A 57,343-nucleotide genomic window follows, 5' to 3' on the forward strand; every position below is an offset into this window, starting at 1 on the left:
TGGAGATGACGGGGTTGATAGGCCGGATCTGGAAGCCCAGTAATGGGTGGAGGTGACCGGTACTAATAGGCCGAGGGCTTGTCCATAGAGGCTCGCGTCCACTGTGTTGGTTCTGAGACAATAACCGCACTTCTAAATGAAGAGTGTGCTTGTTCGCTTTGAGACTCCGGGACCTGGATCAAAGATCCGGGTGACCCGATCAGAGTTTCGGTGGTCATAGCGTGAGGGAAACGCCCGGTTACATTTCGAACCCGGAAGCTAAGCCTTTCAGCGCCGATGGTACTGCATGCGGGAGCGTGTGGGAGAGTAGGACGCCGCCGAACTACATGTGAAGTCGTGGTCCCTGAACGTCAGTTCAGGGACCACGACTTTTTTGTGCGTGGTCACCGGCAGTTCATGTTGCGCGGACATCATCCGGGCATGGGTTCACCACAGTTGACCGCAGCGGGTGTCCGGGCCGGTAGCGAGGTCGTGGTGCCGTCCTTCGGCGGATCCGACATCGCCAGGGCAGTGCGCGAGCTCGGAGCCCGGCCTGTCTTCGCCGACATCGACGCCGAGACGTACTGCCTCGCGCCCTCGTCCGTCGCTGAGGTGCTGACCGCGCGGACCGCGGCCGTCGTGCCCGTCCACCTCTTCGGCCGTAGTGCGGACATGACGGCTCTGCACGAGGTCGTGCGAGATCGGTCCGTCCCCCTTGTCGAGTGGGAGCCGATGGTGCGTGCCGACGCGTTGGACGCGGTGCGGCGGCGGCAGTACGCCGCATACCTCGGCCGGCGGCTCAGGGGGGTGGTGGCGCCGACGATCGTGGAGGGTGGTGAGCATGCCGTCACCCGGTACGTGGTGCGGGTCCCCGGGAACGGGCGGCCCGACCGGGACGCGTTCAAACAGGCGCTGCGGGCACGGGGCGTGGTCTGTCATGTGCCGGTGAAGACCCCCGCGCACTGGATGCCCGAATTCCGGGTGGCACGGCGGCTGCCCGTCTCGGAGCGGGCGGCGGAGGAATGTCTGGCGTTGCCGCTTTCCTCGGCGATGAGCAAGCGCGAGTTGCATCAGGTGGTCTCGGCGTGCAATGCGCTCGGCGGCCTCATGCGGGAACGGGCGTCGTGACGCCGTTCGCGCCGGGTTTTGTTTCCCATAGCGCTGCCGAACTATTCGTGGCGATCCGTTCCGCGATCCGCGAGTGCTCCGTAGCGGTTCGCGACGGATGTCAGCCGGTCGAGGGCGGAGCAGCACATGGGGTAAGATCGTCACCGCTGATCGCGCCCCAATAGCTCAGTCGGCAGAGCGTCTCCATGGTAAGGAGAAGGTCAACGGTTCGATTCCGTTTTGGGGCTCTCCGTAAGCAGTGAGAAGGCCCCCGTCGGTGACGGGGGCCTTCTTTCGTGGCAGTCGAGAGGTCCGGGCGCGGGTTACTCCGGAACCCTCATGGCGAGGATGGCCATATCGTCCGAGGGCGCGTCGCTGGCGAAGCGTTCCACGGCGCGCATGATGCGCGCAGCGACCGCTCCCGCGTTCAGGCCCGTGCAGGTGGCGAGCACGTCGGCCAGGCCGTCGTCCCCGAGCATGCGGGTGCCCTCGCGGCGTTCGGTGACGCCGTCCGTGACGCACAGCAGGACGTCGCCGGGGTCGAGCGTGACGGTCTGCTCGTACAGTTCGAGGTCTTCGATGACGCCCAGGAGGGGTTGGGGGTCGGCGGCCGGCTCGACGGTGCCGTCCTGGCGCAGTCGTAGCGGCAGGGGGTGCCCCGCGCACACGACCTTCAGCTCGGCGCTGCCGTCGTGCTGGGGGCGCATTTCGCCGTACAGGAGGGTGAGGAAGCGGCTGCGCGCCCCTTCTTCGAGGATGGCCGCGTTGAGGCGCTGCAGCACCATGGGGCCGCCGAGCCCCTCGCGGGCCAGGAGGCGCAGTGCGTGCCGGGCCAGTCCGGTGACGGCGGCGGCCTCCGGTCCTGTGCCGCAGACGTCGCCGATGGCGAAGCCGTAGGTGCCGTCCGCGATCTCGAACAGGTCGTAGAAGTCGCCGCCGACCTCGTTGCCCTCGCCGGCGGCCCGGTAGATGACCTCGCGCTCGATGCCGCCTTCCACCTCGGGCAGTTCGGGCGGCAGGAGGCTGCGCTGGAGCGACTGGCTGATGGCTGTGCGCTCCGAGTACAGGCGGGCGTTGTCCAGGGCGAGTGCGGCCCTGCGGGAGAGGTCCTCGGCCAGTTCCAGGATCTCCTGGCGGAAGCGTTCGTCGGTGGGTTTGCCGAGGGTCAGCATGCCGATGACGCGGTTGCGGGCCACCAGGGGCAGGATGACGGTCTCCCCTCCGACGGCCGCCGCCGTGGCGAGGGTGGTGCCGGAGGAGAGGTGCTGGTCCTCGCCGCTGAGCGTGACGTTGCGCAGGGAGGTGCGCAGCGCGGCCGAGTGCGCGGCATCGGACGGCGCGGTCCACACGCGGGCGCCGGGGGTGGGCACGGGCTCGGGCGGCTCCACCTTGGCGAGCAGGGCCTTGAGGTTGTCGATGCGGTCCTCGTCCTCGTGCAGGACGTAGGAGAGCTTGGGCTCCGAGCCCTGGTCGGCGACGGTGTAGACGGCGCACCAGGTGGCCAGGGTGGGCACCGTCATCTGCGCCATGAGGGCGAGGGTCTGGTCGCGGTCGAGCGTGCCGGCCAGCAGGTCGGAGGCCTCGACGAGGAAGGAGAGCGAGCCGCGGCGCAGCCGCTCCAGTTCGGTGAGGCGGGCGCGTTCGACGGCCAGCGCGATCCGGTCGGCGGCGAACTGGAGGCGCAGTGCCTCCTCGTTGGAGTAGCGTCCCGCGCCCTCGGTGGCGACTCCGAGGGAGCCGGTGAGCCGGCCCTCGACCTTGAGGGGGACGGTGACGACGGAGCGCATGCCGGTGCCGTCGAGGAGGGGAGCGGCGCCGGGGACGACGGTCAGGTCCTCGTGGACGGAGGGCATGCGGGCCGATCCGTAGCGGCCGCTGCCGGTCTCCACGGGGACGCGGGCGAAGCGCTGGCGTGCCGAGGGCAGCCCTGTGGAGGCGCGGACCTCCAGCTCCGTCTCGTCGTCGGTGGCGAGCAGCAGGTAGGCGGCGTCGCCGTCGAGCATGTCGCGGGCGCGCTCCACGGTGCGTTGCAGGAGCCCGTCGAGGTCGTCGGGGGCGGGGGAGCCGATGAAGACCTCGAAGGGGTCGGCGGAGGACTGTTCCTGGGAGTCCTGGGCGGTGCCGGTGCTGTCGTGCGCGGGCAGGCGGGGCGGGGACTGGAGGATGGCGCGTTCCTGCTCGCGCACCAGCAGGCAGACGGTGGAGGGCTCTCCGTCGCTGTCCCGTACGCGCAGGTGGGAGGCGTAGACAGGGATGGTCCTGCCGTCGGAGCCGCGCATGCCGTAGGAGCCCTCCCAGCGGGAGAGGCGCAGGGCTTCGGCGATGCCCGTCCCGGTGCCGGGGGTGTGGGGCCAGGCGGCGAAGTCGGTGAGCGGTTTGCCGACGACCTGCTCGGCGGGGTAGTCGAACAGGTCGGCGGCGTCCTCGTTCCAGGAGCTGATGGAGCCGCTGCGGTCCACCTGGATGACGGCGACGCGGATGCGGGTGTCGGTGACCGGGAGTGCGGTGTCGGGGAGCGCGGGTCCTGCCGTGCGGGTGCCGACCGGGCGTTCGGGCAGGTCGAGGCGGAACCAGACGCGTTTGTCCGCGGCCGTGTAGTCGACTCCCCAGCGGGTGGCGAGGGCGGCGCACAGCAGCAGTCCTCGGCCCCCTTCACGGTCGGGTCCCGCGGGTTGCGGGTGGGTTTCCTGGAGTGGGAGCTCGCGTTCGGGGTAGCGGTCGACGACCTCGACGCGTACGCCGTCCTCGTCGCGCAGGCACAGCACCTCGGCGGCCGTACCGGCGTGCACCACGGCGTTGGTGACCAGCTCGCTGGTCAGCACGACGGCGTCGTCGACGATGTCGCCAAGGCCCCACCCCTGGAGGGTGTCGCGCACGAAGCCGCGGGCGGTGGCGACGGAGCGGCCGACCGGTTCGAAGGTGGCGGCGGCTCGCGCGGTGATCACTGCTCTCCCCATGGACGTCCTGTCGGCCAGGCGCACTGGTGTGCGCTGCGCGGCCAGGGCCGCGACGGTGCTCGCATCTTCCCTCGGGCTGTCCTGTGAGACACCGGCCCCCGGCGGGGCCCCCGTGGGAGAGCCCGCACGCTCGGCGCTTCGTTCCTGCGTCACCGCAGCGCCCCTCCGTCGCCCGTCGTACTCACACCGCTGCCCCCTGCCTCCAGTCCCCTACCCGGCGGACCCGGCGGAGCACCCGCCGGTATGGGGGTGAACGGACAGCCGGGTGCCAGGTTACTTACGTATCCCTGGCGCGTGGCTGCCGGATGCGGGTGTTTTCCCCGGGCGGCCCGCGACGAAGTGCGGTATGCCATGCTGCCGAACTGTTATCGCCGGGTTCGGACAGGGTGAAACACTGGGAAGGCTCGGAGTACAACGGCCCGGGCAAGGACGGTCGACCCGCAGGAGGGGCAGTGGAGTCTGGCGCAACCGCGCGTAGCGGCAACACGCGCGCGAAGGGCGGACGGTCCCGGAGGAGCGGAACGGTCGAGGTCGACGCCGCCGCGCTGAACCGCCTGCTTGGCGCGCTCACGGCGATGCGGGACGGCAATTTCCGCCGGCGGCTCACCGTCACGGGCGAGGGGCCGATGGCCGAGATCTCCGCTGTCTTCAACGAGGTCGCGGACCAGAATCTGCATCTGACGGGTGAGCTGTCACGGGTGCGGCGCGTGGTGGGACGTGAGGGGAAACTCACAGAGCGGCTGCAGACCGGCGCTTGCGAGGGCTCCTGGGCGTCGGCGATCGACGCGGCGAACGCGCTGGTGGACGACCTGGTGTGGCCCGTCTCCGAGGTCGGCAGGGTGCTGACGGCGGTCGCCGACGGTGACCTGGAGCAGCGGATGGATCTGCGCTCGCGCGGTTCGGAGGGGGGCGGGCATCCGCTGCGTGGCGAGTTCCTGCGGGTCGGCCGTACGGTGAACGGCCTGGTGGACCAGCTGTCGGCGTTCACGGACGAGGTGACGCGGGTCGCCCGCGAGGTGGGCACCGAGGGGAAGCTGGGCGGTCAGGCACGGGTGCGCGGCATGTCCGGCTCGTGGAAGGACCTGACGGACTCGGTCAACACCATGGCGTCGCGGCTGACGGCGCAGGTGCGGGACATCGCACTGGTGACCACGGCGGTCGCCAAGGGCGACCTGTCACGCAAGGTGACCGTGCATGTCGAAGGCGAGATGCTGGAGCTGAAGAACACCGTCAACACGATGGTGGATCAGCTCTCCTCCTTCCAGTCCGAGGTCAACCGGGTGGCCCGCGAGGTGGGCGTCGAGGGCGCGCTGGGCGGCCAGGCGCGGGTGCAGGGCGTGGCCGGCGTGTGGAAGGACCTGACGGACTCCGTCAACCTGATGGCGGGCAATCTCACCTCTCAGGTGCGGGAGATCGCCCAGGTGACGACGGCGGTCGCGAACGGCGACCTGTCGCAGAAGATCACCGTCAACGCGCGGGGCGAGGTGGCGCAGCTCGCCGAGACGATCAACGCGATGACGGACACGCTGCGCACGCTCGCGGACGAGGTCACGCGCGCTGCCAGCGAGGTGGGCACCGACGGGGTGCTGGGCGGTCAGGCGGCCGTGCCGGGCGCCGCGGGGATCTGGAAGGACCTGACGGACTCGGTCAACACGGCGTTCCGGAACCTGACCGCGCAGGTGCGCGACATCGCGCAGGTGACCACGGCGGTGGCCAACGGTGACCTGTCGCAGAAGGTGACCGTGGATGTCGCGGGCGAGATGCTGGAGCTGAAGAACACGGTCAACACGATGGTCGACCAGCTCTCCTCCTTCGGTGCCGAGGTGACCCGCGTGGCGCGGGAGATCGGAGTCGAGGGCGAGCTGGGCGGTCAGGCGGCCGTGCCGGGGGCGGCAGGCACCTGGAAGGACCTGACGGACTCGGTCAACACGGCGTTCCGCAACCTGACGGGCCAGGTGCGCAACATCGCGCAGGTGACCACGGCGGTGGCCAACGGTGACCTGTCGCAGAAGGTGACCGTGGACGTCTCCGGCGAGATGCTCCAGTTGAAGAACACGGTCAACACGATGGTCGACCAGCTCTCGTCCTTCGCGGAGCAGGTCACCCGGATGGCCAGGGACGTGGGCACGGAAGGCCGGCTGGGCGGCCAGGCCCGGGTGGACGGCGTCTCGGGCACGTGGAAGGACCTGACGAACTCCGTCAACTTCATGGCGAACAACCTCACCTCTCAGGTGCGGCAGATCGCGCAGGTGACGACGGCGGTGGCGCGGGGTGATCTGTCGCAGAAGATCGAGGTGGACGCCCGGGGCGAGATCCTGGAGCTGAAGAACACCATCAACACGATGGTCGACCAGCTGTCCGCCTTCGCCGAGCAGGTCACCAGGGTGGCCCGTGAGGTGGGTACGGAGGGCCGGCTGGGCGGCCAGGCGCAGGTGCCGGGGGTGGCCGGTGTCTGGCGCGATCTGACGGACTCCGTCAACGGCATGGCGGGGAACCTGACGGGCCAGGTGCGCAACATCTCGCAGGTGGCCACTGCGGTGGCGCGGGGTGATCTGTCGCAGAAGATCGAGGTGGACGCCCGGGGCGAGATCCTGGAGCTGAAGACGACGCTGAACACGATGGTCGACCAGCTCTCCTCGTTCGCCGAGGAGGTCACGCGGGTGGCCCGTGAGGTGGGCACCGAGGGCATTCTGGGCGGTCAGGCGGAGGTCAAGGGTGTCTCGGGCACCTGGAAGGACCTCACGCAGTCGGTGAACTTCATGGCGAACAACCTGACCAGCCAGGTGCGCAACATCGCCGAGGTCACCACGGCGGTCGCGCAGGGCGACCTGTCGAAGAAGATCACCGTGGACGCCAAGGGCGAGGTGCTGGCCCTGGTGACCACGGTCAACACCATGGTGGACACGCTCTCCTCGTTCGCCGAGCAGGTGACGCGGGTGGCCCGCGAGGTGGGTACCGAGGGCCAGTTGGGCGGCCAGGCGCGGGTGCGTGACGTGTCGGGTATCTGGAAGGACCTGACCGACAACGTCAACATCATGGCCAACAACCTCACCAATCAGGTGCGCAACATCTCGCAGGTCGCCACGGCGGTGGCGGGCGGTGACCTGACGAAGAAGGTGACCGTTGAGGCCAGCGGCGAGGTCGCGCAGCTCGCGGACACGGTCAACACGATGGTCACCACCCTGTCCTCGTTCGCCGAACAGGTCACCAGGGTCGCGCGCGAGGTCGGCACGGACGGTGTGCTGGGCGGCCAGGCACGCGTCCAGGGCGTGGCCGGCACGTGGAAGGACCTCACGGAGTCGGTGAACTCCATGGCGTCCAACCTGACCGGACAGGTGCGGCAGATCGCCATGGTGACGACCGCCATCGCCAAGGGCGACCTGACCAAGAAGATCGACATCGAGGCGAACGGGGAGATCCTCCAGCTCAAGACGACCATCAACACGATGGTCGACCAGCTCTCCACCTTCGCCGAGCAGGTCACCCAGGTGGCCCGCGAGGTGGGTACCGAGGGCCAGTTGGGCGGCCAGGCGCGGGTGCCTGGCGTGGCGGGGACGTGGAAGGACCTGACCGACTCCGTCAACGAGATGGCGGCCAACCTCACCCGTCAGGTGCGGGCGATCGCCGACGTGGCCACCGCGGTGACCAGGGGCGACCACAACGTACACATCGACGTCGAGGCGGCGGGCGAGATCCTGGAGCTCCAGGGCTACATCAACACGATGATCGCCAACCTGCGCGACACCACGCAGACCAACCAGGAGCAGGACTGGCTCAAGGGCAACCTGGCGCGGATCTCCGGCCTGATGCAGGGCCGCCGCGACCTGCGTGACGTCGCCGGGCTCATCATGAGCGAGCTGACGCCGGTGGTCTCGGCGCAGCACGGCGCCTTCTTCGTCGCCCTTCCCCAAGGCACCCCGGAGGGCGCAGGGGGCGTGGGCGCGGGGCCGGGCGAGAACGGCTCGTACGAGCTGCGGATGCTGGGCAGCTACGGCTACTCGACGGACACCATGCCCACCTCCTTCCTGCCGGGCGAGTCCCTGATCGGAACGGCGGCCGAGGAGAAGCGCACCATCGAGATGGGCAACGTGCCCTCCGGGTATCTGAAAATCTCCTCCGGTCTCGGCGAGGCACCGCCCGCGCACCTGGTGGTGCTCCCGGTCATCTTCGAGGGAACGGTGCTCGGCGTGGTCGAGCTGGCGTCCTTCCAGCCGTTCGGGCAGATCCACAAGGACTTCCTGAACCAGATCGCGGAGATGATCGCGACCAGCGTCAACACCATCAGTGTCAACATGCGCACCGAGCGGCTGCTGGAACAGTCGCAGGAACTGACCTCGCAGCTGCGGGACCGCTCGGCGGAGCTGGAGAACCGGCAGAAGGCGCTCCAGGAGTCGAACGCGGCGCTGGAGGAGAAGGCCGAACAGCTCGCACAGACCAACAGCGACATCGAGATCAAGAACCGGGAGATCGAGGAGGCGCGGCAGGTCCTGGAGGAGCGTGCGGAGCAGCTGTCCGTCTCCATGCGCTACAAGTCGGAGTTCATGGCCAACATGTCGCACGAGCTGCGCACTCCGCTCAACTCGCTGCTGATCCTGGCCAAGCTGCTGGCGGACAACGCGGAGAGCAACCTGACGCCCAAGCAGGTGGAGTTCGCCGAGACGATCCACGGCGCGGGCTCGGACCTGCTCCAGCTGATCAACGACATCCTCGACCTGTCGAAGGTCGAGGCGGGCAGGATGGACGTCAGCCCGACGCGGATCGCCCTGGTGCAGCTGGTGGACTACGTGGAGGCCACCTTCCGGCCGCTGACGGTCGAGAAGGGACTGGACTTCTCGGTGAGCGTCTCGCCCGAACTCCCCGCCACTTTGCACACCGACGAGCAGCGGCTGCTGCAGGTGCTGCGCAACCTGCTGTCCAACGCGGTGAAGTTCACCGACAGCGGCGCCGTCGAGCTGGTGATCCGTTCGGCGCGCACCGACGTGCCGGACGCGATCCGCGAGCAGATGCTGGAGAACGGTTCGCTGCGGAACCCGGAGGCTGAGCTGGTCGCCTTCTCGGTGACCGACACCGGTATCGGGATCGCGCAGAGCAAGATGCGGGTCATCTTCGAAGCGTTCAAGCAGGCGGACGGCACGACGTCCCGCAAGTACGGCGGCACCGGGCTCGGACTGTCGATCAGCCGGGAGATCGCTCGGCTGCTCGGCGGTGAGATCTTCGCGGCGAGCGAGCCGGGCCGCGGCTCGACGTTCACGCTGTACCTGCCGTTGCACCCGAGTGAACTGCCGCCGCAGGGGTACGCGCAGCTGCCGGCCGGCGGAGCGGCCACGACGGCCCTGCCGGAGCTCAGGGCGGGCACGTCCGCGGGCGCGCCGGGGACGTCGGCCGGTGCCCCGGGCACGTCCGCGGACGCGCCGGGCGAGTCCGCAGGAGGCGGCGAGGAGCCCGGGGCCGGGCAGGCGCCTGGACCGCAGCTGACGGCCGAGGAGGCCGCGCACACGCTGGCCGACCGGCGCAGGCTGCGGGACGCGAGCGGGCAGGCGCAGCCCGAACTGCCGCCGGAGGCGCAGCCGGCCGCTTCGCAGGCGTCGGGCGGCGCGGTCGCGGGACGGGCGCCGGCTGAGCAACAGAGCGGCGCCGCGGACGAGGCCGAGCGGACCGCGGAGTCCTCCGGCGGGGCCCAGGCGGCTCCCAGGGAGGGGCAGGAGGCGCCGGTCGCGGGTGCGGGGGGCGCGAGCGATCTGTCGGGCCGCAAGGTGCTGATCGTCGACGACGACATCCGCAACGTGTTCGCGCTGACCAGCGTGCTGGAGCAGCACGGTCTGCAGGTGCTCTACGCGGAGAACGGCCGTGAGGGCATCGAGGTGCTCGAGCAGCACGACGACGCGGCGGTGGTGCTGATGGACATCATGATGCCGGAGATGGACGGCTACGCGACGACGGCGGCGATCCGGAAGATGCCGCAGTTCGCGGGGCTGCCGATCATCGCGCTGACCGCCAAGGCGATGAAGGGCGACCGGGAGAAGAGTATCGAGTCGGGCGCCTCGGACTACGTCACCAAGCCGGTGGACACCGATCACCTGCTGTCCGTCATGAGGCGGTGGATCAACGGCGGGTGAATGTGGCACCGTGTCGCTGAGGACCACGTGCTGACTCGCTGTGGTCAAAAGCGTGTGGCGGCACGGTAAACCGGGAACCTTTTGGTCCCCTGGGGCGTTTCTGCTACGTGCACAGTGACATCACGGTGACAGGGTGTGGCGGACCGCAGGGTGCGGCTACCATGACCGGCACAAGGACGGGCGGCGGCGACAGAGAGCCGCTCCCAGGGGCGGCGTCCGAGAGGCTGCCGGGGCGAGGAGGACGGGCCATGGTGCAGAAGGCCAAGATCCTCCTGGTCGATGACCGGCCGGAGAATCTGCTGGCGCTGGAGGCGATTCTCTCCGCGCTCGATCAGACGCTGGTGCGGGCATCGTCAGGGGAGGAAGCGCTCAAAGCGCTGTTGACCGACGACTTCGCGGTCATTCTGCTGGATGTCCAGATGCCGGGCATGGACGGCTTCGAGACGGCGGCGCATATCAAGCGCCGCGAGCGCACCCGCGACATCCCGATCATCTTCCTCACGGCCATCAACCACGGCCCGCACCACACCTTCCGCGGCTACGCGGCGGGCGCCGTCGACTACATCTCCAAACCGTTCGACCCCTGGGTGCTCAGAGCGAAGGTCTCCGTCTTCGTCGACCTGTACATGAAGAACGTGCAGTTGCGCGAGCAGGCGTCGCTGCTGCGCCGCCAGTTGGAGGGCAACGGCGGCCGGCAGCACGCGGACCCGTCCGAGGACGGCGGCGAGGCCTCTGGCCTGCTGGTCGAGCTGTCGGCACGGCTCGCGGCCGTCGAAGAGCAGGCCGAGGCCCTCACCAAGCAGTTGGGCGACTCGGCTGACGCGGCGACAGCCGCCACCGCCGCGCATCTGGAGCGCAAACTCGCGGGGCTGCGCCGGGCACTTGACGCTCTGGAGCCCGGCACGGACGGCGACCACTCGACCCAGGTGCCCTCCCAGAACTGACGGCGTCGGGCGGGGCGTCCCACCCTGTCTGACGGCGCCACAGCTGCGGGCTGGTCAGATCCCCCCGGTCATCCGTGCCTCGGGTGCCCGGCACAGGTAACCTCACACCTATGGCCTCACGCGCGTCGGGAACAGGGAAGGCAGCCAAGAAGGCGCCCGCGAAGAAGGCTGCCCCGAAGGCGGCCAAAGCGGCCCCGGCGAAGAAGGCGCCTGTCAAGAAAGCGCCCGCGAAGAAGGCCGCGGCCAAGCCGCCCCAGGGCAAGGCGAAGGCCGCGCCGTCCCCCACCAGCGGCGTCCTGAAGGTGGTGAAGGCGTGCTGGCTGGGTCTGGCGCACGCCGTCGCCGGGATCTTCCGCGGGATAGGGCGCAGCGGCAAGGCGCTGGATCCGGCACACCGCAAGGACGGTCTGGCCCTGCTGCTGCTGGGTCTCGCGCTGGTCGTGGCCGCGGGGACCTGGTCCAATCTGCAGGGCCCGGTCGGCGACCTGGTGGAGATGCTGGTGACCGGCGCCTTCGGCCGCCTGGACCTGCTGGTGCCGATACTCTTCGCGGTGATCGCGGTACGGCTGTTCCGGCATCCGGAGAAGCCGGAGGCCAACGGCCGCATCGTCATCGGGCTTTCGGCGCTCCTCATCGGGGTGCTGGGCCTGGTCCACCTCGGCTGCGGGGCGCCGGGCAGGGGAGCGGGCGGTGACGCGCTGCGGGACGCGGGCGGCCTGATCGGCTGGGCCGTGTCCCGGCCGCTGATCTTCACCGTCGGCGAGATGCTGGCGGTGGCGCTGCTGGTTCTCGTCACGGTCTTCGGGCTGCTGGTGGTGACGGCGACGCCGGTCAACGCGATTCCGCAGCGGTTGCACGCCGTCGGGGTGCGGCTCGGTGTCGTACAGCCGGTACCCGGTTACGACGACGTCGAGGACGAGGAGGAGGCCTCCCGTCCGTCCCGGCGCGCGCACAGCATGCGCAAGGAGCAGATCGAGCCGGCCCTCGCGGAGAAGGAGGCGCTCGACCGCCGCAGGACAGCGCGCAAGGGCAGGCGCGGCGCCGGTACGCAGCAGCCGCTGCCCGAGAGCGAGGCCGAGGACGGGGTCGAACACACCCTGGACGCGGTGGACGTGGCCGCCGCGGCTGCCGCGTCGCTGGACGGGGCCGTGGTCAACGGCATCCAGCCGTCGCCGGTGGTCGCCGACCTGACCAGCTCCGTGGCCAGGTCCCGCGGCAAGGGCCGCCGCAACCCGTCCGGCGACGCCACGGTGCCGGGGGCGCGGGGCGAGTCCGCGGGCGGCGGTGACGAGGAGTCCACCGAGGGCACTCCCGTCCCGGACCTGACCAAGGCGCCCGCGCCGCCCGAACCCACCGAGCTTCCGACGCGTGCCGAGCAGCTCCAGCTCGCCGGGGACATCACCTACTCACTGCCGTCCCTGGACCTGTTGGAGCGGGGTGGCCCGGGGCGCTCCCGCAGCGAGGTCAACGACCAGGTGGTGGCGTCCCTGACCACCGTCTTCACCGAGTTCAAGGTCGACGCAGCGGTCACCGGCTTCACGCGCGGCCCAACGGTCACCCGGTACGAGATCGAGCTGGGCCCCGGCGTGAAGGTCGAGAAGATCACCGCGCTGGCGAAGAACATCGCGTACGCCGTCGCCAGCCCGGACGTGCGGATCATCAACCCGATCCCCGGCAAGTCCGCGGTCGGCATCGAGATCCCCAACAGCGACCGCGAGATGGTCAACCTCGGTGACGTGCTGCGCTCCGCCGAGTCGATGGAGGCGGACCACCCGCTGCTGGTCGGACTCGGCAAGGACGTGGAGGGCGGTTACGTCTCGGCCAACCTGGCGAAGATGCCGCACATCCTGGTCGCCGGTGCCACGGGTTCCGGCAAGTCGTCCTGCATCAACTGTCTGATCACCTCGGTGATGATCCGGGCCACGCCGGAGGACGTGCGGCTGGTGCTGGTCGACCCCAAGCGGGTGGAGCTGACCGCCTACGAGGGCATCCCGCACCTGATCACGCCGATCATCACGAACCCGAAGAAGGCCGCCGAGGCGCTCCAGTGGGTCGTCCGCGAGATGGACCTGCGCTACGACGACCTGGCGGCGTTCGGGTTCCGCCACATCGACGACTTCAACGAGGCGGTGCGGACCGGGCGCATCACGGCGCCCGAGGGCAGCGAGCGGGAGCTGGCTCCCTACCCGTACCTGCTGGTGATCGTCGACGAGCTGGCGGACCTGATGATGGTGGCCCCGCGCGACGTCGAGGACGCGATCGTGCGGATCACCCAGCTGGCGCGGGCCGCGGGCATCCACCTGGTGCTCGCCACCCAGCGCCCCTCGGTGGACGTGGTCACGGGGCTGATCAAGGCGAACGTGCCCTCACGCCTGGGCTTCTCCACCTCCTCCCTGGCCGACAGCCGCGTCATCCTCGACCAGGCGGGCGCCGAGAAGCTGATCGGCAAGGGCGACGGCCTCTTCCTGCCGATGGGCGCCAGCAAGCCGACCCGGATGCAGGGCGCCTACGTCAACGAGGAGGAGATCCACGGCGTCGTCGAGCACTGCAAGGCGCAGATGGCGCCCGTCTTCCGGGACGACGTCACCGTGGGGCAGGGCAAGAAGAAGGAGATCGACGAGGAGATCGGCGACGACATGGACCTGCTCTGCCAGGCGGCGGAGCTGGTCGTGACGACCCAGTTCGGTTCCACCTCGATGCTCCAGCGCAAGCTGCGGGTGGGCTTCGCCAAGGCCGGACGGCTGATGGACCTGATGGAGTCGCGGGGCGTGGTGGGCCCCAGCGAAGGGTCCAAAGCCCGGGACGTGCTGATCAAGCCGGACGAGTTGGACGGGGTGCTCACGACGATCCGGGGCGGCGGGGGGTAGTCGGCCCGGGCGCGGACCGCGGGGCAGACGGCCGCGGAGGCGGACACGGGGACGAGGCCTGCTCGCGGCCCGGTCCGCGCCCTCCGGCGGCCGCGGCACCCGCCTCGGCGGCCGTGGTGCTGCACTCGGCGGACGTCTCGCTCACTCGAAAGGACGAGCGAGGCAACCGTTTCCGTGGTCCATACGTCAAGTTGAGGGAAAGAGACCGCGACGGTGCACCCGCGCGCCGATTCGCGCTGGTCCCCTCCGCCCCCTTGACGCCGTGTGCGGCCCCTGCATATGGCGTACAAAGTCGCTCCGCCCGCTTGCCCCACCCTTTTGCCCCGCCCCTAGACTGAACCTCCAGCAGGTGGCTACACGCTCGAAAGGCGCACCCGTGTCCATCGGCAACTCATCCGACCAGGACCGGCCTTCGGTCGGTCGAGCCCTCCGAGACGCCCGTATTGACGCACGGTTGACGGTGGAGGAGATCAGTACCTCCACGCGGGTGCGAGTCCCGATCGTGCAGGCGATCGAACAGGACGACTATTCCCGGTGCGGTGGGGACGTGTACGCCCGCGGCCACCTCCGCACCCTCGCGCGTGCCGTGGGACTGGATGCCGACGCGCTGGTGGAGCAGTACGACGAGGAGCACGGCGGGCGCCCGGAGCCGACCGCTCCGGCCACGCTGTTCGAAGCCGAACGCATCCGTCCCGAGCCCCGCAGGCCCAACTGGACCGCAGCCATGGTCGCCGCGATCGTCGCGGTGATCGGATTCGTCGGCTTCACCCTCGTCAGCGGCGGGGGAGGCGGCGAGGAGTCCGGCAAGCCGGTGGCGAAGGACACCCCCTCCGACACCCCTTCCACCAGCGAGAAGCCCTCCCCCTCCAAGACGAGCGACCCCAAGCCGTCCGAGAGCGCCATCGCCGGGGCCCCCGCCGACAAGGTGACCGTCCGGATGACGGCGGAGGACGGCAACAGCTGGGTCTCCGCCAAGGACCACAACGGGAAGCTGGTCCACGAAGGGGTGCTCAAGGAGGGCGACTCCAAGACCCTCACCGACGACAAGCGGCTCGATCTGGTGCTCGGCAACGCGGGCGGCGTCAAGCTGTTCGTCAACGGCAAGGAGGTCGAGCACGCGGGCGAGGTCGGCCAGGTGCAGCGCCTCAGCTACACCCGCGGCGACCCCGAGGCCGGCTGACGACCGCCCTCGCGACGCGGCCGACCGCCCTCGCGTCGGCCGCGGTCCCGCCAGGTGAGCTGCGGGGTCCCAACCTGGCGGCGGGTGGGGGCAGGGGGACGAAGTAGGCTGAGCCCATGCCCGAACGCCGTACCGTCGCCCTTGTCACTCTCGGCTGCGCACGTAACGAGGTGGACTCGGAGGAGCTCGCAGGCCGCCTGGCGGCGGATGGCTGGGATCTCGTCCAGGACGCCACCGACGCGGACGTCGCCGTCGTCAACACCTGCGGTTTCGTCGAAGCCGCCAAGAAGGACTCCGTCGACGCGCTGCTGGAGGCAGGCGACCTCAAGAGCGCCGCGCGCGAGGGAGAGGGAAGAACGCAGGCCGTGGTGGCCGTCGGCTGCATGGCCGAGCGGTACGGCAAGGAGCTGGCCGACGCCCTGCCCGAGGCGGATGGCGTCCTCGGCTTCGACGATTACGCGGACATCTCCGAGCGCCTCCAGACCATCCTCGGCGGCGGCGTGCACGCCCCCCACCTCCCGCGCGACAGGCGCAAGCTGCTGCCCGTCAGCCCCGCCGAGCGGCAGGGCACCGACGTGGCGCTCCCCGGGCACGGCACGCCCGGCGACGCGGAAGCCGCCGCCTCCGCCCCCGCCGACCTGCCCGCGGGCCTCGCGCCCGCCTCCGGACCGCGCGCCCCGCTGCGGCGCAGGCTGGGCAGCAGCCCCGTCGCCTCCGTCAAGCTCGCCTCGGGATGCGACCGGCGCTGCTCGTTCTGTGCCATCCCCTCCTTCCGCGGCTCCTTCATCTCCCGCCGCCCCGCCGACGTGCTGTCCGAAACCCGGTGGCTGGCCGAGCAGGGCGTGCACGAGATCATGCTGGTCTCGGAGAACAACACCTCCTACGGCAAGGACCTGGGTGACATCCGGCTGCTGGAGACGCTGCTGCCCGAGCTGGCGGCCGTCGACGGTATCGAGCGGGTGCGGGTCAGCTACCTCCAGCCGGCCGAGATGCGGCCCGGCCTGATCGACGTGCTCACCGGCACCGAGAAGGTCGCCCCCTACTTCGACCTGTCGTTCCAGCACTCGGCCCCCGGCGTGCTGCGCGCCATGCGGCGCTTCGGGGACACCGACCGCTTCCTGGGGCTGCTGGAGGAGATCAGGAAGCGGGCGCCCGAGGCGGGGGTCCGCTCCAACTTCATCGTCGGCTTCCCCGGCGAGAGCGAGCAGGACCTGGCCGAGCTCGAGCGGTTCCTCACCGGGGCGCGGCTGGACGCCATCGGTGTGTTCGGATACTCCGACGAGGAGGGCACCGAGGCCGCCGGATACGAGGCCAAGCTGCCCGAGGAGGAGGTCGCCCGCCGTCTGGCGCACCTCTCGCGGCTCGCCGAGGAGCTGACCGCCCAGCGCGCCGAGGAGCGTGTGGGGGAGACCGTGCGGGTACTGGTCGAAAGCGTGGACGAAGAAGAGGGCCCCCTCGGGCGCGGCGCGCACCAGGCGCCGGAGACGGACGGGCAGGTGCGCCTCGAGCCGGCCGGCGAGGGCCTCGACCCGGAATCCCCGGCAGGACAGCAGCTACGGGTCGGCCGTATGGTCGAGGCGAGAGTGGGCGCGGCCGAGGGCGTGGACCTGGTCGCCGTGCCGCTCACGGGCCAAGGCGCCTCCGTGTCGCCCGCGCGGGCCGACGCGGGCCGCGGTGCCGTTCCGGCTGCTCGCGCGGCTGCCGGAGGTGGACCCCGCCCGGTCGGTGAGGAGGCCGGCAGATGACGGGGATCCCGGCCTCCGCGGCGAGGCGCGGCACCGTCCCGAAGCCGAAGGCGGCGAGCGCTGTGCGCACTGTGAGTCTGTGGAACATCGCGAACCTCCTCACCATGGCGCGGCTGCTGCTGGTGCCCGCCTTCGTGCTGCTCATGGTCGCCGCCGGCGGTCACGACCCGGCTTGGCGCTCGTTCGCCTGGGCGGCGTTCACCGTCGCCATGATCACCGATCTGTTCGACGGCGAGCTGGCCCGGCGGCACAACCTGGTGACCGACTTCGGCAAGATCGCCGACCCGATCGCGGACAAAGCGATCATGGGGGCGGCGCTGATCTGCCTCTCCGCGCTGGCCGACCTGCCCTGGTGGGTCACCGGGGTGATCCTCTTCCGGGAGCTGGGCATCACCCTGATGCGGTTCTGGGTGATCAAGCACGGGGTGATTCCGGCCAGCCGGGGCGGCAAGATGAAGACGCTCGCCCAGGGCGTCGCCGTGGGGATGTACGTTCTCGCGCTCACCGGGCCGCTGGCGACCGCGCGGTGGTGGGTGATGGCGGTGGCCGTCGTGCTGACCGTCGTCACGGGGCTCGACTACGTGCGCCAGGCTGTGGTGCTGCGCCGGGCGGGCCTCGCCGCCTCCGCCGAGGCGGCGGCAGCCGACCGGGCCGCGGTGGCCGAAGGGGCCGCTTCAGGTCAGGAGGGAGAAGAACGGTCGTGACGGACGTGGACTCGCGGGCCGGCGGAGTGCTCGCGCTGCTCACCGAGCGTGGCCAGACGCTTGCCGTCGCCGAGTCGCTGACCGGCGGCCTCGTCGCCGCGGAGCTCACTGCCGTCCCTGGAGCCTCACGCGCCTTTCTGGGGTCCGTGACGGCGTACGCGGCCGCGCTCAAGAGAGACGTACTCGGCGTGGACGGGGCACTCCTCGAGGAGCGGGGCGCCGTCGATCCCGAGGTCGCGCGCCAGATGGCCCAGGGCGTCCGTACGGCGCTCGGCGCGGACTGGGGCGTGGCCACCACAGGAGTGGCGGGACCAGAGCCCCAGGACGGACAGCCGGTCGGTACGGTGTACGTCGCCGTCGCGGGCCCCGGAGCGGGCGAGGGAGTCGGCGCGGTCGCGGACAGACTGCGGATCGAGGGCAGCCGCAGCGGCGATCGGGCCGGTGACAGCGGTGAGGAAGCCGGAGAACGTGTGCGTGCCGGTATCCGCACGGAGAGTGTCCGAGGCGCCCTCGACGTGCTCTACAGGGAACTGATCGGAAACGCGGAGGGCAGGGTAGGGAACGAAGCGGGGGCACGGGATGTTTGCAGCCCTGAGTGAACACGACATCGCTCCCCGCACGGCTGCCGCTCTAGGCGGTACGGTGGAGGCTGAAGGAACCGGGGCCAACTGGCCGCCCCGCTACAGGCTGTGGAAGACGCCGCGCGTTGAGAGGGAGGAGCACCGATGATTCTGCTCCGTCGCCTGTTGGGTGACGTGCTGCGTCGGCAGCGCCAACGCCAGGGTCGTACCCTGCGCGAAGTCTCTTCGTCCGCCCGGGTCTCGCTCGGATACCTCTCCGAGGTCGAGCGCGGCCAGAAGGAAGCCTCGTCCGAACTGCTCTCGTCCATCTGTGACGCGCTCGATGTGCGGATGTCCGAGCTGATGCGGGAGGTCAGCGACGAGCTGGCGCTCGCGGAGCTGGCCGAGTCCGCGGCGAGCGACGCCGTGCCGGCACCCATGCGGCCGGTGCTCAACCCGCTGTCCGTCACCTCGGTCACCGACGTGCCCCCGGAGCGCGTCACCATCAAGGCGCCTACGGAGGCCGTGGACGTGGTAGCGGCCTGACGGCCGTGTGACGCATACGTGGCTCTCCTTTCCGCCGGCGCGCGGCGCCGGGCCGGGAGGGGCGACAGGAAACGTCGAAGCGGGCCCCGCCGGAGAACCCGGCGGGGCCCGCTTCTGTCTGCCGCCTCTTGCGCTCTGCCCTCTGTGGTCGCGCGGTCGCACGGAGTGCGGGACGATGGCTGAGTCCTGATACGCCGGGAAGGAAAGTACCGGCCCGGGAGGTGGCGGTATGACGGCGGTGGGTCCGATACTGCTGTGCCGCTGGGCATTGGGCGGCGCCTGCGCCGTCGGCTGGCTGTGCGCGATATGGCGCCTGGCCGTGGGCGAGGGAGGCCCGGTGGAGGCGACGGTGACGGCAGGGGGATGGGGGCTGAGCGTACTGCCCGTCCACGTGGCGCAGGACGGCACACGGCAGGGGGCGCGGGGGAGCGGGGGCGAACCCGATCGGGGGGTCACCAGGGCATCGCGACTCCGCCGTTGGGCCGCAGGATCTGGCCGGTGGTGAACGAGGACGCGTCGGATGCCAGGTGCAGCACCGCGTGGGCGATCTCCTGCGCCTCACCGACCCGCTCCAGCGGAGAGGCCCGGGTGAGTGCTTCCTCTCTTCGCCGTTGCTCCGCCGCGTCGTCCCGCTCCGTCATCGGGGTGCGCACCCAACCGGGTGCGACCGCGTTGACGCGGATGCCGTGCCTGCCGATCTCGGCTGCCAGGGTCTTGGTGAGCTGGACGACCGCCGCCTTGGCCGCTCCGTAGCACAGCAGCTCGGCCGAGCCGGTGTCCACGGCCCCCGACGCCATGGTCACGATGGCGCCGCGCGTCCCCGTGCCGATCATGCTCCGGGCCGCCTCCTGGCAGGTGTGCAGAACGCCCTTGAAATTGACGTCCAGCACCCGGTCCAGGTCGGCGTCCCGCGTCTCCAGCACGGTACTGCGGTGCATGACCCCCGCGATCGCGGCGGCGACATCCAGGCTCCCGCCCGCACGGGCCGCCGCAGCCACGGCGTCGCTGAGCGCCGCACGGTCGGTCACGTCCAGTACGTACCCCCACGCCTCACCGCCCGCCGCCTCGATCTCGCCGGTCGTGCGCGCGAGACCCCTCTCGTCCAGGTCGGCACAGTGCACGGCCGCGCCCGCCTGGGCGAGCAGCACGGCTGTCGCGCGGCCGATGCCGCTGGCCGCTCCGGTGACCAGGGCGGTCCGGCCGGTCAGGTCGTACGCCGGGAGGCTCATGCACCATGACGGTACGAGCGAGCTGACGCAGCGTCAATTGGTCGGACACTCAGCGCGATCCATCGCGGGATTCCGTCACCGATCACGTCTCCGGCGGCTGGCAGTGCGGGCAATACCACACCGTGCGGGGGCGCTCCGGCGGCCCGTGCCCGCCCGTGCGCACCTCGGTACCGCAGCGGTAACAGGGCCGGCCCTCACGGCCGTAGACAGCCAGCGCACGCTCAGGGCGCGCACTGCCGGTCGTACGGCGCCGGACACGGGCCTTGTTCGCCTCCAGCAGCCGCTTGGCCGCCTCCAGCAGCCGGGCGAGCAGCGGCGCAGGAAGGGTGCCCACCGGCGTCCAGGGAGAGGTGCGCGCCAGGAAACACAGCTCTGATGCGTAGACGTTGCCGATCCCGGCAAGATTGCGCTGGTCGAGCAGGGCCTCGACCAGCGCACGGTCAGGACCGCGCACCAGCCGCCGCTCCGCCTCCCCGGCATCCCAGTCAGGCCCCAGCAGATCCGGACCCAAATGCCCCACCGCGGCGAACTCCTCCTGCGTACGCAGCAGTTCCAGCACTGGCAGGCGCAGGCCCGCAGCCGTGTGGGACCCGGTCGCCAACAGCGCGCGGACCTGATGAGCCGGACCGAAGCCCCCCGGCGGATTGCTCCGCACCCGCCAGGAGCCCTCCATACCCAGATGCGAGTGCACCGTCAGTCCGCCCTCGACGCGCATCAGCAGATGCTTGCCCCGCGACACCACCTCGAGCAGCACCCGGCCGGAGAGATCGACCGTCGCCATCCTGGGCACTCTGAAGTCCGTACGGAGCAGCACGCAGCCGGCCAGCGCCTCGTGCAGCGTCCGTGCCGCACGCCAGACCGTGTCTCCCTCAGGCATACGGCCATCGTCCCAGCCGGCTGCGACAAGTCACCGGGACAGCGCCGGAACAACGAAGTGGATCACCAGATACCATCCTCGGCCATGGGGCAGTGGGGTTACGAACGACAGCACGACGCGCTCGACGTGGACGGCGAGGAAGAAGCGGAACAGCGGGACGCGCTCGAAGGGGCGCGGGACTGGGTGGACGACCACGTCGACCGCTGGCACACCGTGCTCCCCGACCTCGACCCCCACGTCGAGGGCGCCGTCACACGCATGCAATACCTCGCGGACCACCTGCGGCGCGTGGGTGAGAGAGCACTGGCCGAGTACGGGCTGCGCCGCGAGGAGCACGAGATGCTCCACGTGCTCGTCCGATCCGGCCGCCACACCACCCTCCCGCAGCTCGCGATGGACCTGGGAGAGGCCCCCAACGCCGTCACTGAGTCTCTCGACGCCCTGGAGAAACGCGGATTCGTGACCCGTTCCTCCACGGGGTCGGGAAAGAAGAACCCCGCCGGCGACCGCGGGGAGGAGATCACGCTGACGGACGAGGGGCACACCACCTGGCTCGGCGCCATCGACGCCGCCGGAGCCGAGGAACGCCGCCTGCTGGGGTCCCTCGACTGGTACGAACGTACGCTGCTCGCCTCGCTGTTGCGGCGCGTGGTCCTCACCGTCGAAGGCCACGACGAGGGCTGAACGGCGAGCGGCCGCGCCACGCCGGGCGTGGGCCTGCCGCCATACCGGCCGGGGCCCGCGGGCGCGTCGGGCATAGGCCGCGGGGCGCACCGGATGAGGGCCGCAGTTGAAGCGGACGAGGGCGGCGGTCGTACCCGGCGCGGGTCGCGGCCGTACCCGGCGAGGGGGCGAGGCCCCCGGTCGCAGCAGGCGACGGCCGCAGTCGCACCGGACGGAGGCCGTCCCGCTCATCCCGCGCGCAGCCGCAGCCCACGCGGCGTCGGGTGAAAACCCGCCCCTTCCAGCGTGGAGCCAAGGGACGAGGAGAGCGCTGCCGTACCGTTCACCCGCTCGATCGTGACGGTGCCCAGCGCGCCCCGGCGGGCCGCCTCCGCCAGCGCCTCGACAGCGGCGGCCAGCCGGGCGGTACCCGCCTCACTCGCCGCGGCAGCCGGATCCGCCTCCCCGGTCCCGCCGTCCGGCGCCTCCGGATCGTTCGCCCACGCCAGCAGGGTCTTGCCGCCCCGCTCGACGTACAACGTCAGCACACCGTCGACCACCACCACGAGTGCGCCCGCCTTGCGGCCCGGCTTGTGCGTCGCGCCCGCTGGGGGAGCGGGCCAGGCGAGGGCGGCCCCGTAGGCGTTCGCCGGATCGGCGGCGGCCAGGACGAGAGCGCGCGGACCGCCGCGCGAGCTCCCGCCACGCGCCCCCGCGCCGTACGCCGCACCGGCCCCCTGGCCGGCGCCGCTCTCCCGCTCGCGTGCCGTGCTGACAGCGCGCAACCTGTCCACCGCGCCGTCCACCGCGAACTGCGCGGCGCCCAGGCCCTCCACGACGTAACCGCGCCGGGCCTGCCCGCTCTCCTCGAAGGCCGACAGCACGCGATACGCCGCGGAGAAGCCACCCTCCACCCCCTCGGCGGACACCGCACCGCGGGTCACGACGCCGTGCCGGTCCAGCAGCGTGCGGGCCAGTGCGTGCGCACGGTGGGTGGGTTCGCTCTCCGGCTCGGGAAGCAGCGACCAGCGGCCCGCCACGGTCGGCGGCGCCGACGCGGGAGCGCGGCCGGGGCCGCGGCGGCCCACGCCGCCGCCCGCCGCCACGGCGGCCGCCGTGAACGAGCCGTAACGCCCGCGCGGAGTGGGCCGCTTGGCGCGGTGTGCCGTCGAACCCGCCGTCCGTCCCGAACCCAGCAGGGCGCGCAGCGGCGCCATCGTGTCCCCGGTCACCCGCCCCGACCACACCAGGTCCCACAGCGCCTCCGTCAGCTGGGGGTCGGTGGCCTCCGGCTGCGCGGCCCGCGCCCGCTCGGCGATCTGCCGGAAGAACAGCCCGTAACCACCCGCCAGGGCTTCGAGCACGGCCTGATGCACCGGCGTCAGCTCCAGCGGATGCGGGGGCGGCAGCAACAGCGGCGCCGCGTCGGCCAGGTGCAGCGACAGCCAGCCGTCCTTGCCGGGCAGCGCCCCCGCACCCGCCCACACCACCTCGCCCGAGGCGGTCAGCTCGTCCAGCATCGGCGGCCCGTAGTCCGCGACCCGCCCCGGAAGCACCAGCTTCTCCAGCGCGGACGCCGGAACCGGAGCCCCCTGCAACTGCTCGACGGTGCGCAACAACCCCTCGACACCGCGCAGGCTGCTGGTGCCCACGTGCTGCCACTGCGGCAGGAAAGCCGCCAGAGCCTGCGGCGCGACCGGCTCCAGCTCCTGCCGCAGCGCGGCCAGCGAACGCCGCCGCAGCCTACGCAGCACCCCCGCGTCGCACCACTCCTGGCCCACACCCGAGGGGTGGAACTCTCCCTGCGCCAGCCGCCCGCTCGCCGCCAGCCGGTGCAGCGCGCCGTCCGCGACGGCCGTACCCAGACCGAAGCGCTCCGCCACGTCCGCCGAGACGAAGGGGCCGTGCGTTCTGGCGTACCGCGCGAGCAGATCGCCCAACGGGTCGGCCACGGGCTCGGTGAACGCCTCGGGGATACCGACGGGCAGCGCCACCCCCAGCGCGTCCCGCAGCCGGCCCGCGTCCTCGATCCCCGCCCAGTACTCACGGCCCGCGATCCGCACCCGGATGGCACGGCGCGCCGCCTCCAGCTCCGGAGCCCAGCCCGGCTCGGCGCCGCGCTCCTCCAGCTCACCGGAGGTGAGCGGGCCCAGCAGACGCAGGAGGTCGGCCACGCCCTCCACGTCCTTGAGACGGCGCTCCTCGGTACGCCACTGGAGCTCGGCCTCCAGCTCGTGCAGCACCTCTGCGTCCAGCAGCTCCCGCAGCTCCGCCTGGCCCAGCAGCTCCGACAGCAGCCGGGAGTCGAGGGAGAGGGCCGCCGCCCGGCGCTCGGCCAGCGGCGAATCTCCCTCGTAGAGATACTGAGCGACGTAGCCGAACAGCAGCGAGCGGGCGAACGGTGAGGGCTCCGGCGTCGTCACCTCGACCACGCGGACGCGGCGCGACTCGATGTCGCCCATCAGCTCCGTCAGCCCCGGCACGTCGAAGACGTCCTGGAGGCACTCGCGGACCGCCTCCAGGATGACCGGGAAGGAGCCGAACTCGCTCGCCACCTGGAGCAGCTGCGAGGCCCGCTGCCGCTGCTGCCACAAGGGCGTGCGTTGACCCGGACTGCGGCGCGGCAGCAGCAGCGCACGTGAGGCGCACTCCCGGAAGCGGGCGGCGAACAGTGCCGAGCCGCCCACCTGGTCGGTGACGGTCTGCTCGACCTCGCCCTTGTCGAAGAGCACATCGCCGACCCCGATGGGCGGCTGATCGGGATCGACCGGCAGCCCGCCCCCCGCCCCGGACGCCTCCTGTGCCGGGGTGCGCGGGGAGGGCGACTCGGGCCCGAACAGATCCAGGTCCATCAGCTCGGCGTCCGGCAGCCGCAGCACCAGCCCGTCGTCCGCATGCATGACCTGTGCGTCCATGCCGTACCGCTCCGACAGCCGGGCCCCGATGGCGAGGGCCCAGGGGGCGTGCACCTGGGCGCCGAACGGGGAGTGCACCACGACGCGCCAGTCGCCCAGCTCGTCACGGAAGCGCTCCACCACGATCGTCCGGTCGTCCGGGACGTGTCCGGCCGCCTCCCGCTGCTCGTCCAGATACGCCAGCAGGTTGCCGATCGCCAGCGTGTCCATTCCGGAGGCCGCCAGCCGCTCCCCGGCCCGCTCGCGGGTCAGCGAACCGATCTCGCGCAGGAAGGCGCCCAGCGCCCTGCCCAGCTCCAGCGGCCTGCCCAGCTGGTCCCCCCGCCAGAACGGCAGGCGTCCCGGCACACCGGGCGCGGGCGTGACCAGCACCCGGTCACGGGTGATGTCCTCGATCCGCCAGGACGTCGTCCCCAAAGTGAACACGTCGCCCACCCGGGACTCGTAGACCATCTCCTCATCCAGCTCGCCGACCCGGCCCCCGCCCTTCTTCGGATCCGCACCCGCCAGGAAGACTCCGAACAGCCCGCGGTCGGGGATCGTGCCGCCCGAGGTGACAGCCAGCCGCTGCGCACCCGGACGGCCCGTGAGCGTGTCGGCCACCCTGTCCCACACCAGACGCGGGCGCAGCTCGGCGAACGCGTCGGACGGATACCGCCCGGCGAGCATGTCCAGCACCGAGGTGTACGCCGACTCGGGCAGCGCGGCGAACGGGGCGGCACCCCGCACCAGCGCCAGCAGCTCCTGCACGTCCCACACGTCCACCGCTACCATCGCGACGATCTGCTGGGCGAGCACGTCCAGCGGGTTCGCGGGGATGCGCAGCGCCTCGATGGCGCCCTGGAGCATCCGCTCGGTGACGACCGCGGACTGCACCAGATCTCCTCGGTACTTGGGAAAGACCACCCCCGCGGAGACCGCACCCACCTGGTGTCCCGCGCGGCCCACCCGCTGGAGCCCGGAGGCCACCGAGGGAGGCGACTCGACCTGGATCACCAGGTCGACGGCCCCCATGTCGATCCCCAGCTCCAGGCTGGAGGTGGCCACCACGGCGGGTAGCCGGCCCGCTTTGAGATCCTCCTCCACCTGGGCGCGCTGCTCCTTGGAGACCGAGCCGTGGTGGGCCCGCGCCAAGAGCGGCGGCGCGCCGGTCACCGCGCCCGCGTTGCCCATCAGCTCGGCGGGCGAGTGGTCCTGGGGCATCGGCTCGCCCGTTGCACGCTCGTAGGCGATCTCGTTCAGCCTGTTGCACAGCCGCTCGGCCAGCCGGCGTGAGTTGGCGAAGACGATGGTGGAGCGGTGCTCCTGGATGAGGTCGGTGATCCGCTCCTCCACCGAGGGCCAGATCGACGGCTTGCCGCCCCCACCAGGGCCCGCCCCCTCCGGACCCGCGGCCTCCTGTGAGGGGGAGCCGCCCAGCTCGCCCATGTCCTCCACAGGGACCACGACGGACAGCTCGAACTCCTTGCCCGACGGCGGCTGCACGACGGCCGCGTTCCTGCGGGGGGAGAGGAACCGCGCCACCTCGTCCACCGGGCGGACCGTGGCCGACAGGCCGATGCGCCGCGCGGGGCGCTCCAACAGGTGATCCAGCCGCTCCAGGGACAGCGCCAGGTGAGCGCCGCGCTTGGTGCCCGCGACCGCGTGCACCTCGTCCACGATGACCGTCTCGACGCCGGTGAGCGCCTCCCTGGCGCCGGAGGTCAGCATCAGGAACAGCGACTCGGGCGTCGTGATCAGGATGTCCGGCGGGCGGCGGGCGATCGAGCGGCGCTCGGCGGGCGGCGTGTCACCCGAACGGATACCGACCGTGATCTCCGGCTCCGGAAGGCCGAGGCGAGCGGACTCCTGCCGCATACCTGTCAGCGGGCTGCGCAGGTTGCGCTCCACGTCCACGGCCAGCGCTTTCAGCGGCGAGACGTACAACACCCGGCAGCGCTTGACGGGATCGGCAGGCGGCGGCGTGGAGGCGAGAGCGTCCAGCGAGGCGAGGAAGGCCGCCAGCGTCTTTCCCGATCCGGTGGGCGCCACCACCAGCGCGTCCGACTCCTCGGCCAGCGCACGCCAGGCCCCCTCCTGCGCGGAGGTGGGCTCGCTGAAGGCGCCCGTGAACCATGCACGGGTCGCCGGTGAGAAAGCGTCCAGCGCCGATGTCCGACCCATGCCCCCATCGTGCAGCACGGCACTGACAACGGCGTGCGAGCGCCCAAGAGGGCTGTCGCGGTGGCCGGCGAGGGGTGTGCGCAGAATGGAAGGATGACGGACGGGGAGAGCGCGCACTACTGGCAGTCACCGAAGCTGCCGGACCTCGATCTCCTGCGCGCCCGCTACATCCGCAAGATCTTCGCGCGTCACACCCACAGGACGTACGTCATCGCCGCCGTCACGGAGGGCGTGGAGGCGTTCCACCACGGCGGCGGAGTGCACCGTGTGGGTGTGGGCGGTCTCGCGCTGATCAACCCCGACACCATGCACACGGGGCACGCCGGAACCCCCGAGGGCTGGCGTTACGAGGTCCTCTACCCCGACCCGGCCGTGGTGGCGCGGATCGCCGCGGAGACCACCACGCTCCGGGGCACGCCGGGGTTCACCGTCCCGGCGGCCCACGACCCGGTCTCGGCCCGCCACGTGCGGGCGGTGCACCTCGCGCTGGAGCAGAACAACGCGCTGGCCGCCGACAGCCACCTGCACGCGGCCGTCGCGCGGCTGCTGCGGCTGCACGGCGGGCCCCTGCCCGGGCGGGCGACACGCACAGCCGGGACGCGCTACGCCGCGCTGGCGCGTGCCGCCCTAGAGGAGCGGATGGCGGACCCGCCCACCTTGGAGGCGCTCGCCGCCGAGCTGGACACCAGCCCGTTCGCACTTCTGCGCGCCTTCCGCCGCGCGTACGGGATGCCGCCGCACGCCTGGCTGACGGACGCGCGCGTCCACCGGGCCCGTGCCCTGTTGGACGCGGGGACGCCCCCGGCCGAGGCGGCCGGCACCGTCGGGTTCACCGACCAGGCCCATCTGACCCGCCATTTCGGCCGGATCGTGGGAGTGCCGCCTGGTGCCTACCAGCGTGGCCGCGCAAGAACGTACAAGACCGGCTCATCAGCGGCTTTCTAATGTCCTCCTGTGCCAGAGCAGAGAGAACCCCGAGAGACCTCCGACCGGCCCCGAGCGCCGGAGGTGTCCATAGCGCCGGAGACGTCCCGAGCGCCGAGCCCGCACCCGGGGACTGAACCGTTCGCGGCGCCGGAACGGCCACATCGGGCCGAAACGCCGGGGCAGTGCGGTTCACCGGGGCAGTCGGGTCCGTCTGAGTCGCGCGGCTCGGGCGCTCACCCGGGTGACGGCGGCGCAGAGCCGTCTGAGGACCGCGCTGTCGTGCGGGACGCCCTCGGCGTCGGTATCGCCGTCGGGCTGTCCGGTTTCGCGTTCGGTGTCACCGCCTCAGGAGCCGGTATCAGTCTCGCGCAGACGTGCGCGCTGAGCCTCTTCGTGTTCACCGGCGCCTCGCAGTTCGCCCTGGTCGGTGCCCTGGCCGCCGGGAGCGGACCGCTGACCGCGGCAGTTGGTGCGTTCTTCCTGGGGACCAGGAACACCCTCTACGGGCTGCGTCTCTCCGGCCTTCTCGGACTGCGCCTGGGGACGAGAGTCGCCGCAGCGCACTGGGTGATCGACGAGACGTCGGCCGTCGCCCTCGCCCAGCGCGGACGGCAGGCCGTCCGGCTCGGTTTCACCGTGACCGGTGCGACGCTCTTCGTCCTGTGGAACCTCACCACCTTCCTGGGCGCCCTCGGAGCCGAAGCGCTCGGGGACACCGCCGCCTGGGGGCTGGACGCGGCACCGCCCGCCGCCTTTCTCGCCCTGCTGGCCCCCATGCTCCGCACCGGTGCCGAGCGCACCACGGCGGGGCTCGCCGCCGTCCTCGGGCTCGCCCTCCTCCCGGTGCTGCCCGCAGGCGTACCGGTACTGGTGGCTGCCCTGGCGGCCCCTGCCGTCCTGGTGGTGCACAGCGGAAAGGCACGGAGGGCAGCGGACGTCCTGATGCTGCAGAAGCAGAAGCAGAAGCAGAAGCAGAAGCAGAAACAGAAACAGAAACAGAAACAGAAACTGGTACAGGAGCAGGAACAGGCAGACGAGCAGGGACAGGAACAGGCACAGAGGCGAACGGAGAGCGGGAGCGAGGAGGAGTCGCGGTGAGTGTGTGGATCGCTATCGGGATCACTGCCCTGGGCTGCTATCTGGTCAAGCTTCTCGGCCTGTCGGTGCCCGCGGGCGCTCTGGAGCGCCCGGTGTTCAAGCGGCTGACCGCCCTGCTGCCTGTGGCGCTGCTGGCGGCGCTGACCGCGCAGCAGACGTTCGCCGACCAGACAGTGCTCGTGCTCGACGCCCGTGCGGCCGGGCTCGCTGCCGCGGCACTCGCTCTGGTGCTGCGAGCGCCCTTCCTGGTCGTCGTCGCCGCGGCCGTTCTGGTCACCGCGGGCATACGCGCGGTGGGGTGACGCCTGCCGACACGTGCCCGGGGGACGCGAGCCGGACGGGGTTTTCGGTGTGTCCGGACGGCGTCTTCGTGGGGCGACTCGAAGGGATGGTTCACAGCCGTCCGTACGCGCGGAGAGTGTGCAGGGCCTCGAGCGTCACCAGAGGGCGCCCCTCCAACGCCGTTCCGGGCGCCCACCTGCGCCAGTTGATGTCCCACCCGCCGTCCTCTTCCTGGCGGTTCACCAGGTGGTCGAGACAGCGGTCCAGTTCCGCGTCCGAGAACCAGCGCCGTGCCAGCGAGTCGGGCGCCGACGCGAAATCGGTCACGTAGTGGTGCTCTCCCGGTGCGTAACCGTCCGGAAGGGGGAAGCGCTCCGTGCGGTCCGGGTCGGTCACGACCAGGCGCTGCTCACGTACCAGCGTCCCCAGTCGGGCCGCCGCCGCCTCGGCCCGCGGGCGGTCCGGGACACCGTCCAGGAAGGCGAGCGCTGCCCGGACCTCGTACGGGTGGGTCTTGTCCAGGGTCTCGACGGTGTGCCAGCAGTAGTCCGTCGCGCGGAAGAGCCAAGCGTGCCAGACGCTGTTGCGGTGCAGTGTGCCCACGACCGGACCGGTCGCCAGCAGGTCGCTGGGCGGCACGTCCACCACGGGGATCCACGGTGCGGCAGGGTAGCCGCGCAGCGAGGGGTGGACGGCGGGAAGGGCGCCGTCGGGCGTGGAGACCGCCGTCAGATACCGGCCGATGCGCTCGACCCGTTGTCCGGCACAGCGTCCGATCGCATCCAGCACCCGCACGGCCGCAGCGGTGTGCAGTGGCTGGCTCACCGGACCCCGCAGATCGGGTTCCAGCGCGTGACCGTATCCGCCGTCCGCGTTGCGGTAGGCGTCCAGCGCCGTCTCGACCGCGCTCGGGTCGCCGTCCAGGAAGTCGTGCTCGAAACGCCGCTGCTCCAGCACGCGCGCTGTCAGCCAGATGAAGTTCTCCGCGCGGGAGAGGATCGAACCACTGTGAGCCATTCTCCGACGGTAGGCCCGCCAGACGCCCCGGTCACTGCTGTGGGACCGAGCCAACCCTCCAGGCGGGATACTTGAGGCATGCGGTTGACGGACTTCTGGCAGCGGATGGCGGAGCACTTCGGTGCGTCGTACGCGGACTCCTTCGCACATGACTTCGTGATGTCCGAGCTGGGCGGCCGGACCGTCCATGAGGCGCTCGCGGCGGGGTGGGACGCGAAAGACGTGTGGCGGGTGGTCTGCGACGTCATGGACGTCCCGGCGCACAAGAGGTGAGTCGCTTACCAGGCGGTGTGTCCGATAGGGCGAAACTTGTCCGGTGGGTGCACCAGGCGACGGCGGCCGGAATGACGGCGAGCACGACGGTCGCGACAGACACGCCGGCGAGCACGACGGTCGCGACAGACGCGCCGGGAAGCACGACGGCCGGGACCGACGCGACGGAGAGCCCGGCTCCGGGGAGAGGGGCGAGGGAGACGGAAAATCCCCCGCGAGTGGTGACCCCCAAGGGGAGGGGCTCGGCCCGGTGGCCTCGGCCGCGGGCTTCCGTCGCGGTCCATGGTCCTCGACGATGCCGCACTGGCTGCCGCGGGCCTTCGTGCTCGCCCTCGCCCTGTTCGCCGTCTACCAGGTCCTCAGCTGGGCGGTCCTGCGGGTCCTCACCCTGCTGCTGGACGTCCTGATCGCGTTCTTCCTGGCGCTGGCCATGGAGCCCGCCGTCGCGGGGCTGGCCCGGCGGGGGATGCGGCGCGGGCCGGCCACCGCGCTGGTCTCCGCGGTGCTGCTGGTGGCCGCGGCCGGATTCTTCTTCGCGCTCGGCTCCCTCTTCGCCGAACAGGTCAGCCGCATCGTCGACAACCTGCCCCGCTACGTCTTTGAGGTCCTGCGCTGGAGCAACGAACACTTCCACACCGATCTGCACGTGGACGAGCTCCGCTCGGGGCTCGTCCACTCCGACTGGGTACGCGGCTACCTGCGCAACGGGGCGCGGAACGTGTGGGGGGTCTCCGCGACGGTGCTGGGGGGAGTTTTCCAGCTTCTGACGGTCGCGCTGTTCACGTTCTACTTCGCGGCCGACGGCCCCCGGCTGCGGACCGTGCTGTGCTCCATACTGCCGCCCGCACGCCAGGCGGAGGTACTGCGCGCCTGGGAGATCGCTGTCAGCAAGACCGGCGGGTACATCTACTCGCGGGCTCTGATGGCGCTGATCTCCGCTGCCGCGCACTACCTCTTCCTGCGGCTGCTGGGCGTTCCGTACGCGGCGGCGCTGGGCGTCTGGGTCGGGGCGGTCTCGCAGTTCGTGCCGACCGTGGGCACCTATCTGGCCGGGGCTCTGCCGCTGTTGATCGCCTTCACCGTCGACCCGTGGTCGGCGCTGTGGGTGCTGGTGTTCATCGTCCTCTACCAACAGTTCGAGAATTACGTGTTGCAGCCGCGCATCACCGCCAGGACCGTGGACATCCATCCCGCCGTCGCCTTCGCATCGGTGATCGCGGGCACCTCGCTGCTGGGGGTGGTGGGCGCGCTGGTCGCCATTCCGGCGATGGCGACGTTGCAGGGATTCCTCAGCGCGTACGTGAAGCGCTACGAGGTCTCGGACGTGTCGTTCGGACGGGGGCCGCGGGGCAGGCGCCGCGGGCTCGGGCGGTGGTTGTCGCGCCTCCGATGACCGGGTACGTCTCCTCGTTCCGGAGGCGTTCCGGAGCCTTCCCGGGGACGTGAAGCTCCGGTGCAAACGCTGTGACCTGCGGCTTTCGAAGTTGTCCACAGGCGCGCGGTGCGACTTGACTCAAAAATCGAACATCGATTCTTATGGAGGCTCCGGCGAACGCCCGCTCAGGCCATGCCGGCCGGGGGAGCGCGGGTCCGGACCGATTGTCAGTGGCAGGCGCTAGCGTCGTGAGACGTGAAGCGATCGACTCAAGCAAACAACCGGGTGGCACCCATGGCAGGAACCGACCGCGAGAAGGCGCTCGACGCCGCTCTCGCTCAGATTGAACGCCAATTCGGCAAGGGCGCCGTGATGCGCATGGGCGAGCGGCCGAACGAGCCGGTCGAGGTCATCCCCACCGGGTCGACCGCCCTGGACGTGGCCCTCGGGGTCGGCGGCCTGCCGCGCGGCCGGGTCGTCGAGGTCTACGGCCCCGAGTCCTCGGGTAAGACGACCCTGACCCTCCACGCGGTGGCCAACGCTCAGAAGGCGGGCGGCACGGTCGCCTTCGTGGACGCGGAGCACGCGCTGGACCCCGAGTACGCCAAGCGTCTCGGCGTCGACACCGACGCGCTGATCCTCTCCCAGCCGGACAACGGCGAGCAGGCCCTCGAGATCACCGACATGCTGATCCGTTCCGGCGCGCTCGACCTGATCATCATCGACTCGGTCGCCGCGCTGGTGCCCCGGGCCGAGATCGAGGGCGAGATGGGCGACTCCCACGTCGGCCTCCAGGCCCGGCTGATGAGCCAGGCCCTGCGGAAGATCGCCGGTGCGCTCAACCAGTCCAAGACCACCGCGATCTTCATCAACCAGCTCCGCGAGAAGGTCGGCGTGATGTTCGGCTCTCCGGAGACCACGACCGGTGGTAGGGCGCTGAAGTTCTACGCCTCGGTGCGGCTCGACATCCGCCGCATCGAGACCCTGAAGGACGGCACCGACGCTGTCGGCAACCGGACCCGTGTCAAGGTCGTCAAGAACAAGGTCGCACCGCCCTTCAAGCAGGCCGAGTTCGACATCCTCTACGGCATGGGCATCAGCCGGGAGGGCGGTCTGATCGACATGGGCGTCGAGCACGGCTTCGTCCGCAAGTCCGGCGCCTGGTACACGTACGAAGGTGATCAGCTCGGCCAGGGCAAGGAGAACTCCCGCAACTTCCTGCGGGACAACCCCGACCTCGCCAACGAGATCGAGAAGAAGATCAAGGAGAAGCTCGGTATCGGCGTCCAGCCCCAGGACCCGTCGGGTGAGCCCGGCGCGGACGCCGCGGACAGCACAGTGGCCCCTGCCGCCGGCGCGGCGGTCGCGGCGGACGGCGCGGACGCCACCGCCAAGACGGTCCCGGCCCCCGCCACCAAGACGGCGAAGGCCACCAAGGCCACCAAGGCCGCCGCGGCCAAGAGCTAGTCCGGTGACACGGCGCACCGACTGGCCGGAGTACACCCCTTCCCCGGACCCGTCCTCGGCCTCCGCCGCGCCGTGGGGCGCCGGCACGAGCACGGGCTCCCAGGACGGCGATGGTCCCGCCCCGTCGAGGGCCGGAGCGGGACCATCGCGTTCGCCGTCCACCCCCGGGGAGCAACAGCCCGGGGGATCGCGGCCCTCCAGGGAGCCGCGGTCCCAGGAGCCGCAGGATCCGGTGGAGCGGGCCAGAGCCATCTGCCTGCGGCTTCTCACCGGTACGCCTCGGACGCGCCGGCAGCTCGCGGACGCGCTCCGCAAGCGGGACGTGCCTGAGGAGGCGGCCGAAGAAATCCTGGCTCGGCTGGAAGGTGTCGGTCTCATCGACGACGGCGCGTTCGCGGCCGCATGGGTGGAGTCCCGGCATCACAGTCGGGGGCTGGCCCGCCGCGCTCTCGCACGTGAACTGCGCACCAAGGGTGTGGACGCCACGGTGATCGACGAGGCGGTGGGCGAGCTCGACGCGGAGCAGGAGGAAGAGACAGCGCGGGCGCTGGTAGAGCGCAAGTTGCGTGCCACCAGAGGCCTGGAGAGGGACAAGCGTCTCCGCCGTCTCGCCGGGATGCTGGCCCGCAAGGGCTACCCGGAAGGCCTCGCCCTCCGCGTGGTCCGCCAAGCGCTGGAGGAAGAGGGGGAGGACCCGGAGGAGCTGGAGGAGCATTTCCCGGGGATTTAGAAGGGACCCGGATGGTCCTGGAAGGGACCGGACGGGTCTGGAGGGATTCCGGAGGGACCCAGACGGTCGGCATGGGATGGGTGCCGGGTCATGCGCGAAGGCCGCAAGACGCTCGGCTGGACGACACCAGCCGAGCGTCTACGTGATCTGCTCACCACCTAGCCAGGCGGTGTTGCCGCGACCACTGGAATCCACGCCCACCGGAGCCGGAGGGGCCACCGTGCGGGGCGGTGGAGGCCGCCGTGCGACGTTCACGCTGCGGGAGCGTCGATCGCCTCGGGTCCGAAGAGGTGCCGGGCCGCTCTGTGCCGGGGAGTTGTCAGCACCCCATCGTGGGGAGCCCATTCTTCGTGGAAGCCTGAGCAGCGGTGCCGTTCGGGGGTGCCGCCCGGCATTCCTGGGTCTCGTCGACCGTGGAGTGTCCAGCTACCGTCGCTGTTCTCGACGCGATGGAACTTTCTGATGCTCTACGCGTTCTTGCCTGACGACTGGCAGGCCGTCCAGCTCGCATACGTGCCGGAGTCGTAGCCGGCCTGGGCGGCGCCGATGCCGATGCCGATCCCGGAGAAGGCAATGTCCCGTGAGCCGATCGGGGAGTCCGCCCCACCGTGGCGAACCCGCACCGGCATCTCACTCACATCGGGCGGACATTGGTCAGATGCTCCTTGAAAACCTCCATGGAACGGCTGCCTCCGATTTCCGCGCGCGGTGGAGGGAAGCGAGCAGGATGGAAGATCACTACTCTGGTGGAGTGCTCTCCTACGACGAGTTGACTCCACCTGAGCGTCGGTTATGGGGCGGGTTTCCCGAGGGGCGCTTCGTGGACTTGCGCACGGGTCTGCCCGAGGACGACCGTGTCGCCGAGGGGGGAGGGTGGGGCCCTGAGCGGACGATTCGAGCCGCGGTGATCGCGGCGCTCCTCCTGGGTGCGCACACCGCGCAGCCGGGTGCTGTCGCGTGTCTGCGGCTCGCCGGGGCACGGATATCAGGGCACCTGGACCTCGCGGGCGCACAGATCGCTCACGCCCTCTGGCTGGAGGACTGCTGGTTCGAGGAGTCGGTGGACCTGCTTGGAGCGTCGACGCAAACGCTCGTGATCAGGGGCAGCCGCGTACCGGGTATCGAAGCCTATTCGGCCCGCGTCGAGGGCACGTTCGACCTGCGGTATTCCGTGGTGGAAAGCCTCGCGTCCTCGCCCTTCAACCATGTGAGCACCGCCCTGTCCTTGAGCGACGCCCGGGTGACGGGCGGCATGCTGCTCGACGGGGCGGAGATCAGCGCGCCCGGAGGATGGGCCGTGGCCGCCGGCGGCCTGGTCATGGAAGGAGGGGTGACCTGCAGAGGCGGGTTCGTCGCGCGGGGTGAGGTGCGCCTGCTGGGAGCACAGCTGCCGGGCGGACTGTTCATGCAGGGGGCACAGTTGGTGAGCCCCGGGCCACGCGGGACGGCGCTCGCTCTGGACAACGCCGTGGGCTCGACGCTCGACTTGTCCGACGGGTTCACCGCGAACGGGACCGTACGACTGCGGGGTGCCCGGGTCTCGGACGGTGTGACCTTCGAGGGAGCTTTTCTGCACGGACCATCCGACGACCGCGGCCCATCTTTGGCCGCCCCCCTGATGCAGGGTGTCGACTTCGACCTCACCCTCGCCCGGTCTCCGTCCGGCAGCGTGGACCTGCGGGGGGCACAGGTGACCAGTCTTCACGACAGCGAGCGCAGCTGGCCGGACGTGGTGGAGCTGGACGGCTTCGTCTACGGCTCCGTCAAGGTGGACGAAGGCGGGGAGCGCCGGGAAGCAGTGGGGTGGCGGGACTCCGTTGCCCGGCGGGTGGCGTGGATACGACGCAGCCCCGGCTACAACCCGCAGCCTTACGAGCAGTTGGCGAGCTGGTACCGGAAGGCCGGCCACGACGACGACGCCCGCCGCGTTCTCCTGGCCAAGCAGCGCCATCGGCGTCGGACTCTGCCCTGGGCGGCGCGCGTGTGGGGGCACCTGCTCGACGCGACTGTCGGCTACGGATACCGCCCCTGGCTGGCGGGTGTCTGGCTCCTCGCACTGACCGTGCTGGGCACGCTGTCCTTCGGCGCTCACTCTCCCAGCCCGGTCAAACAAGGCGAAGGCGCTCCGTTTCAGCCTCTCGTCTACACACTCGACCTGGTGATCCCCGTCGGCGGTCTGGGCCAGCGCACCGCCTGGTACTGGCCGCACGACAGCCTCCAGTGGCTGGCCTACCTGCTGATCGCCTTCGGTTGGGTTTTGACGACAGCTGTCATCGCGGGCGTCACCCGGGCTCTGCAGAAGAACTAGCAGCCGGCAGATGAGCGGAGGCGTCCCCGGCAGATCAGGGCGGATCCCGGGGCGATGAGGCTTCGTGGGTGTCGTCTCGGACCTGTCCAGTGCGTCCGGGGCGACGGAACCCGTGCGGGCGAGCCAACGCGTGCTCGCCGGCGGCCCGGGTGGCGGCGAGCGGGATGCCGGTCGCATCCGTGAGCGAACGGTGTTTGCTGCCCGTCCTGACCCGGTGGCAAGGGCCTCGCGTCAGGAGTTCTGCGAGCCCGTCTCGTGGCCGGCCGCCGCGCCCGTCCCGCGTATCGCCTCCGCCCAGGCGTTGAGCGCCTCGGTGCGCCCTGCCGGGAGGGCGGCGGCCAGGTGGCCGTCGGCGCGGACCACGAGCACCGTGTGCGCGGCCGCGCCGGGGTAGCCCTCGGTGACCAGCAGCGTCGCCCGCAGTGGCAGCTTCTCCACCGCGGCGGCCAGTTCGGGCATCATCCCCGCCGACAGCCAGTGGCGGCTGTCCCACACCGCTGTGCCCGGGGCGACCAGCACCACCAGCAGTTCCCCGCCGACGCCGCCCAGCCGGCCGCGCAGGGTTCCCCGGGAGCCGTCCACGGCGGTGACGGGAACGTCTTCGACCGGTGCGCCCTGTGCCGTGCCGACCGGCACCTGGGGAGTGCTTCCGCGTGGCGGGGCCAGTGGCGTTCGGCTGTAGGCGGGAGGCGCGCCGAGCAGGCCCTGGCCCAGGTGTCCGTCGGTCAGCAGTGCCAGGTGGGAGCGTGCGCCCCCGCCGGGCAGCAGCGACCGCAGTCCGCTGCCGCGCCGTACGACGGACATGGCCTGGTCGACTGCGCGCAGCCGTGCGGTGACGGTGGGGCGTCGCTCCGCCTCGTAGCTGTCCAACAGGGCGTCCGCCGTGCGGTCGTGGCCGTGGTGCCAGGCGAGAGACAGCTTCCAGGCGAGGTTGGTGACGTCCCGCAGCCCTTCGTCGACGGACTGCACTCCCAGTGCGCCCGTCAGATGTGCGGCGTCCCCGGCGAGGAAGGCGCGGTCGACGCGCCAGTGCCGGGCGAGCCGTTGGTGCGCGGTGTGCACTCCCGTGTCGACCAGTTCGTAGGGGCCGATGCGGGCGGCGGCTTCCTGGCCGGCGCGGCTGCCGGGGAGTGCCGGCTGGCCATCGTGACCGCCATCGCCGACGGCTCGCCCGGCACCGGCGTTCCTGTCGGCCCCGTACGCACCACCCGCCCGGGCTGTCTCGGCCGCTCCTGGCGCGCTGCTCGTTCTGGCTGTGCTGCCGGTCCTGGCAGCCTTGCCCGTCTGGTCCGGCCGGACGGGGTGAAGCGCCTCCTCGGACCAGGTCGCGAGTGTGTCGGCGACGCGCTCCAGCATTTCCTGGGGGGTCACCAGGTCGCCGCGTGGTGTCAGCAGCCAGTCGAGTCGCCAGAGTCCGTCGGCCAGCGGTCGTGCCGTCACCTCGCCGGGGGTGCCGCCGGGGTCGCGGTGCAGCAGCGCGCGGCCCGCCTGGCCGGGCTCCCACGTGCCGTCCGGGGCGTAGTGGCCCTCTTCCCAGGGCAGCCGTACGCGCAGCGCCGCGACCGCGTGCCGTTCGACAGCGGTGCGGCCGGGAAAGCGGACCGAGAGGAGTTTGCGGACCGTCGAGCGTGCGCCGTCGCAGCCGACCGCGTAGCTGCCCCGCCACCAGGTGCCGGACGGGCCGCGGGTGTGGACCGTGACGCCTCTGGGGTCCTGCTCCAGCAGGTCGACGTGGCTGCCGGTGATCACCCGGGCGAGCTGCTCGTCGGCCAGGGCGCTGCGCAGCACGCTCTCCAGGGCGTGCTGCGCCAGGTGGAGGGGTGAGCGTTCGGGTGGCAGGTCGGTCTCCGCCACCGGCTGGGCGCGCCGTTGGGTGCGCCACGAGCGCCAGCGCGCACCGGGCAGCGCGGGCAGTTGTGCCACGGTGTCGGGGCGCAGCACGCAGGTGCGTGCGGCGCGGATCTCCGGTTGTCCGTCGGTGGCGTCGAGGACCACGGACGGGACCGCGTGGCGGGCGAGAGCGAGGGAGAGAGCGAGTCCGACGGGGCCTGCCCCGACGATGATCACCGGGTCCACAGCGTGGAGACCTCACACCCCTGGTGGCTGTGGTGGGGCCGGGGTTGCTCTGGCGGTGGGGCCTGGTGCACGATCACGCTGGTATGCAACCCATTGCCTGAGCGGTCGTCAAGTGACGGCCCCTCGGGGCGAGGCGTGAGCCAGGGCGGCGGCTCCGGCGAGCCGCCGCCCTGGCGTCGTTCGCGTGTCCCGGCAGGGAGCCGGTGTCGGCGGCTAGTCCTTGTGGACGTCTCCCGTGCCCTGCCCGGGGGCGGGTGTGGGGTCCGAGCTGCCGGAGGGGGCGACTTCCTGAAGTTCCTTCGCGCCCGCCGCGGGGGCGATGCCGGCCTTGGACCTGCGGCCGCGGCGCTCGATGAACTTCGCGAGCCACGCCAGCGCGAGGCAGAGGGTGATGTAGATGGCGCCGAAGACGATGACCGTCTGTACGGTCGGGTAGACACCGCCCACCGGCGTGTTGTTGGCGATCAGGCGGGCCGAGTACAGCAGCTCCGGGTAGAGGATCATGAAGCCGAGGGAGGTGTCCTTCAGCGTCACGACGAGCTGGCTGATGATCGTCGGCAGCATGGACCGCACGGCCTGCGGGAAGAGGATCGAGACGGTTACCTGGGTCTTGCGCAGGCCCAGTGCGTAGGCGGCCTCGGTCTGTCCCTTGGGGACCGCGTTGATGCCGGCGCGCAGCACCTCGGCCTGGACGCAGCCGTTGTAGATCGTCAGGCCCAGGACGAGCGCCCACATGGACGTCATGTCACCGAGGATGCCGACCCACAGGGCGAAGATCGTGATGAGCAGCGGGATCGACCGGAAGAGGTCGATGAAGACCAGTGCCACCCAGCGGACCGGTTTGTGGTCCGAGAGCCGCGCGACGCACAGGACGACGGCGAAGACCAGCGAGAGGACGCCCGCCAGTGCGAACACCTTCAAGGTGGACAGCAGAGCGTCCAGGATGTTCTGCCGGATACCCGCGTAGTTGAAGATGTCCCACAGCTCGCCCGCGAACTGGCCGCGGTTGTAGAGCCGGTAGACGGCCCAGCCGAGCAGTCCCAGCAGCGCGAGGCTGCCGATGACGGAGTAGACGCGGTTGCGGGCCCGGGCCTTGGGGCCGGGTGCGTCGAACAGGACGCTCGCGCTCATCGGGCGACCTCCAGACGGTTCTCCAGCAGCCGGAAGAGGCCGTTGATGGCGTACGTGATGATCAGGTAGCCGATGGTGATCCAGATGAAGATGACGGCGATGTCGTAGCCGTCGTTGCTGAGCGTCTTCTGGATGTTGAACAGGTCCACGTTGTCGAAGGCGCCGGCGATCGCGGTGTTCTTGGTGAGTGCGATGAATATGCTGCTCAGCGGCGGCACGACGGTGCGTGTCGCCTGGGGGAGCACCACGATGCGCATGGTCTGGGTGAAGGTCATCCCGATGGCGCGGGCGGCCTCGGCCTGGCCCATCGGCACGGTGTTGATGCCGGAGCGGACGGCCTCCGCGACGAAGGCCGAGGTGTAGAAGCCGCAGGCGCACACGGCCAGCACGAAGGAGTTGATGCCCGGGAAGAGAACCTTGGGCACCACGAAGAAGGCGACCAGGAACAGCAGCGTCAGCGGGGTGTTCCGCAGCACCGTCACCCACAGCGTGCCGAAGATGCGCAGTGGTGGCACGGGCGAGACCCGGAAGCCCGCGATCACGAGACCGAGCACCACGGCGAACACGGCGCTGACGGCAGTGAGCGACAAGGTGCCGAGGAATCCCTCGCGGAACAGCGCCAGGTTGTCGAGCAGTACGTTCATGAGTTCTCCGCGAGGAGTCGCGTAGCTTGCGGCGGCAGGAAGAGGAAAAGCAGAAAGAGCAGAAAGAGCGAGTGGAAGGGGGACGCGGGAGGGCGACGGTGGTGGCCCGGGAGGCGACCCGTACGCGCGCGGTCACAGCAGGGTGTGCGGTCACAGCGGCGCGCGCGGTCACACGGACGCGCCCCGCCCCTCGCGGCGCTGGTGCCGGGGAGCGAGGCGCGGCACGTCACTTCTCGGTGATCTCGGGCGGCGTCTTGAACTTGGAGCCGGACTTGCCGAGGGTGGCCTCGTACGCCTTCTTGTAGTCGCCGTTGTCCTGGTGGGCCTTGATCGCGTCGGCGACGGCCTTCTGCAGGGCGTCGTCACCCTGCTTCATGCCGACGCCGTAGGGCTCGTCGGAGAAGGGCTTGCCGACGACCTTGAGCTTGCCGGGGTTCTGCGCGGCGTAGCCCATCAGGATCGCGTCGTCCGTGGTGACGGCGTCGACCTGGCCGTCGATGACCTGCGAGACGCACTCGGAGTACTTGCTCAGCTCGGTGACCTTGGCGCCGTACTTCGGCTGCTTGATGACCTGGAGAGGCGTCGAACCGACGATGGAGCAGACCTTCTTGCCCTTGACGGTCTCCGGCCCGGTGACCTCCTTCTCGTCCTTGCGGACGAGCAGCGAGGCGCCCGCGTGGAAGTACGGGCCGGCGAAGGCGACCTGCTTCTTGCGCTCGTCGTTGATCGTGTAGGTGCCGATCATCAGGTCGACGTCGCCCTTGGAGATGGTCGTCTCGCGTGCGCCGGAGTCGACGGTCTTCCACTCGATCTGCTTCGGCGAGAAGCCCAGGTCGGCGGCGATCATCTTGGCGATCTCGATGTCGAACCCGGAGTACTTCTTGGTCGACTGGTCCTGGAAGCCGAGGTAGGGCTGGTCGGCCTTGGCACCGATGATGATCTTGCCGCGCTTCTGGGCCTTCTTCAGGACGGGGGAGTCGACCTTGGCGTCCTTGGCGACCTCGTACTTCGGCAGCGCCTTCTCGTTCGTCTGGTCCTTGGGCTTGTCGCCCGCGGAGCCCTCCTTGCCGCCGCACGCGGCGGTGGCGGCGAGCGCCAGAACAGCGGCTGCCGCCGCGGCGGTCTTGTGCAACCTCATAGTGAACATCCCTTGCTTGAACAGTCGATGGCCCGGTGCGCTGCTGCGCTGCTCCATGGCCCTGTGGCCGTCCGGCCCCGCGGTCCTGCGGCTCAGTGGTGCAGGATCTTCGAGAGGAAGTCCTTGGCACGGTCGCTGCGCGGGTTGCTGAAGAACTGGTCCGGGGTGGCCTCTTCCACGATCCGGCCGTCCGCCATGAAGACGACGCGGTTCGCGGCCGAGCGCGCGAAGCCCATCTCGTGGGTGACGACGACCATCGTCATGCCCTCCTGGGCCAGCTGCTGCATGACCTCCAGGACCTCGTTGATCATCTCGGGGTCGAGGGCCGAGGTCGGCTCGTCGAAGAGCATGACCTTCGGGTCCATCGCCAGAGCCCGGGCGATCGCGACGCGCTGCTGCTGTCCGCCGGAGAGCTGCGCGGGGTACTTGTCGGCCTGGTTGCCGACGCCGACCCGGTCGAGCAGCGCACGGGCCTTCTGCTCGGCCGCCTGCTTGTCCGTCTTGCGGACCTTGGTCTGGCCGAGGGTGACGTTCTCCAGCACCGTCTTGTGCGCGAAGAGGTTGAAGGACTGGAAGACCATGCCCACGTCGGCACGGAGCCTGGCCAGTTCCTTCCCCTCCTGCGGCAGCGGCTTGCCGTCGATCGTGATGCCGCCGGAGTCGACGGTCTCCAGGCGGTTGATGGTGCGGCACAAGGTCGACTTGCCGGAACCCGAGGGGCCGATGACGACGACGACCTCGCCGCGGGCGATGGTCAGGTCAATGTCCTGGAGGACGTGCAGCGCACCGAAGTGCTTGTTGACGTTGTCCAGTACGACCAGCTTGTCGGTCGCGGGCTCGGGACCGCGTGCGTCCTTGGTCACCGATACTTCGCTCATCGGCGTGTAGCTCCGTCCTCGTCGGTTGCGAGGACCCTAGTGAGCCGCCTGCGTGACCGTCATTACATCTGAGCTGAAATTGAGCATAACGATCCGGCTGCGACCGGGCGCACTGGGTAAAGGGGACGGTACCGGCTGCGTAACGGATGCACTGGCGGGCCGGGGAGCCCCTTGACTCACCTGCGCCGATGGGAATGGATGCTCTGTCGGAGCAATCGGCACGGACAGGACCGCGGGGAAGGAGGGCGCCGGGTGAGACTGCTGCTCGTCGAGGACGACGACCGTGTGGCTGCCGCGCTCTCCGCCGTGCTGGCGCGGCACGGCTTCGAGGTGACCCACGTGCGCAGCGGCGCGGAGGCGCTTCAGCAACTGCTGGTGGGCGACCGGCCGGGTCCGGGTTTCGCCGTCGTCCTGTTGGATCTGGGCCTGCCCGACCAGGACGGGTTCGAGGTGTGCGGGCGCATCCGCCGCGGCAGCACCACCCCGGTGATCATGGTGACCGCGCGCGCCGACGTACGGTCGCGCATCCACGGCCTCAACCTCGGCGCCGACGACTACGTCGTCAAGCCGTACGACATGGGGGAGTTGCTCGCTCGCATCCACGCCGTCAGCCGCCGCGGCTCCGTCGCGGAGGGCGGAGCGCCGTCGGGAAACGGCACGGTGCCGGAGGCGGGATCGGACAGTACGGGCGCGCCCGGCACGATCCGGCTCGGAGCCGTCACCATCGAGCTGCCCACCCGGCAGGTCAGTGTCGACGGCGCGACGGTGCCGCTCACCCGAAAGGAGTTCGACCTGCTCGCGCTGCTCGCCCAGCGGCCCGGCGTGGTCTTCCGCAGGGAACAGATCATCAGTGAGGTCTGGCGTACCAGCTGGGAGGGGACGGGACGCACCCTGGAGGTGCACGTCGCCTCGCTGCGTGCCAAGCTGCAGCGGCCCGCGCTCATAGAGACGGTGCGCGGCGTCGGCTACCGCATGGCAGCGCAGGGCGTCTGAGTCGGCCGGGTCCGGAGACATCCACAGTGCGCAGCCGCCTCCTCCCTCTACTACTCATCCTGCTGGCCGGGGTTCTTCTCGCGCTCGGCTTCCCGCTGGCCGCCAGCCAGGCACAGGCCGAGCAGCAGCGCGTGGTGGTCGACCGGATCGACGACACGGCGCGGTTCGCCTCCCTCGCCCAGTTCGTCACCTCCACCACCCTGCCCGACGAGCGCCGGGCCACCCTCCAACACGAGTTGGACCGCTACCGGGACCTCTACGGCATCCGTGCCGGTGTCTTCTACCGGGACGGCCGCACCATGGCCGCCTCCCCCCGCGACTGGCGGGTGCCTCCTGAGAGCGAGACCGCCGGAGAGGGTGGCAGGCCCGACGGGGCGCGCGCGTACGCCGAGGCGCTGGCCGGGCGCCGCAGCCACGATCCGCCCCAGGTGTGGCCCTGGCAGCGGGAGGGGCGGATCGCGGTGGCCTCTCCGGTCATCAGGGACGGCGACGTGGCAGCCGTGGTGCTCACCGACTCGCCCACGGGGCCGATGCGCTCGCGCATACTCCGCGGCTGGCTGGCCATCGCCGTCGGTGAGGCCGCCGCCATGCTGCTGGCGGTCGGCGCCGCGCTGCGGCTCACCGGCTGGGTCCTCAAGCCGGTACGCACCCTGGACCGGGCCACGCACGAGATCGCCACGGGCAAGTTCACCTCGCGCGTCGTCGCCTCGGTCGGCCCGCCGGAGCTGCGCAGACTCGCGCACTCCTTCAATGAGATGGCGGGCAACGTGGAGGGAGCGCTGGAACAGCAGCGTGCCTTCGTCGCCGACGCATCCCACCAGTTGCGCAACCCGCTCTCCGCGCTCCTGTTGCGCATGGAACTGCTCGCCTTGGAGCTGCCGGAGGGCAACGAGGAAATGGCCTCCGTGCGGGCGGAGGGGAAGCGGCTGGCCCGTGTGCTCGACGACCTGCTGGACCTGGCCTCCGCGGAACACAGCGACGCGTCGCACGTCGTGCTGACCGACGTCGCCGAGATCGCCGCGGAGCGGGTCGCCTCCTGGCGGGCCAGCGCCGAACGCAGGGGTGTGACGCTCACCTCGGCCGGGCAGGCGGCAGCCACCGGGTGGGCGGATCCGGTGGCGCTGTCCAGCGCACTGGACGCGGTCGTCGACAACGCCGTCAAGTTCTCCCCCGACGGCGGCACGGTCACCGTCACCGTCCGCGCGGAGGGCGACCATGTGACCGTCGAGACGCGGGACAGCGGCCCCGGGCTGACCGACGAGGAACTGGAGCGGGTGGGCGACCGGTTCTGGCGCAGCGGGCGCCACCAGAACGTCTCAGGCTCCGGCCTGGGCCTGTCCATCACCCGTGCCCTGCTCGCCGGCAGCGGCGCGGGGCTCTCCTTCGCGCACAACTCCCCCGCAGGGCTGCGCGTGCTGATCACCGTCCCGCGGGAGGCACCGGAGGCGACGGGTCAGGGTTTGGCCGAACGGTAGTAGCGCCGTGCCCCTTCGTGCAGGGGAACGGGGTCGGTGTAGATGGCGGTGCGCAGGTCGACCTTCTGGGCCGCGTGCACCTCGCGCCCTATCTGGTCCCTGCTCTTGATGACCGAGCGGGTGATGCCCTCCGTCAGCGCGGGGTCGGTGCGGTCCGTGGTCACCAGGAGGTTGGCGATCGCCACTGTCTTGACGGACCGGCCGCGCTGCACTGTCGGGTACGCGTCCGGCGCCATGACGGCGGCGCGGTAGTAGCCCGTTCTGCGTCCCTGTTCGTGCAGCCGGGGCAGCAGGTCGCCGAGCTGCACCAGCCGGATGTCCGTCCGCTCCGCCAAGCGCTCGATGGCACCCGTCGGCAGCCCGCCCGACCAGAAGAACGCATCGAGCTTCCCTTCGGACAGCAGGGCGGGCATCCGGTCGATGCCCTCTCGCACCGGATGGACGTCGTCCTCCATGTCCAGGCCCGCGGCCTGGAGCAGCCGGCTGGTCACCAGGGACACCCCGGAGCGCTTCTCGCCGACGCCGACACGCATGCCCTTGAGATCCTTCGCGCTGCTCACAGGGGAGTCCCTGGGCACGACCAGGTGCATGTAGTCGTCGTAGAGCCGGGCGCAGGCCCGGATGCGTGAGGCGTCCTTGCCGCCCTCCTGCTGGTAGGTGGCCAGAGCGTCGGAGGCGGTGATGGTGAAGTCCGCCGTGCCGGAGGCGACCCGGGCCACGTTCTGCACCGAGCCCTCGCTGTGCTGCAGTGTCAGCTCCACCCGGGGCAGGTCGCGGGCGAGCCGCTGTTTGAAGAGCGTCCCGTAGCGCTCGTACACGCCCGTCCGCACCCCCGTGGCGAAGGTGATCTGGCCACTGGGAGCAGGCGCACGGGAGGGCACCAGCCACCATGCCAGCAGCCCGCACACCACCAGGACGGCGGCCGAGCCCCACAGGAGGCGGGGGTGGCCGGCGGCGAACCCGTCCGGGCCGAACACCGGGCGGGAGGCGGTTCGCGGACGGAGGCTGGGCATGGAAGGGGATACTGCCAGCAAGTCGGGGGTGAGGGGAGTGGCCCAGCTCACGTGCGCCCGCACACGGACGGTCGCCTGTCACGAAGTGCAATTTTCACACTGTCGCTTGCTGAGTGGAACGGTAGGGGCCATAGTGACGGGCAGACGACGTGTCACGGTCCCACCGCGGGCCGGGACCAGCCCGACGGAAGGCGCCCCCAGGTGTACGCCGCCCCCGCTCGCAGGGACCCCGCATCAGCCTCCTCCACCGCTTTCACCGGCGGCTCCGGCTACCCGTCCGTGCCGCCCGCGAACTTCCCGGATCCGGGCTGGCAGCTGAGATTTCCCGCACGGGAGCAGAACATCGCACGGGCGCGCGCCGCGTTCACCCGGTGGCTGGGCGAGCGGCACGATCCCCCGATACCCTCCGCGACGGCGGACGACGCGGTGCTGTTGCTCTCCGAACTGGCCACCAACGCCGTCGTGCACACCCGCTGCCTGCCCGAGGCCCAACTGGTCTGCCGTGCGACCGTGACACCGCACGGGACGCAGGCCGCTCCGCTGCTCCGCCTGGAGGTCCACGATCCCGCCAGGGGCGGCGAGGAGCCGCAGCTCCAACGGAGCGAGGCCGCGGACGAGAGCGGTCGCGGGCTGTGCATCGTGGCCGCCCTCGCCGCCGAGTGGGGGGTCCGGGCCTCCTCCGTGACCACCGGCAACACCGTCTGGGCCACCCTCCGGCTGTCGGACGAACCCGCCTCGGAGTGACCGCGCGGTGATCTGCCTCACACTGTCCCGGCGGTCGCCTGGTGCGCCCGTCCCACCCGGCCGAGGGTGTCGGTGAGAACGCCTACCCTTGTGAGCATGAGCAGTAGCGACCGGAGTCAGGCAGCGGACGTCCAGACGGCCGTCCAGGACGTCAAGGGGACGTACGAGGTGCGCACCTTCGGGTGCCAGATGAACGTCCACGACTCCGAGCGGATGGCGGGACTGCTGGAGGGCGCCGGATACGTACGCGCGTCCCAGGACGCGGACGCCGCCGACATCGTCGTCTTCAACACCTGCGCCGTCCGCGAGAACGCCGACAACAGGCTCTACGGCAACCTCGGCCAACTCGCTCCGAAGAAGGCCGCGCGTCCCGGTATGCAGATCGCCGTCGGCGGCTGCCTCGCCCAGAAGGACCGCGACACCATCGTCAAGAAGGCCCCCTGGGTCGACGTCGTCTTCGGCACCCACAACGTCGGCAAGCTTCCCGTGCTGCTGGAGCGCGCCCGGCTGCGCAGCGAAGCGCAGGTCGAGATCGCCGAATCCCTGGAGGCGTTCCCCTCCACGCTGCCCACCCGCCGCGAAAGCGCCTACGCGGCCTGGGTGTCCATCTCCGTGGGCTGCAACAACACGTGCACCTTCTGCATCGTCCCGCAGCTGCGCGGCAAGGAGAAGGACCGCAGGCCCGGCGACATCCTCGCCGAGATCGAGGCACTGGTCGACGAGGGCGTCACCGAGATCACCCTGCTCGGACAGAACGTCAACGCCTACGGCTCCGACATCGGTGACCGCGAGGCCTTCAGCAAGCTGCTGCGCGCCTGCGGCCGTATCGACGGGCTGGAGCGCGTCCGCTTCACCTCGCCGCACCCCCGCGACTTCACCGACGACGTCATCGCCGCCATGGCCGAGACGCCCAACGTGATGCCGCAGCTCCACATGCCGCTCCAGTCCGGCTCCTCGCGCGTCCTCAAGGCGATGCGCCGCTCCTACCGGCAGGAGCGCTTCCTCGGCATCATCGAGAAGGTCCGCGCCGCCATCCCCGAGGCCGCGATCTCCACCGACATCATCGTCGGCTTCCCCGGCGAGACCGAGGAGGACTTCGCCGAGACGCTGCACGTCGTGCGTGAGGCCCGGTTCGCCCAGGCGTTCACCTTCCAGTACAGCAAGCGTCCCGGCACGCCCGCCGCCGACATGGAGGGACAGATCCCCAAGGAGGTCGTCCAGGAGCGCTACGAACGCCTGGTGGAACTCCAGGAGGAGATCTCCTGGGCAGAGAACAAGAAGCAGGTCGGCCGCACCCTGGAGCTGATGGTCGCCGAGGGAGAGGGCCGCAAGGACGACGCCACCCAGCGGCTGTCGGGCCGCGCTCCCGACAACCGGCTGGTGCACTTCACCCGCCCGCAGGAACCGGTGCGGCCCGGCGACATGGTGACGGTCGAGATCACCTACGCCGCGCCCCACCACCTGCTCGCCGAGGGCCCCGCCAAGGCGGTGCGCCGCACGCGCGCGGGCGACGCCTGGGAGCGCCGTACCACGGCCGGGGCTGCCCCAGGACAGCAGGGCAGCGGTGTGATGCTCGGCCTGCCCACGGTCGGCGTCCCCGAGCCGGAGCCGGCGACCACCGGCGGTTGCTGCCCGGCCTGAACCCTGGGTCCGTACCCGGCCTGAGCTCTGGGCCCGTGCCCCGGAGCTCTGGGCCCGTGCCCCGGCCTGAACGGTGGGCCCACGCAGGCGAGATGGTCCGTGCGCGTCGTGCCGGGCCGTCACCCGTTCATGGGGTTCTCGCACGCGCGGGTGAGTCTCGGCCCGGGCTGGGTGGGAAGTGGTGCGCGGGGCACTTAAGCTGCGCGCCATGCTTGTCGCCGCAGCCGTATGCCCCTGCCCCCCGCTGCTCGTACCCGAGATCGCGGGCGGTGCCGCCGCCGAGATGGACGCCGCCCGCGCCGCCTGCTACGACGCCATAGGCGTCCTGGCGGCTGCCCGCCCCGACCAGCTCCACGTGATCGGCCCCGCCGAACAGGCCGGCCGGGGTACGCACCCTCAGGGCGCCCGCGGCTCGTTCGCCGGGTTCGGTGTCCCTCTCGAAGTGAGCCTGGGCAAGGGGGAGCCCGCCCGTCGTGACCTTCCGCCCTCCCTGGCGGTCGGCGCGTGGCTGCTGGACCGTACGGACTGGACGAGCTCCCCCGTCGAAGGACTCGGCGTCGGTGAGCCCTTGACGCGGACCCGCTGCCAGGAGGCGGGCGGGGAACTGGCGGCGAGCGCCGACCGTGTCGCCCTGCTCGTCATGGGCGACGGCAGCAACTGCCGCACCCTGAAGGCCCCCGGCTACTTCGACGAGCGCGCCGCCGCGTTCGACGCCGAGGCCGCACGGGCCCTGGGCGCCGCCGACACCGCGGCGCTGCTCGCACTGGACGAGGAGCTGGCCTACGACCTCGGAGCGGCCGGACGCTCCTCCTGGCAGACACTCGCCGGTGCGGCGCAGGGGTCCGGGCTGGCCGGTCGTCTCCTGTACGACGAGGCGCCCTACGGAGTGGGATACATCGTCGCCAGCTGGTCGTGACCGGCCGGGCACCGTGCGGGCCCTGAGCCTGTCCGTACGCGCCCGTAACCGGCACGCGGCCGGGGTGCACTTCATGCCCCCGGCCGCGCTGCTGTCGTAGCGCTGCGGCAGCCCATACGGCCGCTGCGGGCGCCGGGGGCTTGCCATGCCCCGTCGGCGTCGCTCAGGACCGCCGGAAGCGTGGCTCAGCGTGTGGCTCAGTGGCCTGTGCCGCCTGTGCCGCCTGTACCGCTCCCGCCGCCTGTCGGACCGGAACCGCTCCCGCCGCCCGTCGGGCCGCCGCCTGCGGGGCCACCTCCCGAGCCGCTCTGACCGCCCTGGCCACCCTGGCCGCGGCCTTCGTCGGCCAGCCGCTGGGCGGCGTCCTTGGCCTTCTTGGTGCCGCTGCTGATCTGGCCGCTGTACTTGCCCTTGGTCCGGGAGTCGGCGGCCTTCGCCGCCTTGTCAAGCCCCTGCTGGACCTTGTCGCCATGCTGGCCCAGCATGCCCTTGACCTTGTCCATGAAGCCCATCGCGGTCACCTTCCTGCCATGCCGTGCGGGCGGGGGCCGCACGGTCTACTTGCGGGCGTTGTCCCCGGTCTCGCTGTCGGCGGCCTCGTCGGCGGACTGCTGCTTGGGGATGCCGACGGCCCCCTCGCTGTTCTCGACCCTAGCCGCCGTCCTGTCCTCCCTGCCGTCCGCCGCCGGCCCGTCACCGCTCGTCTCGGTGCTCTCGGGCACCGGGGGAGTGGCGTGCGAGGAGCTCTCTTCGGGCGGGCTCTCGCGAGTGGCCTCGTCCCCCGCCCTGTGTTCGTCCTCGGCCCCCGCGCGCGGTCCCGTCGGCTCGGTGCCGCCCGACCCGGTCCCGTCGCGCGCTCCGCGCCGAACGAAGGTGCCAGTTCCGGCCTCCTCCGCGGGGGTGGACTCGGGAGTGTCCTGTGTTGACTTGGTGGACGAACGACGGAGAATCTTCGCAAACACGCCCATATCTACTCCAGACCATACTCGTGTGGGCGAAATCCCGCGCCTCGCGGAGCGTCCCATTGCGTCGCCCCAGGGCACCGGTGCGGAAACCGGCTGTCGGAACCTCGCATCGGGCAACGACCTCGAAGGTGTCGCGTCACGTCGCTCATTCGAGAAGCCGCAACCGGGTTTGCGAGACTTGACGGGTGAACGCCCATGCCGCCACCCCGCCCACCTCGCAGGCTCCCCCGCAGGACGAGCCGCCCGTCGTCGCCGTCGTGGGGCCCACCGCGGCCGGCAAGTCCGACCTGGGCGTCTTCCTCGCCCAAGAGCTGGGCGGCGAGGTCATCAACGCCGACTCGATGCAGCTGTACCGCGGGATGGACATCGGTACCGCGAAGCTGACGCTGCCGGAACGGAACGGCGTGCCGCACCATATGCTCGACATCTGGGACGTCACCGAGGCCGCGAGCGTCGCGGAGTACCAGCGGCTGGCCCGAGCCGAGATCGACAGGCTGCGCGCCCGGGGGCGGGTGCCCGTGCTGGTCGGCGGCTCGGGCCTGTACGTCCGCGGGGCACTCGACGCGATGGAGTTCCCCGGTACCGACCCCGGGGTGCGGGCCAGGCTGGAAGCGGAACTGGCCGAGACGGGCTCCGGCGAGCTCCACGCCCGCCTGGCCGCGGCCGACCCGGAGGCGGCCCGGGCGATCCTGCCCGGCAACGGCCGCCGTATCGTCCGCGCCCTGGAGGTCATCGAGATCACCGGACGACCGTTCACGGCGAATCTGCCGAGCCACGAGTCCGTCTACGAGACCGTGCAGATAGGCGTCGACGTCGCCAGGCCGGAGCTGGACGAGAGGATCGCCCACCGTGTCGACCTGATGTGGGAGGCCGGACTGGTCGACGAGGTGCGGGAGCTGGAGAAGCGCGGGCTGCGGGAGGGGCGCACGGCCCCCCGCGCCCTCGGATACCAGCAGGTCCTCGCGGCCCTCGCGGGCGAGTGTTCCCTCGAAGAGGCGCGCGAGGTCACCATCCGCGCCACGAAGCGCTTCGCGCGCCGCCAGGATTCCTGGTTTCGCCGCGATCCACGGGTGAACTGGCTCAGTGGTGCGGCGGCCGACAGGCGGGAACTGCCGGGTGCGGCGCTGGCGTTGCTGACGCGCGCGGTTACAGCCTGATCACGTGATGGCATCGGGAAGCCCTGCGCAACCGTCCCGTTACCGCGGGCGTGCCATCATCGTCCATCGTTGGGATCCATAAAACCGGAGTTGGGAGGGCGTGTGGCAATGGTGGCCGGCCCTCGCGACAACTCCTCGGCAGCGGACACCGGGCCTTCCGCCGACAGCGAGTCGTTCGCTGACACCGAGCGGCCCGAGGGGGAACCGCAGGCCGGACCCGAGTGGTCGTCCGGCGTCGAGCGGCCCTCCGGCTCCGGCACGCCGGCAGGCTCCGCCCCGGAGAGCGGCGCCGACCCGGGCCAGGACGCCGACGAAGACGACGTCGCCCTCCCGGAGCGTTCCGCCGACCCGGACAGCGTTGCCGATCCGGAGCGGGAGGAGCCGGGGGAGGACCCCATGGCCACCGGTCCGCCGGTCGAGCCCCACGAGTTGCGCCCGCAGCGCAAGCTGCGGCTGTGGCAGCTCGCCCCCATCGTGATCCTCGGCGCTCTCGGCTCGCTGATGTTCGCCTTTCCGCTGGCTTTCGAGCCGGGCGGCAGCTCGGGCGCCGTGGTCTCCATGCTGGGGTTTTTGCTGTGCGGCTGCGCGGCGGGCTGGGGCGTGATGGCGGCCCGCAGGGTGGGACACACCTGGCCGGGGCTCCCGGCACGCGGCTCGGGCGGACGCCCCGACTGGCGTGTGGTCCTGTGCTACGCGGTGGTGCTGTGCACCCTCGTGGTGCTCGCCGTCTGGCGAATCGACCGCCTCCGCCACTGATCATGCACGGCCGGGGGCCTCTACGGAGCGTCACCGATCATGCACGGTTCGGGTTTAGCGGGTTGCCTCTGGCCCGGCACTGCCCGTGGGTCCTGTGGGTCGCCACCGGTCCCGGCACGGCCCGCGGCCTGATCCGACCAGCCCGTCAGGCGGCCTGACCTGCGAAGGCCCGTCGGCTCGGCCCGTTCCGCGCTTCGGTGCCGCCTCCCGTACGATCGGCGGTGTGACCAGCGCACCAGGCGTGCCGTTCCTCAAGGGCCACGGCACCGAGAACGACTTCGTGATCATTCCGGACCCGGACGGCGTGCTCGACCTGTCCCCGCAGGCGGTGGCACGGCTGTGCGACCGCAGGGCCGGTATCGGTGCCGACGGCGTGCTCCGCGTCGTCCGCGCCGCGACGCATCCGGAGGCCAGGTCCATGGCCGACGACGCCGAATGGTTCATGGACTACCGCAACAGCGACGGTTCCGTGGCCGAGATGTGCGGCAACGGCGCCCGGGTCTTCGCCCGCTACCTGGAACGCGCGGGACTGGCCGAGCCCGGGGACGTCGCCATCGCGACCCGCGCGGGCGTGCGCCGGGTCCACATCGCCAAGAACGGCGGCGACATCACCATCGGCATGGGCACGGCCGAGCTGCCCGAAGCCCAGGACGGGGCGGACGGCGAGATCACCGTGCACGCCGCCGGGCGTACCTGGCCGGTGCGCAAGGTCGGCATGGGCAATCCCCACGCGGTCGCCTTCGTCTCGGACCTGGCGGAGGCGGGGCGGCTGTACGACGCCCCCGAAGTGTGGCCTGCGACGGCCTACCCCGACGGTGTCAATGTCGAGTTCGTGGTGGCCAGGGGCCCGCGGCACGTCGCGCTCCGGGTGCACGAACGCGGCGCGGGCGAGACGCGCTCCTGCGGCACCGGTGCCTGTGCCGTGATGGTGGTCGCCGCCCGCAGAGACGGCTTCGACCCGCGCGAGGACGGCGCCCCGGTGACGTACACGGTCGAGGTGCCCGGCGGACGGCTGGAGATCACCGAGCGGGCCGACGGGGAGATCGAAATGACCGGGCCCGCCGTGATCGTCGCCGAGGGCCGGATCGACCCCGCTCTGCTGCCGTAAGGGTGGCCGCCGCGAGGCGGGGGTGGCGGCTCCCGTGTGACACCGTCCGCGCGGCGTCGCACGATGGGGTGATACGGCTCACCCTGGGCCGGAGTCGGTCAGGGGCGCGTGAGGGGGCCGGTAGCATCACAGCCCCGGCCCGGGGGTGCGGCAGGAGCGGGAGGTGCCCATGAGCGCGGTGCGCGGTCTGCGGAAGCTGAGCAGAGCGGCACTGCTGGGCGCCGCGCCGAGGGACTCGCTGCCGGACGCCATCGAGCACGTCGCCAAGGTGCACAGGGCCCATCACCCGCGCGCCGACCTGCGGCCCCTGCGCAGGGCGTACGTACTGGCCGAGTCCTCCCACCGCGGGCAGACCCGCAAGAGCGGCGAGCCCTACATCACCCACCCCCTCGCGGTCACTCTTCTGCTCGCGCAACTCGGTGCGGAGACCACCACCCTGACCGCGTCGCTGCTGCACGACACCGTCGAGGACACGGCGGTCACGCTCGACCAGGTGCGCCGCGAGTTCGGCGATCAGGTGTGCTATCTGGTGGACGGCGTCACCAAGCTGGAGAAGGTCGACTACGGCTCGGCCGCGGAACCCGAGACGTTCCGCAAGATGCTGCTCGCCACGGGCAACGACGTGCGCGTCATGTCGATCAAACTGGCCGACCGGCTGCACAACATGCGCACCCTCGGCGTCATGCGGCGCGAGAAACAGGTCCGCATCGCCAAGGTCACCAGCGACGTGCTCATCCCTCTCGCCGAACGGCTCGGCATCCAAACTCTCAAAAGCGAGCTGGAGGATCTGGTCTTCGCCGTGCTGCGCCCGGAGGAGCACCGCGGCACCCGCGAGCTGATCCGGGAGCACAGCACACGTCCCGACCCGCTGACCGGACTCGCCGCCCAGGTGCGCCGGACGCTGCGGGACGCCGGGGTCGTCGCCCAGGTGCTCATCCGCCCCCGCCACACCGTTTCGGTCCACAGGCTGCGACTCAAACGCGGCCAGCTCGGCGACTGCGACTTCGCGCGCCTGCTCGTCCTCGTGGACGAGGACGCCGACTGCTACGCCACCCTCGGCGAGCTGCACACCTGTTTCGCTCCGCTGGTGTCGGAGTTCAAGGACTTCATCGCCGTCCCCAAGTTCAACCTCTACCAGTCGCTGCACACCGCGATCGCCGACGAGGAGGGCCGGGTCGCAGAGGTCCTGGTGCGCACCCGGCGCATGCACCAGGTGGCCGAGACCGGAGTCATCGCCCTGGGCGACCCCCACGCGGCCGCCACGGCGGAGGCGGCCCACGACGGAGCCGCAGGGGAGGGTTCCGCGGCCGAAGAAGACGGCACGGGGGAGCGGGTCGACCCGACGCGGCCGGGCTGGCTGTCGCGCCTCCTGGAGTGGCAGAGCGACGCCCCCGACCCGAACACCTTCTGGCAGGAACTGCGCGACGAGTTGGCGCAGGACCTGGAGATCACCGTCTACTGCGCCGTTCCCGGCACGGAGGGCTTCGGGTCCGGCCCGCTGCCGCTGCCCGCGGGCGCCACCTGTGTCGACGCGGCGTACGCCCGACTCGGCCAGGCAGGGCACCGCTGCATCGGGGCGCGCGTCAACGGACGACTGGCCGCCCTCACCACGGTGCTGCGGGACGGAGACGCGCTCCAGCTCTTCCTGGAGCCCAGCCAGGGAAGCCCGTCGGGGCCGTCTCCGCAGTGGCTCGACCACGTACGGACGCCGTCTGCCCGGATCGCCATCCGGAAGTGGCTGGCGGCCCACGGTGAGGCGCCGGAGGCCCCCGCGGACGGGACGGCTGCCGCGCCCCACGCCACCGCCTCCGGCGGCGTGACGCGTCCTTCTGACCTCCGTACGACCGGTAATCCCCGCCTCCGTACTGCCGCCGACGGTGACGCGCAGGCGGCCCCGGACATTGACCCGAGGGCGAGTCAGGACGCGGAAGCGGACACGCCTGCGGGCACGGGCACGGATGCGGAGACCGATGCGGCTGTTCACGCGCGGGCGATCGTGGAGCCGTCACCGCCCGTGGGCGCCACGGACGACGCGGGCATCGCTCCCGCACCTGGCCCCCGCTCCGCCCCCGGCTCAGGACCGGATGCCGCAGCGGAGACGGCCCGCACGGGTGGCGCCGAGGAGGGCACGGCCTTCCGCACGGGTGTCGGCCCCGCGCCCGCTGGGCACCGAGCGGGGCCCGCGAAGGGCGGCGGGGCGGCCCGTCGGGACGCCCCTGCGCAACACACGGTGCGCGGGGTGCGCGGGGAACGATCCGGCAGGCGTGCGGGGCATCGGGGCGAGCGGTATGCGGAGAACGTTCCGGTGGTTCCTGGACGTCCGGACACGCCGGTACGGCTGGCCCGCTGCTGCACTCCGGTGCCGACCGACGCGGTGACCGGGTTCCCGGTGCGCGGCGGCGCCGTCACAGTCCACCGGGACAGCTGCCAGTCGGTGGCGCGGATGGCCTCGGACGGCCGACTGCCGCTGCCGGTGCGCTGGGAGCAGGGCGCGGCCGGATGCCGTGTGACACTGCGGGCCGAGGCGTTCGGGCGCCCCCGGCTGCTGGCCGACCTCACGGAGACCATCGCGGTGCATGGCGCCGCCGTCGTCGCGGCCGACGTCGAGCCTCCCCGCGAACAGCGGGTCCGGCACACGTACACCCTGCAACTCCCCGACGCAGCCGGACTGCCGGCCCTGATGCGCGCCATGCGGCGCGTGCCCGGCGTCTACGACGTGAGCCGCTCCGCCCGCAGGGCCATCGCGAACTGACGCGCACAGGCACCCGGAAGGCGGACCGCCCGGCACGCTGTGGCGAACCGTTGCCGCCGTCCGCGCTCGTCCGCACTGACGTGCGTCCCCTTTCGGGTGGACGCGAGCGAGGAAGATCATCACGGGTGCCGGTCGCTGGTAGCGATGTCGCATGGCCAGTACAGCCCTCACAGTTCGCGCCCGTTCCCGCGCACTCCCACGCCGCTGCGCGGTGGCCACCACGGTCACCGCCGCCGCCCTCGCCCTCGTCGGCGCCACCCTGCCGGCGCCCCGGCCCGCGGGGATCGGCGACCACCTCTTCCCCCACCTGGGCAACCCCGGCTACGACGTACGTGCCTACGACATCTCCTTCGACTACAGCGGCGACAACAGCGAGCCGCTCACGGCGCGCACCCGCATCGACGCGCAGGTCACCGCCGGGAACATGGACCGGTTCAACCTGGACTTCGCGGGCGGGAAAGTGAGCTCCGTCGAGGTGAACGGCCTGCCCGCTGAGCACGCACGCGCGGGGGAGGACCTGGTCGTCACTCCCCGGACGCCGTTGCGACGTGGTTCCTGGCTGCACGTCGAGGTGTGGCACACCAGCGACCCGAAAACCAAGAACGGCGGCTGGGTCCGTACCAAGGACGGGCTGGCCATGGCCAACCAGGCCGACGCCGCGCACCGCGTCTTCCCCTCCAACGACCACCCCGCCGACAAGGCGATGTTCACCTTCCACGTGCGCGCCCCGAAGGAACTGACCGTCGTGGCGGGCGGGCTGCCCGCGGGACGGACGCGCGCGGGTGACGGAAACGAGGACACCGTCTGGACCTACCGGATGGGCCATCCCATGGCCACCGAACTCGCCCAGATCTCGATCGGCCGGTCCACCGTCGTGCACGAGACGGGCCCGCACGGGCTGCCGCTGCGTCACGTCGTGCCTGTCAAGCAGCGCAAGGCGCTCGCCCCCTGGCTGAAGCGGACCTCCGACCAGATCGCCTGGATGGAGCGGAGGGCAGGCCGGTACCCGTTCGAGAACTACGGCGTGCTGGCCGCCGAGGCGCAGACCGGGTTCGAGCTGGAGACCCAGACGCTCTCCCTGTTCGAGAGCGACCTGCTCGCCAACCCGGCGTACCCGTCCTGGTACAAGGAGTCCCTGATGGTGCACGAGCTGGCACATCAGTGGTTCGGCGACAGCGTCAGCCCCCACCGGTGGACCGATCTGTGGCTGAACGAGGGACACGCCACCTGGTACGAGTGGGCCTACGCGGCCGAGCGTGGGGGCTTCACGGTCGAGGAGCGGGCCCGGGCCTCGTACGAGCTGTCGGACTCCTGGCGCAAGCGCTACGGACCGCCCGCGGCGCTGCTGCCCGCCCAGGGGGACGGCAAGATCGAGCTGTTCAGTCCGATCGTCTACAACGGGTCGGCTGTCGTCCTCTACGCGCTCCGGGAGCGGATCGGAAAGGATGCCTTCGCCCGTCTGGAGCGTGAGTGGACGCACCGGTACCGCGACGACAACGCCGACACGGGCGACTTCATCGCGCTGGCCGGCGAGGTCTCGGGCGAGGACCAGAGCGCGTTTTTGAAGAAGTGGCTCTACGGGAAGACCACCCCGCCCATGCCGGGCCACCCGGACTGGAAGCAGAAGTCTCCCGAGGAGCAGCGGAAATCTCTGGAGAAGACACCGGGGAAGAGCCACGGCCCCGTCGACAAGGGCGCCAGGGAGGCCGAGCGTCCCGCAGGACAGGGCTGAGGGCGCCAGGAGGGACCGGCACTGCTCGCCCCAGACACGGGCGACGTCGCCCGTGAGCGGAAGAGAGACACCCGGGGGGGTGCCTCTATGGGTTTGGTCAAGCCGTTGAAGGTGTTGGCGGTTGGTAGAGGGTGCCGTCGCGGAGCATGGCGAAGAGCACGTCGGCGCGTCGTCGGGCGAGGCAGAGGAGGGCTT

The 57,343-nt window shown here is 71.1% G+C and carries 42 protein-coding genes, 1 tRNA gene and 2 rRNA genes; 31 read left to right on the forward strand and 14 right to left on the reverse strand.

Features of this window, described 5'->3' with window-relative positions; all coding sequences use genetic code 11:
- The 4 genes from DTL70_RS05695 to DTL70_RS05710 all read left to right on the forward strand — a co-directional run.
- Positions 1-86: ribosomal RNA gene (locus tag DTL70_RS05695) — 23S ribosomal RNA — on the forward strand; the annotation flags it as partial.
- A gap of 120 nt (positions 87-206) precedes the next feature.
- Positions 207-323 (forward strand): 5S ribosomal RNA (gene rrf / locus DTL70_RS05700).
- 97 nt (positions 324-420) lie between these two features.
- Complete coding sequence (locus tag DTL70_RS05705; protein WP_114020792.1) at positions 421-1,107, forward strand: DegT/DnrJ/EryC1/StrS family aminotransferase; 687 nt, start codon at positions 421-423, stop codon at positions 1,105-1,107.
- 154 nt (positions 1,108-1,261) lie between these two features.
- Positions 1,262-1,334, forward strand: a tRNA-Thr gene (locus tag DTL70_RS05710).
- Between the two features lie 75 nt (positions 1,335-1,409).
- Here the strand turns inward: DTL70_RS05710 and DTL70_RS05715 are convergent.
- The gene (locus tag DTL70_RS05715) at positions 1,410-4,043 is read right to left on the reverse strand and encodes a SpoIIE family protein phosphatase (RefSeq protein ID WP_245979043.1); all 2,634 of its coding nucleotides are present in this window, start codon (positions 4,041-4,043) and stop codon (positions 1,410-1,412) included.
- A gap of 452 nt (positions 4,044-4,495) precedes the next feature.
- On the opposite strand from DTL70_RS05715, the gene DTL70_RS05720 reads away from it, so the two are divergent.
- From DTL70_RS05720 to DTL70_RS05755, 8 genes are all read left to right on the forward strand, one after another.
- Complete coding sequence (locus DTL70_RS05720) at positions 4,496-10,159, forward strand: HAMP domain-containing protein (protein ID WP_114020758.1); 5,664 nt, start codon at positions 4,496-4,498, stop codon at positions 10,157-10,159.
- Between the two features lie 248 nt (positions 10,160-10,407).
- Positions 10,408-11,103 (forward strand): response regulator, encoded by a 696-nt coding sequence (locus tag DTL70_RS05725; RefSeq protein ID WP_114020759.1) that lies wholly within the window; start codon positions 10,408-10,410, stop codon positions 11,101-11,103.
- A gap of 110 nt (positions 11,104-11,213) precedes the next feature.
- Positions 11,214-13,970 carry an FtsK/SpoIIIE family DNA translocase gene (locus tag DTL70_RS05730; protein ID WP_114020760.1) on the forward strand — a complete coding sequence of 919 codons (2,757 nt, stop codon included), beginning with the start codon at positions 11,214-11,216 and terminating at the stop codon, positions 13,968-13,970.
- A gap of 376 nt (positions 13,971-14,346) precedes the next feature.
- A complete protein-coding gene (locus DTL70_RS05735) occupies positions 14,347-15,150 on the forward strand; it encodes a helix-turn-helix domain-containing protein (RefSeq protein ID WP_114020761.1) in 804 nt (267 codons plus the stop codon).
- Between the two features lie 116 nt (positions 15,151-15,266).
- On the forward strand, positions 15,267-16,895 hold the full coding sequence (rimO, locus tag DTL70_RS05740) for a 30S ribosomal protein S12 methylthiotransferase RimO (RefSeq protein WP_114020762.1): 1,629 nt from the start codon (positions 15,267-15,269) through the stop codon (positions 16,893-16,895).
- Positions 16,892-17,599, forward strand: coding sequence for a CDP-diacylglycerol--glycerol-3-phosphate 3-phosphatidyltransferase (pgsA, locus tag DTL70_RS05745; protein WP_114020763.1), 708 nt, complete (start codon positions 16,892-16,894; stop codon positions 17,597-17,599). The genes rimO and pgsA overlap by 4 nt, the downstream gene beginning before the upstream one ends.
- The gene (locus DTL70_RS05750) at positions 17,596-18,198 is read left to right on the forward strand and encodes a CinA family protein (protein WP_245979044.1); all 603 of its coding nucleotides are present in this window, start codon (positions 17,596-17,598) and stop codon (positions 18,196-18,198) included. The genes pgsA and DTL70_RS05750 overlap by 4 nt, the downstream gene beginning before the upstream one ends.
- Positions 18,199-18,324: 126 nt before the next feature.
- Complete coding sequence (locus DTL70_RS05755; protein ID WP_114019471.1) at positions 18,325-18,705, forward strand: helix-turn-helix domain-containing protein; 381 nt, start codon at positions 18,325-18,327, stop codon at positions 18,703-18,705.
- A gap of 452 nt (positions 18,706-19,157) precedes the next feature.
- On the opposite strand, the gene DTL70_RS05765 is transcribed toward DTL70_RS05755, so the two are convergent.
- Positions 19,158-19,934 carry an SDR family NAD(P)-dependent oxidoreductase gene (locus DTL70_RS05765; RefSeq protein ID WP_114020764.1) on the reverse strand — a complete coding sequence of 259 codons (777 nt, stop codon included), beginning with the start codon at positions 19,932-19,934 and terminating at the stop codon, positions 19,158-19,160.
- Positions 19,935-20,016: 82 nt separating this feature from the next.
- A complete protein-coding gene (locus tag DTL70_RS05770) occupies positions 20,017-20,811 on the reverse strand; it encodes a DNA-formamidopyrimidine glycosylase family protein (protein WP_114020765.1) in 795 nt (264 codons plus the stop codon).
- Between the two features lie 84 nt (positions 20,812-20,895).
- On the opposite strand from DTL70_RS05770, the gene DTL70_RS05775 reads away from it, so the two are divergent.
- Positions 20,896-21,495 carry a MarR family winged helix-turn-helix transcriptional regulator gene (locus tag DTL70_RS05775; protein WP_181860797.1) on the forward strand — a complete coding sequence of 200 codons (600 nt, stop codon included), beginning with the start codon at positions 20,896-20,898 and terminating at the stop codon, positions 21,493-21,495.
- A gap of 227 nt (positions 21,496-21,722) precedes the next feature.
- Here DTL70_RS05775 and DTL70_RS05780 read toward each other — a convergent pair whose 3' ends face one another.
- Positions 21,723-26,552 (reverse strand): Lhr family helicase, encoded by a 4,830-nt coding sequence (locus DTL70_RS05780; RefSeq protein WP_114020766.1) that lies wholly within the window; start codon positions 26,550-26,552, stop codon positions 21,723-21,725.
- 93 nt (positions 26,553-26,645) lie between these two features.
- Here DTL70_RS05780 and DTL70_RS05785 point away from each other — a divergent pair, with 93 nt between their 5' ends.
- The 3 genes from DTL70_RS05785 to DTL70_RS05795 all read left to right on the forward strand — a co-directional run bounded on the left by DTL70_RS05785 (position 26,646) and on the right by DTL70_RS05795 (position 28,879).
- Positions 26,646-27,497, forward strand: coding sequence for an AraC family transcriptional regulator (locus tag DTL70_RS05785; RefSeq protein ID WP_114020767.1), 852 nt, complete (start codon positions 26,646-26,648; stop codon positions 27,495-27,497).
- A gap of 69 nt (positions 27,498-27,566) precedes the next feature.
- Positions 27,567-28,577: an AzlC family ABC transporter permease gene (locus DTL70_RS05790; protein WP_425470318.1), complete on the forward strand. Its 1,011-nt coding sequence runs from the start codon at positions 27,567-27,569 to the stop codon at positions 28,575-28,577.
- Entirely contained in the window at positions 28,574-28,879 is a 306-nt protein-coding gene (locus DTL70_RS05795; protein WP_114020769.1) for an AzlD domain-containing protein, read from the forward strand. The genes DTL70_RS05790 and DTL70_RS05795 overlap by 4 nt, the downstream gene beginning before the upstream one ends.
- A 91-nt stretch (positions 28,880-28,970) precedes the next feature.
- Here DTL70_RS05795 and DTL70_RS05800 read toward each other — a convergent pair whose 3' ends face one another.
- Positions 28,971-29,876: a hypothetical protein gene (locus tag DTL70_RS05800; protein ID WP_114020770.1), complete on the reverse strand. Its 906-nt coding sequence runs from the start codon at positions 29,874-29,876 to the stop codon at positions 28,971-28,973.
- A 78-nt stretch (positions 29,877-29,954) separates the two neighbouring features.
- Here DTL70_RS05800 and DTL70_RS05805 point away from each other — a divergent pair, with 78 nt between their 5' ends.
- The 4 genes from DTL70_RS05805 to recX all read left to right on the forward strand — a co-directional run bounded on the left by DTL70_RS05805 (position 29,955) and on the right by recX (position 33,721).
- Positions 29,955-30,149 (forward strand): DUF3046 domain-containing protein, encoded by a 195-nt coding sequence (locus tag DTL70_RS05805; RefSeq protein ID WP_114019464.1) that lies wholly within the window; start codon positions 29,955-29,957, stop codon positions 30,147-30,149.
- Positions 30,150-30,444: 295 nt separating this feature from the next.
- Positions 30,445-31,542, forward strand: coding sequence for an AI-2E family transporter (locus DTL70_RS05810; protein WP_114020771.1), 1,098 nt, complete (start codon positions 30,445-30,447; stop codon positions 31,540-31,542).
- Positions 31,543-31,818: 276 nt separating this feature from the next.
- Positions 31,819-32,991, forward strand: a complete 1,173-nt coding sequence (gene recA / locus DTL70_RS05815; RefSeq protein WP_114020772.1) for a recombinase RecA — start codon at positions 31,819-31,821, stop codon at positions 32,989-32,991.
- Between the two features lie 4 nt (positions 32,992-32,995).
- Positions 32,996-33,721, forward strand: a complete 726-nt coding sequence (gene recX / locus DTL70_RS05820) for a recombination regulator RecX (RefSeq protein WP_114020773.1) — start codon at positions 32,996-32,998, stop codon at positions 33,719-33,721.
- Between the two features lie 467 nt (positions 33,722-34,188).
- Here recX and DTL70_RS33425 read toward each other — a convergent pair whose 3' ends face one another.
- Positions 34,189-34,350 carry a hypothetical protein gene (locus DTL70_RS33425; protein WP_181860798.1) on the reverse strand — a complete coding sequence of 54 codons (162 nt, stop codon included), beginning with the start codon at positions 34,348-34,350 and terminating at the stop codon, positions 34,189-34,191.
- A gap of 122 nt (positions 34,351-34,472) precedes the next feature.
- Here DTL70_RS33425 and DTL70_RS05825 point away from each other — a divergent pair, with 122 nt between their 5' ends.
- Complete coding sequence (locus DTL70_RS05825) at positions 34,473-36,029, forward strand: oxidoreductase (protein ID WP_114020774.1); 1,557 nt, start codon at positions 34,473-34,475, stop codon at positions 36,027-36,029.
- A 231-nt stretch (positions 36,030-36,260) separates the two neighbouring features.
- On the opposite strand, the gene DTL70_RS05830 is transcribed toward DTL70_RS05825, so the two are convergent.
- The 5 genes from DTL70_RS05830 to DTL70_RS05850 form a co-directional block, all read right to left on the reverse strand.
- The gene (locus DTL70_RS05830; protein WP_114020775.1) at positions 36,261-38,105 is read right to left on the reverse strand and encodes an FAD-dependent monooxygenase; all 1,845 of its coding nucleotides are present in this window, start codon (positions 38,103-38,105) and stop codon (positions 36,261-36,263) included.
- 213 nt (positions 38,106-38,318) lie between these two features.
- Positions 38,319-39,236: an amino acid ABC transporter permease gene (locus DTL70_RS05835; protein WP_114020776.1), complete on the reverse strand. Its 918-nt coding sequence runs from the start codon at positions 39,234-39,236 to the stop codon at positions 38,319-38,321.
- Entirely contained in the window at positions 39,233-39,880 is a 648-nt protein-coding gene (locus tag DTL70_RS05840; RefSeq protein ID WP_114020777.1) for an amino acid ABC transporter permease, read from the reverse strand. Before DTL70_RS05840 ends, DTL70_RS05835 begins: the two co-directional genes overlap by 4 nt.
- A gap of 226 nt (positions 39,881-40,106) precedes the next feature.
- On the reverse strand, positions 40,107-41,018 hold the full coding sequence (locus DTL70_RS05845; RefSeq protein WP_114020778.1) for a glutamate ABC transporter substrate-binding protein: 912 nt from the start codon (positions 41,016-41,018) through the stop codon (positions 40,107-40,109).
- Positions 41,019-41,110: 92 nt separating this feature from the next.
- A complete protein-coding gene (locus DTL70_RS05850) occupies positions 41,111-41,896 on the reverse strand; it encodes an amino acid ABC transporter ATP-binding protein (protein ID WP_114020779.1) in 786 nt (261 codons plus the stop codon).
- A 252-nt stretch (positions 41,897-42,148) separates the two neighbouring features.
- Between DTL70_RS05850 and DTL70_RS05855 the strand changes: the two genes are divergently transcribed.
- Both DTL70_RS05855 and DTL70_RS05860 read left to right on the forward strand, forming a co-directional pair.
- Positions 42,149-42,889, forward strand: coding sequence for a response regulator transcription factor (locus DTL70_RS05855; RefSeq protein WP_114020780.1), 741 nt, complete (start codon positions 42,149-42,151; stop codon positions 42,887-42,889).
- A 26-nt stretch (positions 42,890-42,915) separates the two neighbouring features.
- The gene (locus DTL70_RS05860) at positions 42,916-44,364 is read left to right on the forward strand and encodes a sensor histidine kinase (RefSeq protein ID WP_114020781.1); all 1,449 of its coding nucleotides are present in this window, start codon (positions 42,916-42,918) and stop codon (positions 44,362-44,364) included.
- On the opposite strand, the gene DTL70_RS05865 is transcribed toward DTL70_RS05860, so the two are convergent.
- The gene (locus DTL70_RS05865; protein WP_114020782.1) at positions 44,343-45,377 is read right to left on the reverse strand and encodes a TAXI family TRAP transporter solute-binding subunit; all 1,035 of its coding nucleotides are present in this window, start codon (positions 45,375-45,377) and stop codon (positions 44,343-44,345) included. The genes DTL70_RS05860 and DTL70_RS05865 overlap by 22 nt on opposite strands.
- Positions 45,378-45,578: 201 nt before the next feature.
- Between DTL70_RS05865 and DTL70_RS05870 the strand changes: the two genes are divergently transcribed.
- The 3 genes from DTL70_RS05870 to DTL70_RS05880 all read left to right on the forward strand — a co-directional run bounded on the left by DTL70_RS05870 (position 45,579) and on the right by DTL70_RS05880 (position 48,678).
- Positions 45,579-46,121, forward strand: coding sequence for an ATP-binding protein (locus DTL70_RS05870; protein WP_181860799.1), 543 nt, complete (start codon positions 45,579-45,581; stop codon positions 46,119-46,121).
- 96 nt (positions 46,122-46,217) lie between these two features.
- A complete protein-coding gene (miaB, locus tag DTL70_RS05875; protein ID WP_114020783.1) occupies positions 46,218-47,762 on the forward strand; it encodes a tRNA (N6-isopentenyl adenosine(37)-C2)-methylthiotransferase MiaB in 1,545 nt (514 codons plus the stop codon).
- Positions 47,763-47,970: 208 nt separating this feature from the next.
- Entirely contained in the window at positions 47,971-48,678 is a 708-nt protein-coding gene (locus DTL70_RS05880; protein WP_114020784.1) for a class III extradiol dioxygenase subunit B-like domain-containing protein, read from the forward strand.
- Positions 48,679-48,875: 197 nt separating this feature from the next.
- Here the strand turns inward: DTL70_RS05880 and DTL70_RS05885 are convergent, their stop codons facing one another.
- Both DTL70_RS05885 and DTL70_RS33195 read right to left on the reverse strand, forming a co-directional pair.
- Positions 48,876-49,190 (reverse strand): antitoxin, encoded by a 315-nt coding sequence (locus DTL70_RS05885; protein WP_114020785.1) that lies wholly within the window; start codon positions 49,188-49,190, stop codon positions 48,876-48,878.
- A gap of 45 nt (positions 49,191-49,235) precedes the next feature.
- Positions 49,236-49,400: a gliding motility protein gene (locus tag DTL70_RS33195; protein ID WP_147266732.1), complete on the reverse strand. Its 165-nt coding sequence runs from the start codon at positions 49,398-49,400 to the stop codon at positions 49,236-49,238.
- A 428-nt stretch (positions 49,401-49,828) separates the two neighbouring features.
- Here DTL70_RS33195 and miaA point away from each other — a divergent pair, with 428 nt between their 5' ends.
- The 5 genes from miaA (at position 49,829) to DTL70_RS05915 (ending at position 57,148) form a co-directional block, all read left to right on the forward strand.
- Positions 49,829-50,800, forward strand: a complete 972-nt coding sequence (gene miaA, locus DTL70_RS05895; protein ID WP_114020787.1) for a tRNA (adenosine(37)-N6)-dimethylallyltransferase MiaA — start codon at positions 49,829-49,831, stop codon at positions 50,798-50,800.
- A gap of 108 nt (positions 50,801-50,908) precedes the next feature.
- The gene (locus tag DTL70_RS05900) at positions 50,909-51,556 is read left to right on the forward strand and encodes an ICP22 family protein (protein WP_114020788.1); all 648 of its coding nucleotides are present in this window, start codon (positions 50,909-50,911) and stop codon (positions 51,554-51,556) included.
- A 223-nt stretch (positions 51,557-51,779) separates the two neighbouring features.
- Positions 51,780-52,664: a diaminopimelate epimerase gene (gene dapF, locus DTL70_RS05905; protein WP_114020789.1), complete on the forward strand. Its 885-nt coding sequence runs from the start codon at positions 51,780-51,782 to the stop codon at positions 52,662-52,664.
- A gap of 169 nt (positions 52,665-52,833) precedes the next feature.
- Complete coding sequence (locus DTL70_RS05910) at positions 52,834-55,416, forward strand: RelA/SpoT family protein (RefSeq protein ID WP_114020790.1); 2,583 nt, start codon at positions 52,834-52,836, stop codon at positions 55,414-55,416.
- A 151-nt stretch (positions 55,417-55,567) separates the two neighbouring features.
- Positions 55,568-57,148 (forward strand): M1 family metallopeptidase, encoded by a 1,581-nt coding sequence (locus DTL70_RS05915; RefSeq protein WP_114020791.1) that lies wholly within the window; start codon positions 55,568-55,570, stop codon positions 57,146-57,148.
- Positions 57,149-57,343: the final 195 nt, after the last annotated feature.

It is taken from the genome of Streptomyces diacarni, from assembly GCF_003323715.1.
Lineage (GTDB): Bacteria > Actinomycetota > Actinomycetes > Streptomycetales > Streptomycetaceae > Streptomyces > Streptomyces diacarni.

Bases quoted from the DNA above. Each gene is read 5' to 3' on its own strand.
- DTL70_RS05705 (WP_114020792.1), top strand. From the start codon at position 421: ATGGGTTCACCACAGTTGACCGCAGCGGGTGTCCGGGCCGGTAGCGAG.
- DTL70_RS05715 (WP_245979043.1), bottom strand. From the start codon at position 4,043: ATGGGGAGAGCAGTGATCACCGCGCGAGCCGCCGCCACCTTCGAACCG.
- DTL70_RS05725 (WP_114020759.1), top strand. From the start codon at position 10,408: ATGGTGCAGAAGGCCAAGATCCTCCTGGTCGATGACCGGCCGGAGAAT.
- DTL70_RS05730 (WP_114020760.1), top strand. From the start codon at position 11,214: ATGGCCTCACGCGCGTCGGGAACAGGGAAGGCAGCCAAGAAGGCGCCC.
- rimO (WP_114020762.1), top strand. From the start codon at position 15,267: ATGCCCGAACGCCGTACCGTCGCCCTTGTCACTCTCGGCTGCGCACGT.
- pgsA (WP_114020763.1), top strand. From the start codon at position 16,892: ATGACGGGGATCCCGGCCTCCGCGGCGAGGCGCGGCACCGTCCCGAAG.
- DTL70_RS05755 (WP_114019471.1), top strand. From the start codon at position 18,325: ATGATTCTGCTCCGTCGCCTGTTGGGTGACGTGCTGCGTCGGCAGCGC.
- DTL70_RS05765 (WP_114020764.1), bottom strand. From the start codon at position 19,934: ATGAGCCTCCCGGCGTACGACCTGACCGGCCGGACCGCCCTGGTCACC.
- DTL70_RS05770 (WP_114020765.1), bottom strand. From the start codon at position 20,811: ATGCCTGAGGGAGACACGGTCTGGCGTGCGGCACGGACGCTGCACGAG.
- DTL70_RS05775 (WP_181860797.1), top strand. From the start codon at position 20,896: ATGGGGCAGTGGGGTTACGAACGACAGCACGACGCGCTCGACGTGGAC.
- DTL70_RS05780 (WP_114020766.1), bottom strand. From the start codon at position 26,552: ATGGGTCGGACATCGGCGCTGGACGCTTTCTCACCGGCGACCCGTGCA.
- DTL70_RS05785 (WP_114020767.1), top strand. From the start codon at position 26,646: ATGACGGACGGGGAGAGCGCGCACTACTGGCAGTCACCGAAGCTGCCG.
- DTL70_RS05800 (WP_114020770.1), bottom strand. From the start codon at position 29,876: ATGGCTCACAGTGGTTCGATCCTCTCCCGCGCGGAGAACTTCATCTGG.
- DTL70_RS05805 (WP_114019464.1), top strand. From the start codon at position 29,955: ATGCGGTTGACGGACTTCTGGCAGCGGATGGCGGAGCACTTCGGTGCG.
- DTL70_RS05810 (WP_114020771.1), top strand. From the start codon at position 30,445: ATGCCGCACTGGCTGCCGCGGGCCTTCGTGCTCGCCCTCGCCCTGTTC.
- recA (WP_114020772.1), top strand. From the start codon at position 31,819: ATGGCAGGAACCGACCGCGAGAAGGCGCTCGACGCCGCTCTCGCTCAG.
- DTL70_RS33425 (WP_181860798.1), bottom strand. From the start codon at position 34,350: ATGCCGGTGCGGGTTCGCCACGGTGGGGCGGACTCCCCGATCGGCTCA.
- DTL70_RS05835 (WP_114020776.1), bottom strand. From the start codon at position 39,236: ATGAGCGCGAGCGTCCTGTTCGACGCACCCGGCCCCAAGGCCCGGGCC.
- DTL70_RS05840 (WP_114020777.1), bottom strand. From the start codon at position 39,880: ATGAACGTACTGCTCGACAACCTGGCGCTGTTCCGCGAGGGATTCCTC.
- DTL70_RS05845 (WP_114020778.1), bottom strand. From the start codon at position 41,018: ATGAGGTTGCACAAGACCGCCGCGGCGGCAGCCGCTGTTCTGGCGCTC.
- DTL70_RS05850 (WP_114020779.1), bottom strand. From the start codon at position 41,896: ATGAGCGAAGTATCGGTGACCAAGGACGCACGCGGTCCCGAGCCCGCG.
- DTL70_RS05865 (WP_114020782.1), bottom strand. From the start codon at position 45,377: ATGCCCAGCCTCCGTCCGCGAACCGCCTCCCGCCCGGTGTTCGGCCCG.
- miaB (WP_114020783.1), top strand. From the start codon at position 46,218: ATGAGCAGTAGCGACCGGAGTCAGGCAGCGGACGTCCAGACGGCCGTC.
- DTL70_RS05880 (WP_114020784.1), top strand. From the start codon at position 47,971: ATGCTTGTCGCCGCAGCCGTATGCCCCTGCCCCCCGCTGCTCGTACCC.
- DTL70_RS05885 (WP_114020785.1), bottom strand. From the start codon at position 49,190: ATGGGCTTCATGGACAAGGTCAAGGGCATGCTGGGCCAGCATGGCGAC.
- DTL70_RS05900 (WP_114020788.1), top strand. From the start codon at position 50,909: ATGGTGGCCGGCCCTCGCGACAACTCCTCGGCAGCGGACACCGGGCCT.
- DTL70_RS05910 (WP_114020790.1), top strand. From the start codon at position 52,834: ATGAGCGCGGTGCGCGGTCTGCGGAAGCTGAGCAGAGCGGCACTGCTG.
- DTL70_RS05915 (WP_114020791.1), top strand. From the start codon at position 55,568: ATGGCCAGTACAGCCCTCACAGTTCGCGCCCGTTCCCGCGCACTCCCA.